Source organism: candidate division KSB1 bacterium, from assembly GCA_034506255.1.
Classification (GTDB): domain Bacteria; phylum Zhuqueibacterota; class Zhuqueibacteria; order Zhuqueibacterales; family Zhuqueibacteraceae; genus Coneutiohabitans; species Coneutiohabitans thermophilus.
In genome coordinates this window covers 519,043-576,713 of record JAPDPX010000003.1, presented here as the reverse complement: position 1 = coordinate 576,713, position 57,671 = coordinate 519,043, and the positions used below count along the sequence as shown (strand labels likewise).

General features: G+C 61.1%; 44 protein-coding genes and 8 tRNA genes (1 of these 52 running past the window's edge). 13 read left to right on the top strand and 39 right to left on the bottom strand.

The genetic code is table 11. The features are described from left to right. Positions 1-53 precede the first annotated feature (53 nt). The 10 genes from ONB52_08480 to ONB52_08435 all read right to left on the bottom strand — a co-directional run bounded on the left by ONB52_08480 (position 54) and on the right by ONB52_08435 (position 3,253). Positions 54-146: transfer RNA gene (locus ONB52_08480), tRNA-Ser, on the bottom strand. A 142-nt stretch (positions 147-288) separates the two neighbouring features. Further along, positions 289-378: transfer RNA gene (locus ONB52_08475), tRNA-Ser, on the bottom strand. 57 nt (positions 379-435) lie between these two features. Further along, positions 436-511: transfer RNA gene (locus ONB52_08470), tRNA-Ala, on the bottom strand. Positions 512-551: 40 nt separating this feature from the next. Further along, complete coding sequence (locus ONB52_08465) at positions 552-1,028, bottom strand: nucleoside deaminase (protein ID MDZ7416180.1); 477 nt, start codon at positions 1,026-1,028, stop codon at positions 552-554. A 160-nt stretch (positions 1,029-1,188) separates the two neighbouring features. Further along, positions 1,189-1,262: transfer RNA gene (locus ONB52_08460), tRNA-Arg, on the bottom strand. A 54-nt stretch (positions 1,263-1,316) separates the two neighbouring features. Next, positions 1,317-1,392 (bottom strand) — tRNA-Glu (locus tag ONB52_08455). Between the two features lie 80 nt (positions 1,393-1,472). Continuing rightward, a tRNA-Gln gene (locus ONB52_08450) sits at positions 1,473-1,543 on the bottom strand. A 5-nt stretch (positions 1,544-1,548) separates the two neighbouring features. After that, a complete protein-coding gene (gene gltX, locus ONB52_08445) occupies positions 1,549-2,979 on the bottom strand; it encodes a glutamate--tRNA ligase (protein ID MDZ7416179.1) in 1,431 nt (476 codons plus the stop codon). A 28-nt stretch (positions 2,980-3,007) separates the two neighbouring features. Beyond that, positions 3,008-3,097, bottom strand: a tRNA-Ser gene (locus ONB52_08440). 71 nt (positions 3,098-3,168) lie between these two features. Beyond that, positions 3,169-3,253: transfer RNA gene (locus ONB52_08435), tRNA-Ser, on the bottom strand. Positions 3,254-3,672: 419 nt separating this feature from the next. Between ONB52_08435 and ONB52_08430 the strand changes: the two genes are divergently transcribed. The 3 genes from ONB52_08430 (at position 3,673) to ONB52_08420 (ending at position 6,211) form a co-directional block, all read left to right on the top strand. Continuing rightward, complete coding sequence (locus tag ONB52_08430) at positions 3,673-3,876, top strand: dodecin family protein (protein MDZ7416178.1); 204 nt, start codon at positions 3,673-3,675, stop codon at positions 3,874-3,876. Positions 3,877-4,111: 235 nt separating this feature from the next. Next, complete coding sequence (locus ONB52_08425) at positions 4,112-5,290, top strand: glycine C-acetyltransferase (protein MDZ7416177.1); 1,179 nt, start codon at positions 4,112-4,114, stop codon at positions 5,288-5,290. Positions 5,291-5,371: 81 nt separating this feature from the next. Beyond that, positions 5,372-6,211, top strand: a complete 840-nt coding sequence (locus ONB52_08420) for an ABC transporter substrate-binding protein (GenBank protein ID MDZ7416176.1) — start codon at positions 5,372-5,374, stop codon at positions 6,209-6,211. Positions 6,212-6,346: 135 nt separating this feature from the next. Here ONB52_08420 and ONB52_08415 read toward each other — a convergent pair whose 3' ends face one another. From ONB52_08415 to ONB52_08370, 10 genes are all read right to left on the bottom strand, one after another. Further along, complete coding sequence (locus ONB52_08415; GenBank protein MDZ7416175.1) at positions 6,347-7,663, bottom strand: M23 family metallopeptidase; 1,317 nt, start codon at positions 7,661-7,663, stop codon at positions 6,347-6,349. Positions 7,664-7,854: 191 nt separating this feature from the next. After that, positions 7,855-8,937, bottom strand: a complete 1,083-nt coding sequence (mqnC, locus tag ONB52_08410) for a dehypoxanthine futalosine cyclase (GenBank protein ID MDZ7416174.1) — start codon at positions 8,935-8,937, stop codon at positions 7,855-7,857. A 96-nt stretch (positions 8,938-9,033) separates the two neighbouring features. Beyond that, the gene (locus ONB52_08405; GenBank protein ID MDZ7416173.1) at positions 9,034-9,885 is read right to left on the bottom strand and encodes a DUF3108 domain-containing protein; all 852 of its coding nucleotides are present in this window, start codon (positions 9,883-9,885) and stop codon (positions 9,034-9,036) included. Continuing rightward, complete coding sequence (locus ONB52_08400; GenBank protein ID MDZ7416172.1) at positions 9,882-10,886, bottom strand: glycosyltransferase family 9 protein; 1,005 nt, start codon at positions 10,884-10,886, stop codon at positions 9,882-9,884. Before ONB52_08400 ends, ONB52_08405 begins: the two co-directional genes overlap by 4 nt. Beyond that, the gene (locus ONB52_08395; GenBank protein ID MDZ7416171.1) at positions 10,883-11,389 is read right to left on the bottom strand and encodes a low molecular weight protein arginine phosphatase; all 507 of its coding nucleotides are present in this window, start codon (positions 11,387-11,389) and stop codon (positions 10,883-10,885) included. The genes ONB52_08400 and ONB52_08395 overlap by 4 nt, the downstream gene beginning before the upstream one ends. Next, positions 11,386-12,027, bottom strand: a complete 642-nt coding sequence (locus ONB52_08390; GenBank protein MDZ7416170.1) for an L-threonylcarbamoyladenylate synthase — start codon at positions 12,025-12,027, stop codon at positions 11,386-11,388. Before ONB52_08390 ends, ONB52_08395 begins: the two co-directional genes overlap by 4 nt. Beyond that, a complete protein-coding gene (gene waaF, locus ONB52_08385) occupies positions 12,024-13,082 on the bottom strand; it encodes a lipopolysaccharide heptosyltransferase II (protein MDZ7416169.1) in 1,059 nt (352 codons plus the stop codon). Before waaF ends, ONB52_08390 begins: the two co-directional genes overlap by 4 nt. Next, positions 13,079-14,005, bottom strand: a complete 927-nt coding sequence (locus ONB52_08380) for a lysophospholipid acyltransferase family protein (protein ID MDZ7416168.1) — start codon at positions 14,003-14,005, stop codon at positions 13,079-13,081. Before ONB52_08380 ends, waaF begins: the two co-directional genes overlap by 4 nt. A gap of 168 nt (positions 14,006-14,173) precedes the next feature. Beyond that, the gene (locus tag ONB52_08375) at positions 14,174-17,512 is read right to left on the bottom strand and encodes a GH116 family glycosyl hydrolase (protein MDZ7416167.1); all 3,339 of its coding nucleotides are present in this window, start codon (positions 17,510-17,512) and stop codon (positions 14,174-14,176) included. A gap of 48 nt (positions 17,513-17,560) precedes the next feature. After that, entirely contained in the window at positions 17,561-19,825 is a 2,265-nt protein-coding gene (locus tag ONB52_08370) for a trehalase family glycosidase (protein ID MDZ7416166.1), read from the bottom strand. 137 nt (positions 19,826-19,962) lie between these two features. Between ONB52_08370 and ONB52_08365 the strand changes: the two genes are divergently transcribed. Further along, on the top strand, positions 19,963-20,592 hold the full coding sequence (locus tag ONB52_08365; protein ID MDZ7416165.1) for a DUF3782 domain-containing protein: 630 nt from the start codon (positions 19,963-19,965) through the stop codon (positions 20,590-20,592). A 9-nt stretch (positions 20,593-20,601) separates the two neighbouring features. Here ONB52_08365 and ONB52_08360 read toward each other — a convergent pair whose 3' ends face one another. From ONB52_08360 to ONB52_08350, 3 genes are read right to left on the bottom strand one after another with little or no spacing between them, the layout of a single operon-like run. Beyond that, entirely contained in the window at positions 20,602-23,169 is a 2,568-nt protein-coding gene (locus ONB52_08360) for a GH116 family glycosyl hydrolase (GenBank protein ID MDZ7416164.1), read from the bottom strand. A 14-nt stretch (positions 23,170-23,183) separates the two neighbouring features. Next, positions 23,184-24,017, bottom strand: a complete 834-nt coding sequence (locus ONB52_08355; GenBank protein MDZ7416163.1) for a carbohydrate ABC transporter permease — start codon at positions 24,015-24,017, stop codon at positions 23,184-23,186. Next, positions 24,010-26,289 carry an extracellular solute-binding protein gene (locus tag ONB52_08350; GenBank protein MDZ7416162.1) on the bottom strand — a complete coding sequence of 760 codons (2,280 nt, stop codon included), beginning with the start codon at positions 26,287-26,289 and terminating at the stop codon, positions 24,010-24,012. Before ONB52_08350 ends, ONB52_08355 begins: the two co-directional genes overlap by 8 nt. Before the next feature lie 184 nt (positions 26,290-26,473). Between ONB52_08350 and ONB52_08345 the strand changes: the two genes are divergently transcribed. Both ONB52_08345 and ONB52_08340 read left to right on the top strand, forming a co-directional pair. Further along, positions 26,474-27,508: a class A beta-lactamase-related serine hydrolase gene (locus ONB52_08345; GenBank protein MDZ7416161.1), complete on the top strand. Its 1,035-nt coding sequence runs from the start codon at positions 26,474-26,476 to the stop codon at positions 27,506-27,508. Between the two features lie 44 nt (positions 27,509-27,552). Next, positions 27,553-28,518, top strand: coding sequence for an MBL fold metallo-hydrolase (locus tag ONB52_08340; GenBank protein ID MDZ7416160.1), 966 nt, complete (start codon positions 27,553-27,555; stop codon positions 28,516-28,518). 259 nt (positions 28,519-28,777) lie between these two features. Here the strand turns inward: ONB52_08340 and ONB52_08335 are convergent, their stop codons facing one another. Continuing rightward, positions 28,778-30,733, bottom strand: a complete 1,956-nt coding sequence (locus tag ONB52_08335; GenBank protein ID MDZ7416159.1) for an ABC-F family ATP-binding cassette domain-containing protein — start codon at positions 30,731-30,733, stop codon at positions 28,778-28,780. Between the two features lie 342 nt (positions 30,734-31,075). On the opposite strand from ONB52_08335, the gene ONB52_08330 reads away from it, so the two are divergent. Then, positions 31,076-31,408 (top strand): hypothetical protein, encoded by a 333-nt coding sequence (locus ONB52_08330; GenBank protein MDZ7416158.1) that lies wholly within the window; start codon positions 31,076-31,078, stop codon positions 31,406-31,408. 184 nt (positions 31,409-31,592) lie between these two features. Next, positions 31,593-31,835: a hypothetical protein gene (locus ONB52_08325; protein MDZ7416157.1), complete on the top strand. Its 243-nt coding sequence runs from the start codon at positions 31,593-31,595 to the stop codon at positions 31,833-31,835. 240 nt (positions 31,836-32,075) lie between these two features. On the opposite strand, the gene ONB52_08320 is transcribed toward ONB52_08325, so the two are convergent. Further along, entirely contained in the window at positions 32,076-32,507 is a 432-nt protein-coding gene (locus ONB52_08320; GenBank protein ID MDZ7416156.1) for a LytTR family transcriptional regulator, read from the bottom strand. Here ONB52_08320 and ONB52_08315 point away from each other — a divergent pair. From ONB52_08315 to ONB52_08300, 4 genes are all read left to right on the top strand, one after another. Beyond that, on the top strand, positions 32,506-32,877 hold the full coding sequence (locus ONB52_08315; GenBank protein ID MDZ7416155.1) for a hypothetical protein: 372 nt from the start codon (positions 32,506-32,508) through the stop codon (positions 32,875-32,877). The genes ONB52_08320 and ONB52_08315 overlap by 2 nt on opposite strands. After that, positions 32,861-34,111 (top strand): branched-chain amino acid aminotransferase, encoded by a 1,251-nt coding sequence (locus ONB52_08310; protein MDZ7416154.1) that lies wholly within the window; start codon positions 32,861-32,863, stop codon positions 34,109-34,111. Before ONB52_08315 ends, ONB52_08310 begins: the two co-directional genes overlap by 17 nt. A gap of 232 nt (positions 34,112-34,343) precedes the next feature. Then, positions 34,344-34,832, top strand: a complete 489-nt coding sequence (locus ONB52_08305) for a hypothetical protein (protein ID MDZ7416153.1) — start codon at positions 34,344-34,346, stop codon at positions 34,830-34,832. A gap of 13 nt (positions 34,833-34,845) precedes the next feature. Next, a complete protein-coding gene (locus ONB52_08300; protein ID MDZ7416152.1) occupies positions 34,846-35,622 on the top strand; it encodes a hypothetical protein in 777 nt (258 codons plus the stop codon). Between the two features lie 289 nt (positions 35,623-35,911). On the opposite strand, the gene ONB52_08295 is transcribed toward ONB52_08300, so the two are convergent. The 5 genes from ONB52_08295 to uvrA form a co-directional block, all read right to left on the bottom strand. After that, entirely contained in the window at positions 35,912-38,134 is a 2,223-nt protein-coding gene (locus ONB52_08295; protein MDZ7416151.1) for a T9SS type A sorting domain-containing protein, read from the bottom strand. Between the two features lie 166 nt (positions 38,135-38,300). Next, positions 38,301-39,506: a hypothetical protein gene (locus ONB52_08290; protein ID MDZ7416150.1), complete on the bottom strand. Its 1,206-nt coding sequence runs from the start codon at positions 39,504-39,506 to the stop codon at positions 38,301-38,303. 5 nt (positions 39,507-39,511) lie between these two features. Further along, positions 39,512-40,771: a phosphoribosylamine--glycine ligase gene (locus ONB52_08285; protein MDZ7416149.1), complete on the bottom strand. Its 1,260-nt coding sequence runs from the start codon at positions 40,769-40,771 to the stop codon at positions 39,512-39,514. 205 nt (positions 40,772-40,976) lie between these two features. Next, positions 40,977-42,095, bottom strand: a complete 1,119-nt coding sequence (locus ONB52_08280; protein MDZ7416148.1) for a PfkB family carbohydrate kinase — start codon at positions 42,093-42,095, stop codon at positions 40,977-40,979. A gap of 118 nt (positions 42,096-42,213) precedes the next feature. Further along, a complete protein-coding gene (gene uvrA, locus ONB52_08275; GenBank protein ID MDZ7416147.1) occupies positions 42,214-45,270 on the bottom strand; it encodes an excinuclease ABC subunit UvrA in 3,057 nt (1,018 codons plus the stop codon). Positions 45,271-46,085: 815 nt separating this feature from the next. Here uvrA and ONB52_08270 point away from each other — a divergent pair. Then, positions 46,086-49,319: an immune inhibitor A gene (locus tag ONB52_08270; GenBank protein ID MDZ7416146.1), complete on the top strand. Its 3,234-nt coding sequence runs from the start codon at positions 46,086-46,088 to the stop codon at positions 49,317-49,319. Between the two features lie 171 nt (positions 49,320-49,490). Here ONB52_08270 and ONB52_08265 read toward each other — a convergent pair whose 3' ends face one another. From ONB52_08265 to ONB52_08225, 9 genes are all read right to left on the bottom strand, one after another. Beyond that, positions 49,491-50,693, bottom strand: coding sequence for an ATP-binding protein (locus ONB52_08265; GenBank protein MDZ7416145.1), 1,203 nt, complete (start codon positions 50,691-50,693; stop codon positions 49,491-49,493). Between the two features lie 163 nt (positions 50,694-50,856). Next, positions 50,857-51,654, bottom strand: coding sequence for an inositol monophosphatase (locus ONB52_08260; protein ID MDZ7416144.1), 798 nt, complete (start codon positions 51,652-51,654; stop codon positions 50,857-50,859). A 37-nt stretch (positions 51,655-51,691) separates the two neighbouring features. Further along, positions 51,692-52,114: a hypothetical protein gene (locus ONB52_08255; protein MDZ7416143.1), complete on the bottom strand. Its 423-nt coding sequence runs from the start codon at positions 52,112-52,114 to the stop codon at positions 51,692-51,694. 65 nt (positions 52,115-52,179) lie between these two features. Next, a complete protein-coding gene (locus ONB52_08250) occupies positions 52,180-54,582 on the bottom strand; it encodes an endonuclease MutS2 (GenBank protein MDZ7416142.1) in 2,403 nt (800 codons plus the stop codon). A gap of 4 nt (positions 54,583-54,586) precedes the next feature. Continuing rightward, positions 54,587-55,207 carry a CvpA family protein gene (locus ONB52_08245; protein ID MDZ7416141.1) on the bottom strand — a complete coding sequence of 207 codons (621 nt, stop codon included), beginning with the start codon at positions 55,205-55,207 and terminating at the stop codon, positions 54,587-54,589. 203 nt (positions 55,208-55,410) lie between these two features. Further along, entirely contained in the window at positions 55,411-55,854 is a 444-nt protein-coding gene (locus ONB52_08240; GenBank protein ID MDZ7416140.1) for a GatB/YqeY domain-containing protein, read from the bottom strand. Positions 55,855-55,929: 75 nt separating this feature from the next. Then, positions 55,930-56,127: a 30S ribosomal protein S21 gene (gene rpsU, locus ONB52_08235; protein MDZ7416139.1), complete on the bottom strand. Its 198-nt coding sequence runs from the start codon at positions 56,125-56,127 to the stop codon at positions 55,930-55,932. Positions 56,128-56,255: 128 nt separating this feature from the next. Beyond that, positions 56,256-56,987, bottom strand: coding sequence for a 16S rRNA (uracil(1498)-N(3))-methyltransferase (locus ONB52_08230; GenBank protein ID MDZ7416138.1), 732 nt, complete (start codon positions 56,985-56,987; stop codon positions 56,256-56,258). Beyond that, positions 56,987-57,671: the final stretch of a BamA/TamA family outer membrane protein gene (locus ONB52_08225; protein MDZ7416137.1), read on the bottom strand. The gene runs 719 nt beyond the window's last position; only the last 685 of its 1,404 coding nucleotides appear in the window; its start codon lies off the right edge, out of view — the gene reads right to left on this strand; the stop codon is at positions 56,987-56,989. The genes ONB52_08230 and ONB52_08225 overlap by 1 nt, the downstream gene beginning before the upstream one ends.

Below are 57,671 nucleotides of genomic sequence, written 5' to 3'. Positions count from 1 at the left end.
TAACCATTGGGTCTTTGAAAGGCAAGGGAATTTTGGCAGGCACGTTTGCAAGCTGGCGGAGAGGGTGGGATTCGAACCCACGGTAGCGCTTGTGGCACTACACGCGATTTCCAGTCGCGTTCCTTCGGCCTCTCGGACACCTCTCCGGCGGTCGTCATCCCTGATGCGAAGCAGGAACACACATGTCTTTCCTCACCCATCAACACAGCCTGGCAGGCAGGATACTGACTGGTTGTGCGCGCGGGAATCTGGGTGTGACGGCGTTTGCGTGCGGGGGGATTTCCGTCGCGGAGAGGGGGGGATTCGAACCCCCGATCGACCTTTGGGGCCGATAACGGTTTTCGAGACCGCCGCCTTCAACCACTCAGCCACCTCTCCGGGGTCGATACGAGCATGTCGGGAAGTCGAACTGCCAGGCTTTTCCCACACACTTGCTGGTGGAGCAGAGCGGGATCGAACCGCCGACCTCCACGTTGCGAACGTGGCGCTCTCCCAGTTGAGCTACTGCCCCAGCTTGCAACCGTGTGCGCTGACGTCAGGCGCACACTTCTTCAAAATTCATCAGGCGCGGCATTCTCACGCAGCTTCTGAAAAAAGGCCTTGAGCAAACTCTGACACTCTGCCTGCCGCACCCCGGGAACCAGTTGCACCGGCGGCCCAAAGGGATTGGTGGACATGACATTGACCTTGGGCACCGAGCCGCAGCCGCCGAAGCGCGGATCATCCGCACCGTAAACGACTTTGACGATGCGGGACAGCAGGATGGCGCCACAACACATCGGGCACGGCTCCACCGTCGTGTAAACCGCGGCGCCATCGAGGCGCCAACTGGCCTGGCTTGCCGCTGCCGCGGTAATCGCGATCATCTCGGCATGCGCAGTGGCATCTTGCAGCGTCTCTGTCAAATTATGGCCACGACCGATGATCTTGTCTTCAAAAACGATGACGGCACCGATGGGAACCTCACCCTTTTCGAGTGCCTTCTCCGCTTCTTTCAGCGCAAATTGCATCCAATGGTCGTGTGTCAAGGTTGCTTTATCCTCTCTCTTGCATCGGGGGCATGACCATGCCAAACAACGCTGCGAGATGGCCGCCGGCACGTTGACGGTGCGCCCGGCGACACCCAGAGTGCTCGATAAACAAAAGAAGACAAGAACGATTTCTTGTCTTCCCGTTGAGCCGATTTTGTACGCCCGGAAGGACTTGAACCCTCAGCCTCTTGGTCCGTAGCCAAGCGCTCTATCCAGTTGAGCTACGGGCGCATGGTGCCGCAATATATCAGAATTTCCCCCAAAGTCAATTTCTAATTTGCAGCATGGTGGCGCATACGGGACTCGAACCCGTGTTACCGACGTGAGAGGCCGGTGTCCTGGACCGCTAGACGAATGCGCCCGCAATCAAAAACGCCTTTCTCGCCTCCTGCTATGGCACAACCCAATCGCCGCCTGTAATTGGCCGGACGTCCAACTTTGCTGGGGAGCAGGGATTCGAACCCCGATTCTATGGTCCAGAGCCATATGTCCTGCCGTTGGACGACTCCCCAGTGTTTCAACTTGCCAACAACGTCGCTGCTTGACGCAAGCGCTGCACCACCCGCTCTTTGCCGAGCACTGCCACGACTTCAAAAAAACTGGGACTCACCCCAAAACCGGTGATCGCCAGCCGCGCCGGATGAATCAGATTCGCCGCCTTGATGCCGAGCTGCTCCGCCAGGGAACGCAGACACGCTTCGCTTGTGGCTGCGTTGAATTCCGGCAATTGCTCGAAGGCTGCAGCCAGTTGGCGAAGCTGGGCTGCGGTCTCTGCGCCCCGCCAGTATTTTGCGCGCGCACTTTCTTCGAAGACAACCGGCGCCGCGAAGAAGTAAGCGCCGTATTTGGCGAACTCCGGGATGGTTCTTACCTTGGGTTTGAGCAGCGTGATCACATGCTGAACGTAAGTCCGGTCATTCAGCAGGCGCTCGTCAAGATCGCCACCGGTCTGGCGCAATGCCGTGAGAACCATTCCTTCAATCCGTGCAGCATCAACGCGGTTGAGATATTCGCCATTCATCCACTCGAGCTTTTTCTCATCGAACACCGCGTTGCTTTGGGAGATGCCGCGCAAATCGAAGCGCTCGATCAACTCCTGCCGGCTGAGAATCTCCCGGTCGTCGCCGGGCGACCAGCCGAGCAATGCGAGAAAATTGAACAGGGCCTCCGGCAAATATCCCTTTTTCGCATATTCGCCCACCGCGGTCGCGCCGTGACGCTTGCTCAAGCGGGTCTTGTCCGGGCCGAGGATGAGCGGCACATGGGCAAATACCGGCATGTCCCAGCCCAGCGCGCGATAGAGCAAAATTTGCTTGGGCGTATTGGAGATGTGATCATCGCCGCGCAGCACATGGGTGATACCCATGGCGTGATCGTCAACCACCACGGCGAGGTGATAGGTTGGCTGGCCGTCGGAACGCAAGATCACGAAGTCATCAATTCCACGATTATCGAATGCCACCCTGCCATGCACCTGGTCCTCCCACTCTGTCACCCCTTCGGGAACCGGCAGACGAATCGCAAACGGATCGCCCTGCGCCAGCCGTGCTGCTTCCTCCGCGGCCGGAAGGCGGGGGAATTCTGCGCGATAGCGGAAATCCCGTTTCTCGGCGGCGGCACGCTGGCGCGCGGCCGCGAGTGCCTCGGCCGTCGTGAAGCTGCGATAGGCTTTGCCGGTGGCCAGCAGTTCATGAGCCACCTGGCGGTACAGTTCGAGGCGATCAGACTGTTTGATCGGCTCCGCGTCCCAGTCGAGTCCAAGCCAGTGCAGGCTGTCAATAATCGCCTGCGTCATTTCCTCGCCGGAGCGCTGTTGGTCAGTGTCTTCGATCCTGAGAAAGAACTTGCCGCCATGCTTGCGGGCAAACAGCCAGTTGAAAATCGCCGTGCGCGCACCGCCGATGTGCAGATATCCGGTTGGACTTGGTGCAAAGCGCACAACCACCATGCTGGCTTCCTGTTTCTCGTGATGCGAGCGGAGAGGCAGGGATTCGAACCCTGGGTAGCGCTTTTGGCACTACAACCGCTTAGCAGGCGGCTCCTTTCGGCCACTCAGGCACCTCTCCGGATTGCGAATTGCGCGGGGAGAAGCTGCGGGCGGCCGACCTCCGGAAGCAACCACTCCCGATCGTGCATGCGGAGGGCGGGGGACTCGAACCCCCAAGGGTGATGAGCCCAACGGTTTTCAAGACCGCCGCCTTACCAATTAGGTCTAGCCCTCCGGCCCTCAAAAAATTAGCGCGGCAATATACAAATCGGCAAAGGTTGAGTCAATCTTTTTTTCAGGCTTAAAATCACTGTTTTTTGCCATAGCGACTTGCCCACCTGCAGCGGCCTAACAGACTCAGCGAGGCTGCAGCAGACAGTTCGAGCTGCCCGGCGTGCCGCCTGCCAGCGGACCAGACCCAACCTTGACATTCACCGAAATCATGTTAGATTGAAGCCGGGCCGGCAGTCGCGCAAACCAACTCGCCGTGTGCGCGTGCATGCCTTGCCTGTCAAATCCGGCGCAGAAATCCGTTGATTGGCGCTGCGGTTCACCCGCCAGCAGCAACCCGCCACCCAGGTCCGCCGTGGGCGGCCACATTCGCAGAGACCGTGCGCTGATTGCGTTGTCTGAATTCTTGAAAGGAGGAGCCCCATGTCTGTTGCACGCGTTACGGAAATCACCGCCTCATCCCCCAAGGGATTCGAAGACGCCATTCAAATCGGAATCGAACGCGCCAACAAAACGCTGAAAAACCTCACCGGCGCCTGGGTAAAAGAGCAGAAAGTGGTGATCAGCAACGGCAAGATCACCGACTACCGGGTGACCATGAAAGTCACGTTCATCCTGCAGGACTGAGGTTCGCCGGCTCGTGCGGACGGTTCCCGCAATGCCGGGCGCTTCTGGACGCACTGGCGCACGGTTCCGCTGCGGGCGGCAGAGTTTCAAGCCGCATTTCATACGCACGCAGAGCGCGGCAATCAGCAGTGTTTTCCAACGGATGGTCGGAGCCCGTGGGGCCGCCATCCGTTGACATTTTGGGTCGAGCCCGGCCGCGGGTCATTGACATTTTCTTGCTCAGGGAGTCTTTGCCATGTCCAAACTCGCGTTTCTTGACGAGGAACTTCAGGCCCTGCGTGATCAGGGCCAGTACATTCAGATTCGCACCATCGAAAGCGCGATGGGCGCGTGGATTCAAGTCGATGGCAAGCGGGTGTTGAATCTGTGCGCCAACAACTATCTCGGTTTCGCCAATCACCCCCGCTTGAAGGAAGCCGCGATCAAAGCCATTGAGAGCTACGGCGTGGGGCCGGCGGCAGTGCGCACCATTGCCGGCACGCAAAAACTGCATCTCGAGCTGGAGGAAAAATTGGCGGCCTTCAAGGGCGTGGAAGCCGCCATTTCCTTTCAATCCGGTTTCGTCTCCAATCAAGCCGTGATCCCGACCCTCACCGGCGCCGGCGATGTGATCTTCTCCGACGAGCTGAATCACGCCAGCATCATCGACGGCACCCGGCTCTCCAAGGCCAAGGTGGTGCGGTACAACCACAACGATGTCGCCGACCTCGAAGCCAAGATCAAAAACGAAACCGCGGTGCGCCGGCGGCTGATCATCACCGACGGGGTGTTCAGCATGGACGGTGACATCGCGCCGCTGCCTGACATCGTCGCGATCGCCGAAAAATACGATGCCCTCACCATGGTCGATGACGCCCACGGCGAGGGCGTGCTCGGCAGCGCCGGCCGCGGCATCGCCGATCATTTCGGTTTGCATGGCCGCGTCGACATCGAAATTGGCACGCTGTCCAAAGCCTTTGGCGTGGTCGGCGGTTATGCGGCCGGCCGGAAGAAAATCGTCGACTTTCTGCGCCAGCGTGCCCGGCCCTTCCTGTTCTCCAGTGCGGTCACGCCTGCAGACGTGGCGGCCTGCATTGCCGCAGTCGATATTCTCACGGCTTCGGACGAGCTGGTGGCAAAGCTGTGGAGCAACACCAAATACTTCAAGGACAAGATGGTCGCCCTGGGTTTCAATCTCGGCAACAGTGTGACCCCCATCACTCCGGTGATGATCGGCGACACCACCAAAGCCCAGGCCCTGAGCCGTCAACTGTTCGAAGCCGGCATCTTTGCCATGGCCATCACCTATCCCACGGTGCCCAAGGGCAGGGAACGGCTGCGGCTGATGATGTCCGCCACCCATTCCCTCGAAGACCTGAATTTCGCGGTCGGCGCCTTCGAGAAGGCCGGCCGGGAGCTGGGTTTGATCAAATAGCCAAACGCCGGTTTGCACCGGCGCGTCACTGCGGTGGCGGGGCGCATGCCCGGCACCGCTTGCAAAAGGGAGTATTTCACTTTGAGGCAAGATCGAATCGTGCGCGTCGGGCACAGTCCCGATCCCGACGACGCCTTCATGTTTTACGGCCTGGCCAGCGGCCGGGTGAAAATTCCGGGGGTGGTCATCGAACATGTGATGGCTGATATTCAAACGCTGAATGAGCGCGCCTTGCGGGCCGAGTTGGAGGTCACCGCCATTTCGGCGCATGCCTTTGCTCATGTCGCGGGGCAATACTGGATCATGCGCACCGGCGCCAGCATGGGGGAGGGCTACGGGCCGATCATCGTCTCGCAAACACTCACGCCACCCGGGCAGTTGGCCGGCAGACGCATCGCCACACCCGGCCGGTGGACTACTGCGAACCTGCTGCTCAAAATCTTCCACCCGGAAATGCAAAATGTCGACATGCCCTTCGACCGCATCATCGCGGCGGTGCAGGCCGGCGAAGTCGATGCCGGTTTGTTGATTCATGAAGGCCAGATCAACTATCACCACTTTGGCCTGCACAAGCTGATTGATTATGGCGAGCTCTGGCGGGAATACGCCGGCGGTCTGCCGCTGCCGCTCGGGCTGGATGTCGTGCGCAAAGATCTTGGCGCCGAGATGGCACACCGCCTGTCCCGCGGCCTGCGCGACAGCATCACCTATGGCTATCAACACCAGGAGGAGGCGATTCCCTATGCGCTGCAATTCGGCCGGGGCATCGATGCGAAACTGGGGGAAAGATTCGTGAAGATGTATGTCAACGAGGTGACTCTCGACATGGGCGCGCGCGGCCAGCGCGCATTAGAGCTGCTCTACGAGCTGGCCTGGCAAAGAAAACTCATCCCCGCCAAACCCGAGGTGGTGTTGTATTGAGGCCGCCGGGTCTGCGGGGATTCAACCTCTTGCCGTCAAATGAGCAGCCGCGGCCGGCCGAGGCTGCCTGTGCCGCGCACGCTGTTCGCCCGCATTGCAGCACCGCGGCCGGGGATGCGGCAGATAAGGCCGCGCCTATTTCCGCGCGGCCATTTTCATTTCCGATCCGACCACGAACAGCGGAGCCGGTGACTGCAACTGCTGCAGCAGGCGGTCGCGGTGCGCAAAGAAAGCCTGGCGCAAATGCGGCGCAATCGGGTCGGCGGCAGCCGGCTTCATGCGCAGCGGATCGATGGCCCGGCCGTTGAGATACATGGTGTAGTGCAAATGCGGGCCGGTCGCCAGGCCGGTCGCGCCAACATAGCCAATCACCTGGCTCTGCGAAACCATCTGCCCCACCTGCAAACCCTCGGCAAAACGCGACAGGTGACCGTAGAGCGTGCTGAAGTGATTCTTATGCTGGATCACCACGCGCTTGCCATAACCTCCCTCCCAGCCCAGAGCTGCAACCGTGCCGTTCGCGGTGGCGACCACCGGCGTGCCCGTGGCCGCGGCGAAATCCACCCCGGTGTGGGCACGCACCTTTCGCAAAATCGGATGCAGGCGGCCGTTGGAAAAGTGCGAGGAAATGCGCCGGTAATTCAGCGGTGATTTCAAGAAAGTCTTCTGGAACGAGTTGCCCTGGCGGTCGAAATAGCCGCCGCGGCCGCTGCTGTCGGGATCAAATAGAAAAGCCATGCAGCTCGAATCCTGCTGCTCATAACTGGCGGCCAGGATTCTGCCGTAACGGACGAACTCGCGCCGGCCGGGTTCCTTTTCGACATACAGCTTTTCAAAGAGAATGCGAAAGCGGTCACCGCGCTGGGTATCGATGAAGAAATCGATGTCCCACTGGAAAATGTCGGTGTATTGCAGCAGCAGCTCCGGAGATTCCTGCTGCGCCATGACCGCTTCGTAAAGCGTGGCAGTCACTTCGCCCGCCAGCAGCTTGACCTCGCGCTCCAGACGCAGGGAGTCCGCGGCTCCGATGAAGCGATTGGTGCTGTCGCGCTGCACACGAATCACCAACTCCGGCGAGGGCTGGTAGGCCAGTTCATGCAGCGTGCCCAGGGAATCGAGCTTGAGCTGCAGCGGCCGGCCGGCGCGCAGGTGGCGCGGATCAAAGATCGACCGCAACGCTGCGATGGTGGGAAAAACATCTTCCGGACGGACGTAACGGGTGCTGAGAATCTGGGCAAGTGTTTGGCCGTGGGCAATGGTGTGATCGATCACCCGCAAGGCCGGCGGCTCCGGCACTGCGGCGGTCGAATCCAGGCCCGCCGGCCGCGGCGGCGTTTCCGCGGCGGGGGGCGCGACGTATTTGACGTATTTGATGAAATAAACCGCGGCCGACAGCAGGATCATCAACAGCCAGCGCGTCGCCGGCGATGACCACTGCGGATTGCTCCTCATGTTTCCTCCCTCACAGCTTTGTGTTGGCAGACTTTCCTCCTTCGTTCGTTCTCCGTTCGATTGCTGCATATATCACATTTTGCGCCGCCGTCCGGGGTTCCACCTCGCGCGCCACGCCCCTGGCACAGGAGGGGCGGGGGCACGCGGAGCAGAGCAGGGAAAGCCACACGGCAACCGGCCGCGCCGCCGGTTCAAGCTTCGTAGACCTTCAAAATTTCATACAACGTGCTGCGTTGCGCCGGGATGTAGCCGGACTCGCGAATGAGCTGAATCACCTCCTCGGTCGAGGTTTTGTTGACGAAGTTGGCGGCGGCGTGGACGTTTTCCTCCACCAGCGTGCCGCCGAAATCATCCGCGCCGAAGTGCAGGGCAATCTGGCCGATCTTCTTGCCTTCGGAAAACCAGGAGGCCTGAATGTGCGGAAAGTTGTCGAGGTAGAGGCGCGCCAGCGCAATGATCTGCAGATAACGCGTCGGCGTGGCGTAAGTCGGAATGATCTTTTCGAGCGGCGTATTGCCGGGCTTGAAGCTCCACGGGATGAAGGCGGTGAAGCCGCCGGTTTCATCCTGCAGCCGGCGAATGCTGTCGAGATGGATGATGATGTCCTCGTCGGTTTCGAGATGGCCGTACATCATCGTGGCCGTGGTTTTGTAGCCGAGCAGATGCGCCTCGCGCATGATGTCCAGCCACTCGGCCGGGCTGCCTTTTTTGTGGCTGATCTTTTTGCGAACGCGGTCGGAGAGAATTTCGGCGCCGCCGCCGGGAATGGTGTTCAGGCCCGCTTCTTTCAACTGCTGCAGCACCTCCCGCACGCTCAGGCCGGACACTTCAGCCATGCCCTTGATTTCTGCCGTCGAGAAGAAATGAGGATGCACTTCCGGCACCTCCGCGCGCGTGCGCCGCACCAGTTCGAGATAGTACTCAAACGGCAGGTTGGGATTCACGCCGCCCTGCAGCAGAATCGTGTTCACGCCCTTTTGCGCCGTCTCTTTGAATTTTTGGATCATCTCATCGACGGAGTAAGTGTAGCTGCCGGCTTCGCCATCATGCCGGTAGAAGGCGCAAAAGATACAGTCGACGTTGCAGACATTGGTGTAGTTGGGATTGGTGTCCACCACGAACGTCACCCACGGTTGCGGGTTCTTGTGGCGGCGCATGGTATTTGCGGCGGCACCGAGTTCGAGCAGCTCACCGTTCTTGAGGAGCTGCAGGCCTTCGTCCGGCGTAAGGCGCTCACCGGCCGAGGCTTTGTCGTACAGGCGATGCAGTTGCATAATCAGCTTGATAGTTGTAGTAGTTCGCCCGGCCCGCCGTTCTGGTGGCCGGGTTTGAAATATTACTTGTACTGCAAACTCCGCAACACCCCCGCTTCAATACCCCTCCACCCCCTCGATCTTCTCCAACTCGGCCACGACATTGCCCAGGTTGAAGGCCTTGATATAAAGCTGGGTGGTGGTCATCACCGGCAGTTTGCGGTCATCATCGCTGAGATGGACAATCAGCCGGCCCTTTTGGTTGTACAGCCCCGGTGTCTTCAAATGCGGCTCCACCACCAGGCAGTTGAACTTGCCGGCGCGCACCTTGATCTTCTCCCGCCGGTACACAGTGATCTTGAGCGGCAGAATCTTGCCGTTGTCGTAGTTGTCGACGTATACCGTGTCGCCCGGCTCCAGCTTCTGCGTACGAATATAGTAAAATGCCGAAATGATGTCCTGCACGAACAGCGGAATGGCCACGGTATCGCGCCTGCCGTTTTTCGCGGTGATGGCAATGCGGGCGGCGGGATCGAAATCCACCACACGCTCATCGCGAAAACTGCCCTCGCGCTGGTTCTTCACGTAGCGCCAACTGAAAATGCCCTCGACGTCGGCAAACGAGCTGACCCGGTCTTCCACGCGATACAGCCGCGAAAAGAAGGAGTTGGTGTTCGCCTCGGACAAAAGGTGATAGCACGGCCGGCCATTGACCGTCACCACTTCCGGCACCGACATGACTGCCGTGCCGGCGACAATGGGGCCGTAGCGCACGAGAAACGTGAGCTTCTCGCCAACGTTGAAGGCGCGATTCTCCACCACCCGCAGCGGCGCCACACGCTTGCCCGAATCCGATGCGGCGACGGACACGGGACGTTGCGCCGACACCGGCACCCCCGCACAGCAGGACATGAGCAGCAACCAGAACACCGGGCGCACCGGCATCTGCCCGCAATCTTTCCTGATCATGACAGTTTCTCCTCAACCTTCCTGAAGGCCTCCGCCACCGGGATTGCCTGCATGCAGGGACACACCCGCGTGCGTGACTTTCTGCAGCGAAAGCATTCCTCCTGTTGTGACATCAACACATCGGCACGGCAGCCATAGGGTCCCCAGCGCTCGGGCCGGCAGGCGGTGATCGGCGGATAAAACGCAACCACCGGCGTGCCCACCATGCGCGCCAGATGCAACGGCCCGCTGCTGTTGCCCACGAACACGGCCGCGCGTGCAAGCACGCCGGCAAGTTGTTTGAGTGTCAGGTGACCGGCGAGATCGATCAGGTTCCCGCCGCTTGCTTGCCGAATTTGCCGGGTGAGCTCGCGCTCACTGGCATGGCCGGTGAGCACCACCTGGCGTTTCGTGACGGTCACCACTTGCCGTGCGAGGGCGGCAAAATGCTCCGGCGGCCAGTCGCGCGCCGAGCCGCCGCTGCCGGGATGCAACACCACGAAGCCCGCTTGCACGCCCTGCGCCGCCAGCAAGTCCGTCACTTCGCGTTCGACGGCGGGATCGCGGCGGTAATGGAATTCCACCGCCGTGGTGGTGATGCCCAGAGGCGCCAGCAGTTGCAGATTGCATTCTGCTTCATGCTGGCGGGCATGCCTGCGGTGCTGATACACACGGCGATTGTATAGCACGCTGTACCAGCGGTAGCCCGTGCCGATGCGCAGCGGAATGCCTGCCTGCAAAAAACGCCACGCCAGCTGCGGCCGGGGAAAAAGCGCCACCACGGCATCAAACCGGTGGGCCGCGAGCCGCCCGGCCAGCGGAACGGCACCCTGCTCATCGAGAGAGATGATGCCATCGACGTGCGGGTGCAGCTCCAAAATGCCGGCGGTGTAGCGCCGCGCGAGAAAAAAAACTTCCACGCCGGGCAACTGCTGCTTGAGCGCGGTGGCAGCCGGCGTCGCCAAAATCACGTCACCCAGACGGTCGGTGCGCGAAAGCAAAATACGCCGCAGCGGGATCACGAGGCCTCATGCCGGCGGTTTTGCACGAGATGCACGATTGCGGGCAGAGCGCGGTCGATTTCCCCGGCGATCGTCTCGGCGCAGGCGCGATACACCTCGCGGCCGTAACCGATGGGATCTTCGATGTCGGGATTCTCCGGCGCCTGATCATTGGCAAAGCGCTTGAGCAGAAAAACGTTCTCGCGATAGTGGGGATAGTGGCGCTGCAAATGCTCGACGTGTTCACGGGCCATGACCAGGATGAGATCGGCATTGGCCACCAGTTCCTCGCTGAGGCCCTGCGAGCGATGGCGGCGCAACTCGCCGCCCATTTCCTCCACCACGCTGATCGCCGACTCGGTAGCCGGCATGCCCTCGATGCCGAGCGTACCCGCTGAACGAATTTCGACTTCCTCCTGCAAGCGCGAAGGCAGTTTGAGGCGAAGCAGCGCCTCGGCCATGGGGCTGCGACAACTGTTGCCGCTGCAGACGAAGAGGATGGTGAAGGGACGGTTTGCGCTCACGTTTGAATGGCTCCAATCGATTGCATGATGGCTTCCTGCGGCAGCGCGCCGGCGCGCAGCAGGCGTGGCGGCGAAGTGGTGACATCCAAAATGGTCGAGGCCAGCGTGGTGCAGGCGGGCCCGGAATCGAGCAGCAAGGGCAGCTCACTGCCGAATTGCCGCACCACTTCCTCCGCGGTGGTGGCGCCCGGCTGGCCCGCAAGATTGGCGCTGGTGGAAATGATGGGGGCGTTCAGCATTTCACTGAGCAGCCGCGGCAGGGCACGCGCCGGCACGCGCACCGCCAGTGTTGTGGAGGACGCGATGAGATTTTGCGGGACTCTTTTCGTCGCCTCAAAAACCAGGGTCAACGGTCCGGGCCAAAAATCCTGCATGAGCTTCTCCGCCACCGGTGAAACGTATTTCACCCAGCCGGCAAGCATGCCGCGGTTGCCAATGATCACCGGCAGCGCTTTTTCCGTCACCCGGCGTTTGAGCGCATAAATCTGATCGATCGCGCCGGGCAGCCGCGCATCGACACCCAGGCCGTAAATGGTATCGGTGAGATACGCGATGATCTGCCCCTCCCGCAAGGCATTCACCGCGAGGGTGATTTTTTCCGGCTCGGGATGGTCGGCATTGATCTTGATTACGTTCATCGGCTCTGCACCGCGTCTTTCACTCGCGCCAAAACCTCTGCCACGGAAATCTCCAGCATGCAGGCATGCGTGCCCAGGGGGCAGCGCCGGCTGCCATGCGTGCTGCACGGCCGGCAGGCGAGATTCTTCTCGATCACGCCGTGGCCCGCGCCGTAGGGTGCGAAACCCAGGCGCGGCACCGTGGGGCCGAAAATCGTCAGCACGCGGCAGCGCGTGGCAACCCCGAGATGCGCGGGCGCGCTGTCATTGCTGACCAACAGCGTGCAACGATCGAGCAAAGCCGCGGCCTGCCGCAGCGTGAGGCGGCCGGCAAGATTGCGGCAGTGCGCGCCGGCCTGCGCTTGAATGCCGGCGCACAATTCCGCATCACTCTCGCCGCCAACAAGAAAAACCAAAGCGTGGTGATCCGCGATCAACGCGCGGGCAAGCTGGGCGAAACGGTCGGCGGGCCAGCGTTTGGTCGCCCACACCGATCCCGGCGCCAGCGCGTACCAGCGCCGGCCTGTGCCGCAATCGCCGATCATTTCCGCCACCACGGCAGCATCCGCTTCATCCCATGGCACGCGCGGCGCCAGCGCCTTGGGCAAGACGCCAAACGGCCGCAACAAATCGAGATTGCGCTCGACTTCATGCGTTTCGCGGTAGGGCACGCGGTGTGTGAACAACCGCGCGCCCGCGCTGCGAACAAACCCGATGCGCAGGGGAATGCGCGCCAGCCAAACCAGCAGCGCGCTGCGCAGCGAGCGGTGCGGCACGACCGCCACCGCATAGTTTTCACGGCGCAATTCCCGCACCAGTTGCCACAGGGCCGCCGGACCGCGCTGGCTGCCGCGTTTGTCAAAGATCACCAGCCGTGTGATGCCGGGGTGTCTCTCCAGGGCATTTGCCGCCGCCGGAATCACCATGAAATGAACTTCACAGGGCGCAAACACGTGGTGCGCGGCCTCCACCAGCGGCGTTGCCAGAATCACGTCGCCCAGGAACGCCGTCTGCACAATCAAAACTTTTCGAACCGGGTTGGGCAACGGGGAAGCCTTGTCGGGCACGGCGGTCATGCGCACTCGCGGCCGGTTTGGCCCGCCGCCGGCGGTGCTGTTTTCCAGCGCCGGTGCATCCAAAACCAGTGATCAGGATGGCGGCGGATGCGCCGCTCCAGCACGGCACTCCAGCGTTCCGTCACCGCGCGGATTTTCTCCTCCTCGGTCCAGGCGGCGGGGAGATCATCGAAGCGCAGGCATTCACTTTCAATCACATGATGACCACCGGGCTGGCGCACCGCAACAACGAACAAAATGGGCGCGCCACTGCGCAGCACGAAGGCGGCCGGGCCACGCGCCGTGGAGGCCGGCCGGCCGAGAAAGTCGACGAAGATGCCGCTTTGACCCGCATCCTGATCGGCGAGCACCGCGACGAACTTTTTCTCGCGCAGGGCCTTGAGGATGCCCTTCAGCGCGGAGCCGCGCGGAATGCTTGTCATGCCCAGCGACTCGCGCGTGCGGCGAATGAAGCGATCGGCGTAAGGATTGTTTTGCGCCTGATAGAGAAAGACCATGGGGAAGCGCTGCGCCAGCATGGCGCCCATGTACTCCCAATTGCCAAAGTGGCCGGTCATGCAAATGGCGCCACGGCCTTCCGCCAGCGTCTGCTGCCAGAGATGTTCGTCCTCCGCACTGCGAAAACACACGAGTTCTTCCAATTCTTCCGCGCTGAGCTGCGGCAGGCGCAGATATTCCATCAACATCATGCCGAAATTTTCATAATTGCGCCGGCCGAGCGCCAGCACCTCCACGCGCGCTTTCTCCGGGAAGGCTTGCTCGAGATTGTGCAACGTCACCCGGCGCCGAATGCGCAAAATTGAAAAGGTGAAACGGCCCAAGCCCGCGCCCAATGAAAGCACGGCATTCCTGGGCATGCTGGTCGCAAGCAGCACCAGCAGCCGCAGCCCGAGATATTCCAACAAATGCTTGAGTTTTCGCATGCAGGCACAGGGGCATCGAATTGAGCGATGCAACTTAGCCAAAAAATGCCTGATTGTCAATTTGAAAGTCAGTATTCCCATCGGGTTGCCGGGCGCTGCCGCCCGACCCGGCGCGCGCCGGCGCTTGCTTAGGAGAAATTTCGCCCAAACCAGCGACCGCGCGGGCGCTCATGCGGCCGTGACCATGATGTTTCCCGTCACCGGCCCGTTTTCCGGCCCCCTCCTTTGCAATTCAAAACCGAGCACGACCATCGAACCATGCCGGGCCACGATGCGGGCGTTCTCAACGTTGCGAATGGTGTGGTCGGGATCGAAAAGCTCGAGTTCATATTCCCGGCCGGGCCGGCCTTCAACCGTCAATTGCAGGATGCCACATGCCCATTCCTCCCGAAGCAGGCGAAATCCCCTCGACGGCTCATTCACCCGCGGCAGTGACACCGGTGGCATCACGCCGATGCCACCATCATGGTGGAAAGCCAGCCTGGCATGTCCGTACAATTCGAACTCCAGCTCCGGAAAGTCCCGGTAGTGGGTGATCTGCATGCCGCCGAATTGCCTGCTGTCGTTCAGTCGCAGCAACTTCACCTCCGTGCCCAGCGGCAGAATGGCCTGAAAGCGCAGCGTCATTGGCATCGTACTGTCGGTGCGGAAAGAGTAGACGGTTTCCTTTCCGCGCCGGTGCATGCGCAGGTGCAAACGGTGGCGGCCGAGCCGGACATTCTTGACCTCGAAAAAATCCCATTGCGGCGGCAGCGCCGGCCGCAGGGTGACATGGTGGCGCAAGGCGTCACACTCCAACCCGAGCATGCCTTCCAGCACCGGCAGCAACACCATGGCTTCCGACCAGGCTTGATGCGGGCACACACCGGCCGGCCGATATTGTTCGCCGTGCAATACTTCCGGGACGCAACCCGCCGCCCAGTCGCGATACCGCAGGAGGTTGTTCATGAGATGGACAAAACCTTGTGTCGGGCGGTACGAGCGGTATTCCGCCAGTGCCAGCCAGCCGGTGAACAACGGCCAAACGCTGCCGGTGTGATAGCCCGCGGGATCGTAAATCGGGCTGTCGCAGCTCACCAGACGCACGCCCCAATCTGTGGAAAAACGCAGGCCAGCCAGTTCCTGCAAACAGATTTCCGCACGCTTGCGGGGGATCAGCCCGAGATAGATGGCCACCGCCGGCATAATCGTTTTTTCATCCACAAATGTGCCGTCGGTGCGTTTGGCAAAATTGTAGAACCGGGTTTGCTTGTTCCAAAATCTTACCGGCAGGCGATGGCGCACTGTCTGCCAGTGGCGCGCCCACCGCCGGAGCAGGCGGTCTTGTCCGAGGGCCTTGGCGAGGTTGCCGGCTTCCCACAAGGCTGCTGTCCAGCAGGCATTGAGATAGAACTCGGCATGCGCCGGGAACAAGGCACCCCCTTCCACCCAGCCGTGACCGACATGGGTGTTTTCGATGAAATGGTCGCCATCCCGGTCGGTGGCGAGGCAACAGCCCATGGCACGCTGCACGCGGGGAAACTGCTGCCGGACAAAGTCGCGATCGCCGCTGGCGCGCAAATAACGCCCCATGAGCATGACGTAGAGGGGCGTGGCATCGGCGGCATCGAAGTGCGCCTGCCCATTCATGGTCAGCTCATGAAAAATTTTGCCGTCAACATCCTGATGGGTGCCGAGCAACTCCAGGGTTTGTTTGACCTTCGTAAAATCGCCGTATGCCAGCGCGGCCAGAGCGGTCCACACGCTGTCGCGACCGAAATACCAGGCGTAGCCCGGCCGGCCGCTGATTTCATGCCCGCCTTTCCAGCCGCTGGCCGTGGTGGCAAAGCCGGCCATGAAGCCGGCGCCCACACCGGGCGTTGCAACGAAGAAACGATCACTGGCGGCCAGCGCCCAGCGCAAGCCTGCATTGAAAGTCTCATCCGGCGTGACCACAAGTGCCGCGTCGCGCAGCAGCCTTTCAAAATGCCGCGCCTGGCGGCGAAGACTGCGTGCGGGATGCTGCAGCAGGCGGCGATAGGCCTGTCGGGCCTCCCCTTCGCCCTGAGCCGAACCGGCAAAGACGATGGTCAATTCTTGCGCCCCCGCGGCAAGCACGTAACGCAATCCCATTGCAACCTGCAACAGCGCCGTCGGTTCGCCGTGCAACTGGCCCGCGCCTTCTGTGATTCTCGCATAGTGGCCGGCAAGCCGGGCTTCCGGCATGCGCGACCCGCCGAACATGACGCAGCGCGTGCTGCTCTCGTCCTGGATAAACACCGCCGCCGGGCCCTCCTGCCAGCCAAAGAGCAAATTGCCCGTGGCCTGCTCGGAGTATGGCCACATCAGGCGCAAATCACAAACTGCGGTGAGAAAAATTTCGACTGTGGTTTGCGCCTCCACCCGATAGTGCAGTGCGGCGGCAGGATCATGCAAGTCGGCAAAAGTGTGCTCAGTGATGACGGCGCCGGGCAGACGATATTCGCGCTGCAGCGTTTCCGGCGTAATCGTGACAACCGGAGTCAGCGTGTCACTCCCCAGCCACCCGCCCTCTCCGATTCGGAAGGCGGTGCGCAAGTGTTGCAGGCCGCGAAACGGCGGGCACCAGATTTCATCGAGACCGCCGCGCTCATGACCCATGAGCAAAATACGCCGGCCGCCCAGGTCGAAGAAATTGTCACTGGCCGGCCGTGCGGCAAAGCCCAGCCCGCTTGCGGCCACACGCCACTGCTCCTGTGTTCGAATCGAATGGCTCCGGGTGCCGGACAAGACTTGCTTGACGGTCGCCGGCGGGAGCGGCCAATGGGTGCGCACCGCTTGCGCGGGTGGTTCCAGCAAATAGGCCAGGCAGTTGCGTACAAAAGCTTCGAGATGACGGCGATAGAGATTGGCGGCGTGATCGAAAAAGAGAAAGGAACCAATGGTGAGCACGCGGCCGGCACCGGCCTGATATTCGGTGATCAAACGCCAGTGTTCGTCGAGGCGGATGTAGGCGCGGCCCACCGCAATGACGCTGCCCTGCTGCGGCGCAGCCGGGGCTTCGTAAAAGGCGGCGGCAAAGGCGCTGCCGCGCTGCGGGCTCCACGTGAACACGCCTCGCTGCAATCCCGCGAAAATCGGATGGTCGCCATAGCCTGCAAAGCCGCGCCGGTCATGGTAGCCCGCGGCCCAGCAATCCTGCGGCCACCCGCCTTTGGCGAGGAAATTCGGCCGCTGCGCTTCCAAACCCAAATCGCAAACATAAGGCGCAGCGAGCAGCGTGAGCAGGAGTGCGCCGCCGGCAGCGAGCCACGCTTGCACTGCCGTTGCCAATCCGGGATCGCACGCAGCGGCCGGCAGCGCCGGCTCTGAATCATAATGCCACCACAGCAAATCGCAGTTTTGCAGAAGCGCGGGGCGTCGTGTCAAATCAGCCAGGGAGAGTTTGGTGTGTTTGAATCCCGCCTGCCGTGTCAGAAAGTGCCAGCCCGCCTGCTCTTCGCGCGAGGGATTGGCGGGGTTGGCCAGCAGGTACGCAACGCGCTTCATTGCGACTCCGTTTCCACTTTCACCCTTTGCTCCGTCACGCCGCGGCGATCACAGCGCAAGCTCGACCGGCCCGCCGATCTTGCTTTTGCCGTGCCGCCGGCCATCACACCAAACCCGGAAGGTCTCACCTTCACGTTGCACCGTCAGGCGCACACCTCTCACCCGCACGTCATCGAGTTTGAACCATTTCAAATCAAACGGCAGGGGGTCGATGCGCACGCCGGCATCATGCGGCCGTATGCCACAAACATATTTGATGATGAGATCGTTGACCCACGAGTGCTGGTAATCATCGATGCCGCGGTACAAGGCGGCTTTGCCGGTGTAGGGATGATAGTGCTCGAAGCAATTCGGCCGGCGGGGGTCGCCTTCGTGAAACATCATTACAATAAACCTGCTGATGAACCCGACGGCGGCCTGCAGCAAACCGGCATCGCCGAAGCGCAGCGCCGTCTGCGCCAGAGCCTCCGCCAGATGACTGTTGGTCATCGGCCACACCCGGCCATTCCAGGGGCAGTTCATGCGCCTGCCCTTCCATTCCGGCTCGGCGCAAAAGTTGGAATCATCGACGCTGGCCGCGGGCGCGGGAAAGGGCGTCCAAAACTCCTGTGGATTCAGCAGGTGCCTTTTCAATCCGGAGACATGCTCCGCCGCCACGACATCGGTGAAATAGGGATAAAAGCAGACCGCGGCTTTTACACCGGTGCGGTTGCCCGAACGCGGATCGACGTCGAAAAACATTTCCTCCGCCGGATCCCACATTTTCTGCAATATCGCCTGTTTGATGCTGGCTGCGCCGCTCTGCCACTGGCGGGCCTCCTCCGGCCTGCCCAATTTCACCGCCAGCTCCGCCAACGCCTGTTTGAGTTGATAAAGATAAACCGTGGCATCAACGCCTTTGAGGCGAAACACCCGGCCCCAGGCGTCCCGGTCGGCATCGCGCGCCACCGCGAGATAACGCGACATGAACTCCTGACCGGTTTCATACTGGTTGCAGACATCATACAAACCGCTGCCTTCGGCATCGCGTGTCTCGTCGAAATAGCGGGCGTAGCGTTGCAGTCCGGCATAACTGGCGGCGGCGAAATCAGGCGAGGGGTGAACGCGCAGCAGCTCGCACACGGCCTGGCCCCAGTTGGCATGATAAAACAGATGCGGGCGTTGCTGGTGCACATCGATATAGCCGGGAAAACTGCCGTCTGCCTGCTGGTTGTCGATGAAAGTGAGCAGGCTGCCGGCAGCCAGGGCGGGATCATGGCGCCAGCGATTCTCCCGCATATGGCACATGGCGCTGTAGGAAATCGGCGCGCGGAAATATCCAATGCCTTCACAGACAAAAGGCCGGCGATAGTTGCCCTCCTGCACCACGATGGTGTTCAACCGCAGACCGTACCAGCGATACCAATAATAGCGGGAAAAATATTCATTCGAACAGGCAAATGACGGAGCCCCGGCAAAGTGGCGCCGCCAATTCGTGCGGCTTGTCTTCACGACCCTGCCCCTCCCCAGCGTCTCAGAGAGATTGTCACGAGCCTGCTCCCGATCCGGCGCGGCCGCCAAACCGGCGGTGACACTGGCTTCGCCGCCCGCGGGCAATACCATCTCGACATGCAGCGCGGCATAAAGCAACCCTTCCCGTTCGTCTCCGCCGGCAAAGTCACGGTTCGGAAGCCGGCCGGCACGAAAGCTCTCATAAAAGGGTGTGAAGCGCCAGTGGGGCTGCAACGCCGAGCGCTCGCTGGGATCGAGGCTGAAAGATTGCACCGGCTGATTCAATCCCAATGACAGCGCCACCGGCAAAGGCGGCAGGTTGGCGGGTGCGAGAGATTGGAGAAACGAGATGATGCCGTTTTCCTGACTGACTTGAGAGAGCCGGGGGCCTGGTTGTGCGGGATGATTTTCCTGCACTGTCCACAGGATCACATGCAGGCGCCGCTTCCTGGACGAGCGGTTGCGCAGTTGCACCTCGCAAACGGCCACATCCTGCGGGAGGATCATTTTGCGCTCGCGCACGGACAGGGAGTCATCACGTTTATGCGACCCCGGCGTGCGGCTGACGAGATACTTCTGCGTCAGCACGGCGGGCGACCATTGCCGGCGGCAAAAGTGCAGCGCCAGCTCCCTGCCCTCCTCGTCCAGCAACGTCCAGGTGAACAACGGCTGCAGAGAATAGTTGAAGTATTGCGCCTCATCCCACAGCCCGGGGAAATCGAGAAACAGCGGGAAAGGTGGGGCCCACAGCAGGCGGTTGCCGCCGCCGAGGTACCACTTGTCAGCGCGGGCGAGAAATTCGAGTGGTTTGACTTGTTTCATTGGAACGCAATTTTTCAGTTGAATCGGCCGGAATTTTTGCTTGACTCAAGCCGCATTTTTCACTATTGATGCGGTGTGCCATCCCCGGGTTCCGCTGCAGGCACACAGCAAAACCCTATGCCAATGGGGAGAAACGCATGACAGAACTGGAAAAATTAGAAAAACTTGTCTACCACGGTTTCAAGGAAACCGACCGGCAAATCAAAGAGACTGACCGGCAACTCAAAGAGACTGACCGGCAACTCAAAGAAACTGACCGGCAACTCAAAGAAACGGGCCGACAGCTCCAGGTGACTGATCAAAAGCTGCAGGATCTCATCAGGCGCTTTGCCGGCCTGACCGATTCACTGGGCTTGTTCGCGGAAAGTTCGGTGCGCCCCGCGGTTGCCCGTGTTTTTCGCGAACGCGGTTACCATTTGACCAACATTTCGGCTCGCAGCGTCGGACGCCTGGATGGCGACGGCATGGAATGGGACGTGCTCGGTTACGGCCCGACCCATGTTTTTGCCGTGGAAGTGAAACTCAAGCTCGAACGCCGCGATGTGGATGAAACCCTGGAGCGCCTGCCGCGATTTTTCGATTTCTTCCCGCGCTACCGCGGCCTGGTGTTGCATGGGGTGGTCGCGGGCATGAGCATCGATGCAGGCGTTGACCGTTACGCCTACAAAAACGGCCTCTTCGTGCTCACGCAATCGGGCGAAAACATCGTACTGTTGAACAGCCCGGACTTCGTTCCCCGCGCCTACACCGACGCCGCGGCCTCCTGAGGGCGGGCTTCATTCGGTTTCCAACCGAATCTCCTGCCGGATGAACTCGCCCCACCCGCCCGCCGCCATCTGAATCACGAGCACGCGGCCCTGCCGCTCAGCACCCTCCACATTGATGATCTTGCCGGGATTGACCACCTCGAGTTCGTAACGTTCGCCCGCCAAGCCCTCCACTTCCACGCTGAGCACCCGCCCCTCCCGTTTGATGGCGATCACCTTCAAGCCCTGATTGTGGTCACCGGTGTTGCTGGTGATCACCGGTGGCAGCAACTCCACTGTCGGCACGAAATTGACGCTGATGCTGGCACTGTCGCGCAGCAGAAAGTTGACCACCGGTTGAATCGTTTGAGAGGAAACCACCTCGCGAAAAGGAACGCCCCGGCCATTGATCGTGACGCTCACCATCCGGCTGCCGATGCCCAGCGCCGGCGCAAACTGCACGCTGCAGGGCGGGGCATTGCGCAGGGAAACCAGAAGCCCGAGCTGCGCTTCCCCGCGGTGAAAGTCAAAATCGCAGGAAGCTTCCCCGGCGCGGAAATTTCGAATCGTCACCCGCTCCCAATCCGCGGGGAAATGCGGGGCAAAGCTGATCTTCCTTGCGGGAGTGTTCGCGGTCAGGCCGAGCAGGCCGCGCACCAGCGGCAGCACCACGCCGGCACTGCAAAAGCCCTGATGTGCCACTGCTTCCTGCGGCCAGATATTCTGTGCGCCCGAAAAAACTTCCGTCACACAGCCCAGCGCATTGTCGAACGTGTGGCGCACGCTCGTGAGCAATGAGTTGTAACCCTGCAGCGCAAAGTGGTGCTGAAACTGCGCGGTTGCCACCCAACTGGTGAGAAAGGGCCAGACCGCGCCGTAGTTGTAGTTCAACGGCTCGAATAGCGGACTTTTGTTCGACAAGCTGCGCACGCCCCAATCCGTGCTCAACTCGGCGGCGTTCAGTTTCAGCAGCGTGGCCGCGCTGTGCTCGGGGTCACCGAGCTGCCACATCAAACCGACAGCGGGCCACGGCGTCACTTCTGCGACTTGCTCGCCACCGGCATTGAATGCGTAGGCGTAGTGCCGGCGCGCGCTGTCCCAAAATTTGTGACCGAAGGCTGCTTGCGCGCGCTCCGCCACGCGCGCGGCCGTGCGCGCAAAGTTCGGCTTGCCGGCAACCCGGGCGAGATCGGGCATCACCGTCGCGGCGCGCACCCAAACTGCGGCGAGATAGATATCGGTTTCAATGTCCGTGAGCGAACCGAATTCCAGCGCGCCCAACCCGGCCTGACGGTTGTCCATCAAGCCGTCGCCATTGGCGTCGGTGGTCAAACACCACTGGAAGGCACGCTGCAGCGATGGCCAGCTCTTCCTGATGAAGGCCGCGTCGCCGCTGGCGGCATAATAATCGTACATCGCGCAGAGATAGAACGGCGTCGTGTCACCGTGCAAATAGCCGTAGGGATAATCCTGGAACCAATTGAGGTAGCCTTCCGCCTGTGAAAGCTCATGCGCCATCTTGCCGTCGCGGCGCTGCCATTTCTGCGTGAAGGCCAGCGCCTCCTGCACTGCGGCAAACGCGCCGTAGCTGTTCATGCTGAAACTGTTGATGTAAGCATCGCCCCCGAAAAACCAGCCAAAACCCGGCCGACCGCTGGTGCCCGAAACCCCGAGTCCCGCCACCAGGCCTTTGCCCAGCCCGGGATGATCCACGCGCAGGTTGTCATAGGCGACTTTTGCCCATTCGAAGGCGAGATTCAGCTCCCGGTTCGGCGTGGCGATCTGCAGCGTGGTGGCGCGCAGCCGGCGAAAGTACTCGTAGTTTTCCTGATAATACTTTTCGGGATGGTCGGCCAGTCTTTCGTACACTGCCCGGATGGTTTCGCGCTGCCCCCTGCCGCCGGCCATAATCAGGGGAATGAACTTGCCACGCACCGCCGCCGGCTGCGGAATCTCGATCTTGAATTGATTGGGCTGATCGGACAGCATGTGTGCCGGCGTGTAGGAAATGCCGGTGGCGGCGGGCGATCCCAGCCAGGCATGATGGCGGCGCGAGGATTCTGAAATCAAATAGGCTTTCATCCCGTCATCCCAGCGGGCATACTGGCCGCCCAGACCCGCCGGCCACATCGGCTGCAGCACCGGCAGAAAGCTGCACACGATGGTGAGCGGCGCGCTGGCGTTCACTGCGAGCAGGATGATCGCACCCGGCTCGGCCAGCGGCGTGATGAAAATGGCACGCAGGGTGAACGATTGATGGGTGAACGTGAGCGTGGTGGCTTCCGGCGTCACCGCAATATGGCGCACCAGTTCGCCGCCCGTCAGCGGCCGGGTGGAATTGCCGAGCAGAAACGCGAATTCAAAATTGCGAAAAAGTTTGAGCGGATAGGCCCAGGCTTCGAACGTGCCGCTCTCGAACCCCAGAATGGCAAATTTGCTGCCGGCCTTGTCGAAGTAGGTGCCGGGGCGGGCGGCGCGACTGAGTTCGAGATCATTGGCGTGCAGCCGGAATGCCGGAAGCAGGCCTGGCTGGGCCATGGCTCCGGCGAAAGGGAGAAGTGCGCACAGCAACATCACGGTGCTTTTGGATTTTTTCATCAGGACTCCCGCGCTTAACCCTTCATGCCCGTGAGCGTGATGCCCTGCACAAAATAGCGCTGTGCCAGAAAGAAGACGAGCACGATGGGCAGCATCACGATCACCGCGGCCGCCATTTGATGCGTCCAATCGAGCGCGTAGATGGTGCTGAACGCCGCGATGCCCAGCTCCACCGGCCGCATCTCGGTCTGGTTGGTGACGAGCAGTGGCCAGAGAAAATCCTTCCAACTGTTCATGAAAGCAAAGAGGGCCAGCGTTGCCAGCGCCGGCGTGGAAAGCGGCAGAATGATGCGACGGTAGATGGCAAACTCACCGGCGCCATCCAGGCGCGCGGCTTCTTCCAATTCTTTGGGAATGGTCAGGAAAAATTGCCGCAACAGGAAAATGCCCCAGACGCTCGACAGGCCGGGGGAGATCAGTGCGGCGTAGGTGTTCATCCAGCCAAAGGCCACGATCAGTAGAAAGGCGGGAATCAGCGTGACGATCGCCGGCACCATCATGGTGGCGAGATACAGGGCAAAGAGGCGATCGCGCCACCTGAAGCGCAGGCGGGCAAAGGCGTAGGCCGCCATCGAGCAGAACAGCAGTTGCCCGGCCACCGAAAAACTCGTGATGATGATGGTGTTCAGAAAAAACCTGCCAAACGGTTGCAGCGCCATGGCCTCGGGATAGTTTTGCCAGCGCGGCGCCTGCGGCAACAGGCGCGGTGGATATTGAAACACCTCCGTGTCCGTCATCAACGAGGTCGAAACCATCCACCCAAAGGGCAGCAGCATGGAAAAAGCAAGCGCGAACAAGACGGCATGGCGTGCGAGCCGGAGGAATTTTTTGGGCAGCGCGCTAAGCATAGTCCACCTGCCTTCCCAACAGCCGGAACTGCAGCCAGGTGGCGATCATGATGATCACGAACAAGACCATCGACATGGCCGAGGCATAGCCCATGCGCAGATTGGCCCAGGCGGCCTGATAAATGTGATGCACCACCACATCGGTGCTGCGCGCCGGGCCGCCGCCGGTCATCACATAGATCGCGGTGAATACTTGAAAGGATCCGATCAGCGAGGTCACGAGAACGAAGAAGGTGGTGGGCTGCAGCAGCGGCAGCGTGATGGTGCGAAAACGCTGCCAGGCCGAGGCGCCGTCGATCATGGCAGCCTCATAAAACGTTGCGGGAATGCCCTGCAGGCCGGCGAGAAAAACCACCATTTGGTAGCCCAGCCCGAGCCAGATGCTCATCAGAACAATCGCCAGCATGGCGGTTTGCGGGGAATTGAGCCAGGGCGATTTCGGCAGGCCGGCGAGATCGAGCAGAAAATTGGCCAGGCCAATTTGGGGCTCGTAGAGCAGCCGCCACACCAGCGCGATCGCAACAAAGGAGGACACGCTCGGTAGAAAAAACAATGTGCGCAACAGATTGACACCGGCAAACCGGCGGTTGAGCAGCACCGCCACGCCCAGCGCCACCGCCATGCCCAGTGGCACATTGAGGGAATAGAGCAGCGTGTTCTTCAGCGCGTTCCAAAACAGCGGGTCGCGGAACATTTCAACATAATTGCCGGCGCCCACGAACGGCTTGTCCGGCACGATGATCTCCCAATCATGCACGCTGAGGTAAACGGCGAAGACGATGGGGGTCAGCAGGAAGACCAGCAAATGCACAAAGGAGGGCAGCAGAAAGAGAAAGCCCTTCCACGTCTGATCACGGCGCCACGCCATGCCCCGCTGCCGGCGGCCGGCGAATATGCCCGCCAGCATCAGACCCAACGCCAGCGCCGCCAGCGCCAGCAAGCAGCGCACGACCTCGGGGTTGCCCCGCAGCACGGCGGAACGGCCGGCACTGCGGGCGCGGATTTGCCGCAGTTTTTCGTCGATGCGCTGCGCCTGGCGGGCAAAGCTCTCGTCCACCGACTTGCCCTTGAAAAGCACCTCATCGAGGGCATCTTCGAACAATGGTTCGATCTCAGAGAAGCGTTCCACCCGCGAACCCCAGTGCTGACGCGCATAGGGCACTTCCGTGAAGAATACTTTTTCCAGGCCGAGCGTGTCGGCCTGCACTTGTTCCAACGCCACGGCTTTCATCGCCGGCAGGCCGATCAGCATGTCACGGCGCTGCCGCGCCGCGAATTCGCCGGAGAGAAAAAGTGCCAGCTCAACGGCCAGCTCGGGATGGCGGGTGGTGGCGGGCACACTCCAGCCCGATTCATACAGGACGTTGGCTTTGGTGCCATTCTCGGGCACCGGCAGCGCGGTCACGCCCAGTCTGAGTTGGCCACTCACGAGATAAGGCTGGAATGCCGGCAGCGACCAGTGCCCGCTGACGCGCATGGCGGCGCGATTGCTGACGAAGAGCGACTGCAGCAGGCCGGAGGTGCGAATCTGTTCATGCGAGCCGAGATTGGGCGCCACTTTGTATTTGAGCTGCAAATCGATGATGCGCTGCAGCGCGGTTTTCGTGGGGGCGGAATCGAAATAGCCGGTGGCGCGGCTGCCGTCGGGTGCGAGCACATCGCCGCCGTGCATCCACACCACCGGCATCCACATGTAGGTCATCTGCGGCCAGATCACCCCGAATTGATCGATCACACCGTCGCCATCGGTGTCGCGCGTCAGCCGCCGGGCGGCGGCGAGGAACTCGTGCCATCGCCACTGCGCCGGCGGATAGGGCTCGTTCGCTTCATCGAACAGCCGCTTGTTATAATACAGCACGAGCGGGGTGAAATCCTTGGGCAGGGCATACAATGCGGAATCGCGCTGCGCGATGGCGAGCACATGGGGAAAATAAACGCTGAGATCGAAGCCGCGGCGGCGAATATGCGGCATGAGATCGAGCAGCACGCCCTTGCTGACGTAGGCCGGGATGGCGCCGGAGTCCAGCAGGAACACGTCCGGCGGCGCACCGGCCACGATGCTGGTGAGAATCTTTTGATCGTAGTTGGCCGGCACCGGTTCGAGCACGGCCCGCACGCCGGGATGCCGGCCTTCGAATTCACGCAGGATGCGCGCTTCATATTCGAGATCGCGCGGCTGGCTCGACCAGTTGCTCACGCGCAGGGTGATACCGGGACCGCACACCGCCACGGCCGGTCCGAGGAGAAACACCAGCAGCAGCCAGCTTCGCATGCTCACCACCGGAGGTGAAAAGGTTCGAGACCGCGTCACGCATGATGCCGGGCCGGCCAATGGTCACAATTTTTTGCATGAAGCGCAAGGGCTTTGTCAAAGCCGGCAACTTGACTTTACCGGCCCGGTTCGCTATTTTGCGCGCGATTTTTTGTGCAATGGTTCACTTTTATGGAGAGAGGATATGCCTGCTTTGTCCGGTTGTTCCCGCCTTCATTCATTCCTGCCGGTCCCCCGCAAAACCGCGCCCTGCAGGACGCGCGCCACGCGGCCGGCTGCTGCCCTGCGCTGGCGGCTGCTCACTGGAGTGCTGACGCTGGCTGTCCTGCAGGTTGCCGCGGCATCACCGGCGCGTGCGGTGAAGGAAAAAACCGATGCCAAACTCACCGCCCGGCTGCAGGAGTTGATCAAGGATTTCAAAGGCGAGGTCGGCATCTATGTACGGCACCTGCCCTCCGGCCGCAGTGCCGCGATCCGCGCCGACGAACTCTTCCCCACCGCCAGCCTGATCAAAGTGCCGATCATGCTCACCGCTTTTCAAAAAATGCACGACGGTGTTCTCGATTATCACGCCGATCTGGTGTATCGCGATTCGCTGTATTATGCCGGCGATGACATTCTGGCCTCGTTCAAAGCGGGTGAAAAAATAAAATTCAGCAAGGTGATCATGTTGATGATCACCACCAGTGACAACACCGCCAGCTTGTGGTGTCAGGGGCTGGTGGGCGGCGGGAGCGAAATCAATGACTGGCTGGAGCGCCATGGTTTTCACCAGACGCGCGTGAATTCGCGCACGCCCGGCCGGGAGGCGGAGCAGAAAAAATTCGGCTGGGGGCAAACCACGCCGCGTGAGATGGCGGAGCTGCTGGTAACGATTCGCGAGGGCCGCGCCGTCAGCCCGGATGCCAGTGAGGAGATGTACCGCACGCTCACCCGCATCTATTGGAACGGCGAAGCGCTGTCGCAGATTCCGCCCACGGTGCAAACCGCCTCCAAGCAGGGCGCGGTGAATCAATCGCGCTCGGAAGTCGTGCTGGTGAATGCGCCCTCGGGGGATTACGTGTTCTGTCTGATCACCAAAAATCAACAGGACGAAAGCTGGCACTATGACAACGCCGGCTTCGTTTTGATCCGCCGGCTCTCCCGCCTGCTGTGGGAATACTTCGAACCCCGGTCAAAATGGCGCCCGGCACCGGCAGCCCAGAAATGGGCAAAGTAACTGCGCCGCACCCGCATCCCATGATTGTTGACAAGGACGGCAGCATGCCCTTGCTTCATCGTATTGCCGTGCCCACGCCCTTTCCCATCGGGCCGGTGAATGTTTATCTCGCCGAGGATGACAAGCTGACGCTGATCGACACCGGGCCCAAATATGCCCCCGCGCGTGCGGCGCTGCAAGCAGGCCTGGCGGCACGGGGCTGTTCCTTTGCCGACATCGCGCAGATCATTCTCACCCATCACCATGTCGATCACCTCGGTCTGGCCGCGGAAATCCAGGCGCTGAGCGGGGCCACCGTCCGGACACACGCCGTCAATCTGCCCTGGCTCATGGATTATGAAACGACGCGCCGGCGTCATGCGGATTTCTACCGCGCCTTTTGGCAGTCCGGCGGAGTGCCCGAGGCGATCATCGCGGCCATGATCAGCGTGAGTGAAGGGCTCGCACAGTTCCGCGACCCCTGCGTGCCGGCGCAGCCGTTGCAGGAGGGTGACCAGGTTCACTTCGCCGGCTGCGATTGGCGCGTCTATCACACGCCCGGCCACGCGGGCGGCTTGATCTGCCTGTGGCATGCCGCCAGCCGCACGCTGGTTTCCAACGATCATCTGCTCAAAGACACCTCTTCCAACCCCATTTTGGAGCCGCCGCTGCCGGGCGAAAACCAGCGACCACGACGCCTGTGTGATTACCTGCGCGAACTGCAGCGCATGGCCGGCCTCGATCCCGCCATTGCCCGCACCGGTCACGGCGGGGACATCGACAATGTCCACGAGCTGGTGGCCGGCCGCCTGCGCTTTCACCGCCAGCGCGCCGAGACGATCTTTGATCTGATCGGCACGCGCACCGTGAGCCTGTGGCAGCTCACGCAGGAAATGTTCCCCGCCCTGGAAAACGGGGCGGATTTTTTTCTGGGGATTTCCGAAGTGCAGGGTCATCTCGACCTGCTCGAAGATGAGCGGCGCGTGGAGGCCATCCGCCAGCAGGGAAAAATCTGCTGGCGCCGAACGTAGATGCCCACCAACCCGAGCGTCACCGGCAGCAGCCCGCAGAAGCGCGCTTCACCGCCGATGTCTCCTCCTCTTCCTTCAGCGAAGACGGAGGTCAAGTTTTGGGGGCGCGTCTTCGGGCTGTTGCGAGCGCTGGCACCCTTTTCCGCTTCGGCTTGTTCAAGATATGTGTCGCGGTATGAAATCGGGGTGGTGTTCCACAACGCTGGGGCAGGCATGGTGGGGAAAATGGAAAACCTCGTGCCGTCTTTTTCTCTCCCGTTCAGTCGCCGTATTCCGCTTCCACTGCTTCGACCTTCATGCTGAGCTCGGTCCATTCCGCCATGAGAGCTTCGAGCCGGTTGTCGACTTCGCGCTGCCGCCGCAATTTCTGCGGATAGATTTCGCGGTTGGCAATGATCGCCGGATCGCACACCGCCTGCAGCAGCTCGGCTTTCTCCTTTTCCAAACCGGCAATTTCGGCTTCCAGCGCGGCCAGGTGCTGCTTCAGCGGCCGCAGCTCACGGGACTTCTGCTGAATCCGTTCGGCGCGGGCGCGGCGCTCATCCTTTTTGGTCTGATTCGCAGCGGCCGGCCGTGGCTGGCCATTTTCGCCGGAAGCAGCGGCCGGGCTTGCCGCTTCCGCGAATTGCTGCTTGCGCCAGACAAAATCATCATAAGTGCCGGGGTAGATGGTCAACTCGCCGTTGATCACTTCCACCACTTTGGTGGCGATGGCATTGATGAAGGCACGGTCGTGGGAGATGAACAGCAGCGTGCCTTCGTAGTCTGTCAGCGCGTCTTCCAGCACCTGGCGGGAGAGAATGTCGAGATGGTTGGTGGGCTCGTCCAGCACCAGCAGGTTGGCGGGCCGGGCCAGCATTTTGGCGAGAGCGAGGCGGGCCTTCTCGCCGCCGGATAAAACGGCGACGGGTTTGAACACCTCCTCGCCGGAGAACAAGAACGCGCCCAAGAGCGCGCGACGCTGCTCCGGCAGCAGATGGCCGGTGACGCCCGCGATTTCCTCATACACCGTGGCCGCCGGATTCAGGCATTCGAGCTGGTGCTGGGCATAATATTCCACCGTGACGTTGTGGCCGTAGCTGCGCTCGCCGTCTTCAATGGGCAGAACACCGGCCACGATTTTCAGCAGGGTGGATTTGCCCGCGCCGTTCGGCCCGAGCAGGGCAACCTTTTCGCCGCGTGCGAGATGGAAGTCGAGTTTGCGATACACGACTTTTTCGCCATAACGTTTCATCACGCCGCGCAGCGTGACAACGTCCACCCCCGAGCGCTCCGGCTGCGGCAGGCGAAACTTCATGGCGCGGGCGGTTTCCGTCTCCACCTGCACACGCTCCATCCTGGCGAGCATCTTGATGCGGCTCTGCACCTGCCGTGCTTTGGTCGCCTTGTAGCGAAAGCGCTCGATGAATCTTTCGGTCTGCTCGATCTTCTTTTGCTGATTTTTGAACTGTGCCTCGAGCTGCTCGCGGCGCGCCGCCTTTTGCTCGGCGTAGGATTCAAAATCGCCGAGGTAGGTCACCAGTTGCCGGTTGCTGATCTCGAGGATGCGCCCGGCAATGCGCTGCATGAAAACTTGATCGTGGGTGGTCAACACGAGGGTGCCGGGATAATCCAGCAGAAAGTCCTCCAGCCAGACGATGGCTTCCAAATCGAGATGATTGGTGGGCTCGTCGAGCAGCAGGATATCGGGTTTGCTCAGCAGCAGTTTGGCGAGCGCCACCCGCATCATCCAGCCGCCGGAGAAGGTGTGCAGCGGCTGGCCAAACTGCGCCGGGGAGAAGCCAATGCCGCTCAGGATTTTTTTGGCTTCATGCTCGCGCGCATAGCCGCCCAGGGCCTCGAAGCGTTGTCGCAGCGCGCCGTAACGTGCCATCAGTTCCTGGTTGGGATCGGCCGACAGCGCGGCCTCCAGCTCGATCAGATTCTGCTCGAGCGCCTGCAGCTCCGGAAAGCCGGCCAGCACTTCTGCGAGAATGCTGCGCGCGGCATTGTCCCACACCTCCTGTTTGAGATGGCCCAGCCGTGCACCCTTGGCCAGCACGATGCTGCCGGCATCCGGCTGTTCTTCGCCGGTTAACAGGCGAAAGAGCGTGGTTTTGCCCGCGCCATTGGGCCCGACCAGGCCGACACGCGTGTGCGGCGGGATGTGCGCCGAAGCGTTGGCGAAAACGATTTGCGTTCCGAATTGTTTGCAGAGATTGTGAATGTGTATCATGCCCGCAGATCACTGTGCTCCAAGAAGCTGGCAAATTTGACGGGCGCAATATACGCAGCAGGCGGGCAAAAAACAACGTCCTGCTGCAATGACAAACAGGAACAAGAGTGGCTTATGCAACAGCGCTGACTGCGAAATTCGGCCGTTTGCCCAAAGCGTTATGTTTTTTCTCTCACGCAAATGCACTCCCATGAACCGGCTTTTCCCGTCGGATTTCTCCCGTCGTGGATGGAATTTTTGTGTTTGATGCCGAGGCCGATTCATGTTTCCTCCCACAAAAATGCACTCCCGCGAAATGGCTCTTCCCGTGGGATTTCTGTTTTCGTGGGCGGATTTTGGGGTTTGATCTTCACATCGAGGTTTGAATCTCTGCCGGGCTATAAACAGGGCGTCGCGATCAAATCGGCGTTTTTCGCGGGGGATCAATTTGGGTGCAAAATTCAGGGAGGGAAATGGGCTTTGAGAATCGCCAGGAGGACCGTGATGGAAAACTTCACGGCGTGGCAACCGGTTACCGTCGATTCAGGCAGGCTGTTGTCCTTTGCCTTTTCTCACAACGGCCGCAACGCGCCATCTCCGGATGCCGACTGTAAACGGTATGCCGCCCAAACAAGGCAGCAAACCATGCCGGTAATCTGTCACCTTGAGGAGTACAGGCAACTGCTCTTCAAATAAACTTTTGCGGCAGCGCCTTCAGAGGCGGGGCCTGAAGGCTCGACCACGAGACTTGATTATTACCAGGTGTTGCCAGCGAGGCGGGATAATTTGCCCTGAGAATGTCGTCGCGCAAGCTTCCAAGCTGCCGGCAGACAGGAGGTCTGCACGGAAAATACTTTTGTACCAGACCCCCTCAGGGTCGGTGCCCAAAGGCACGACTGCGAAAGTTCATTTTCATCATGAATCCCGCCGTGCGCGGGCAGGGCAATTATTCGGAGAAAACCGGCATGCCCGTCAAAATTTTGCGGCGCCGGCATCCAGCCCAATGGCACTAACTTTTTCACCTGAATTGTCTCAGAACCGCGAAGGCCGCAAACAACGCGAAGTTTTCAAAAACCCGGCTTTGTTTGGTTCGGACCATGACCAGCCGGCAAACCAGGTTTGATAATCGTTTTTATGGCAAAATACGGTTCTTCGTAGACTTCGCGGTGAAAATCAGAGGTTTTGTCTCACTAAAAGATCAGCAGCATTGGGCCTCCAGCCTGCGTGGCCGGGCAGACAGAGATTTGGCGCCATGCCGGCCTGCCGGAATCCTGTGAAAATTCCAGCGGACCGCCGGACAGCTCAGGGGATTCCTTTTGAATGACACCCGGAATCATGCAGACCCTCTCTAGGCAACCAGGCCTCAGGCGGGCGAATTCAGCGCGTGCAGGCGCAAGGCTTTCAAGAACTCCGGGGCGCGATAGCGGCTGACCGTCACTTCGCTGTGAAAACCGTCTTTCATGCGGAGCTGGCAGCGGCCGTCCGGCAATGGTGTGACTTTCTCGATCTGCTGCAGGTTGACGATGGCGGAGCGGTGCACGCGAAAAAACGTGGCAGGGTCAAGCCGGGAAAACAATTCCTCCATGCCAAAATCCAGGGCGTGCTGCCGGTTTTCCGTGTAGGCATAGACCAGCCGGTGTTTGGTACCGATCCAGACGATTTTGGCAACCGGCAGGAAAAATTGTTTGCCCAGCCGCGTGATGGGCAGCCGGTCCCGCCAGGGTGCATACACCGCCGGATTGAAATCACTTTCATGCGGGGACGTTTGCGGCGCGTGTGACCGCGAGGGGATCATGGACAACTCCTCCGTAGGACTCTTTGAACACGATTATTCTCTGACACGCCCTGCCGTTGCCAGCAAGGCGTGTCGCTTGTACTGCAACCTTCCCCACCCTGCCGCCGCTTCCTTTCTCGCTGCAACAGCTTTTGTGGCAACTGGCCTGTCGCCCCGGGATGGGAAAATGGTGATAGTTGCCCATAAAGACGCACCCGGGCACAAAACGTTCAAAACCAACTGTGAACCCCCTGGCAGCCAAATTTTTGACTGGCATTATTGCGAAAATGGTTTATCTTTGTTGCGCATTACCCCCCTGTCCGCCGAGATTCAATCCTCTGTGTGGCCCAAAAAATATCTCATCGGAGCTTGCCATGCTGACCAAGCTTGACGCTGTGGGATTTGCCAGCGAGGCGCCGGAGGTGGTACCGCTACCTGTCCGCAAACTGCTCCTGCCGGAACTCGACCATCTGGCCTTCGACGTCTACCAAACCTCCCGCATGTATCTTGCCTGCCACATGACCAGCCACCTGCCCGATGAGAACCAACACTGGCCCGCGCCCTGCCTGGAGCTGGGATGGGAACATTACTATTCCGACGATTACCGCGAAACCGGCTGGTCCCCGCCGGGTGATTCACCGATCATCCCGCTGCAGCAGCTTGCGCTCCACCCCGCCTGCTGCGCGTTGCATTACGGTGCGGCTGCGTTCGAGGGTACCAAGGCTTTTGTCTCCGCCAAAGGCCGCGTCGTTCTCTTTCGCATCCGGGACAACGCCAGAAGATTGCAAAAGAGTGCCAGCCGCCTGTTGCTGCCCAAGGTGCCGGTGGAGATGTTCCTGCAGGCGGTGGCCGACACCGTGCTGGCCAATCGTGAGTTCATTCCGCCTTATCGTGCGGCCAACTGGGCATGGGAGACCCGCAATCCCCATTGCCTGTATGTGCGGCCAGTGCTGATCGGCCACGGTCCGCAACTCGGTGTGCGGCCGTCAAAGGATCATTTGTTCCTGATCTTCGTCTCCCCGGTGCGGGCCTACTATCCGGTCGAGGGCATGAGCGTTTTGATCTCATCCTATTTTCGCCGGACGGCGCCGGGCGGCACCGGCGGCGTCAAGACGGCCGGCAATTACGCCGCCGGGCTGTTACCCGCGCAACTGGCGCGCCAGGGCTGCGATTGGGTGGAGGGCAAACCGGTGAAAGTCAGCCAGCACCCCTTCCATGACGTGCTCTATCTCGATGCCCGGCACGGACAATATGTCGAAGAATTTTCCGGGGCCAATTTGCTGGCAGTCAGCACCTCGGGCACGCTGCTCTGCCCCGAGTCGGAGACGATTCTGCCCGGCATTACGCGTGCTTCGGTGATGACCCTGGCGCGCGATCTCGGCATCCCGGTGGAACAACGGCCGCTGCCGGTGGACGAACTCATGGATGACCGCCGGATTACCGAAGTCTTTTGCACCGGCAATGCCGCGGTGATCACCCCGATCGTTTCATTGCATTATCAGGGCCGGACGCGCAAGCTGACGCTCGAAAAGTACGAAATCACCCGGCGGCTGTGGCAGGCACTGGTGGGCGTGCAATTGCAAACCGCGGAGGACCGTCACGGCTGGGTGGAAGAGATCGGTTGAAAAAAATCCCCTGTTGCACCGCCACCGGCACTGGCCGCGCCTGCACCCGGTGAGTGCCAACTCGGATGAAAAGAAGAGAAGTGGGCTGCGACCGCGCAAAGAGGTGATGCTTTAAGATACCTTTGGATGATGTCTATTCTTGCACCGGTTGAGCTCTTCGTGGCACAAGCCCTGAGGAATTGGGGAGGCAACCATGCAGCTTTTCCCTCGCTGCTGTCATTCTGGAGGGTCGGTGCTACTCCTCCTGCTGCTGGCAACCGCAGTACCAGCCCAGGAAATGAGTGTCAAGAAAAATACACTGGCACCCCAACCCCGTTTCTCCACTGCCGGCGCGCCGCGCTATACGCTGCTGAATCTCAACAACTTCACTACCTGGATGCGGGCCGATGGGCAGTCGAACCACACCCCTGCTGTTCAAAAGGGGGGAATCTTTCCCCGTGGCACCGCCGGGGTCATTTATCAAGACGGCGTAATGTGGGGCGACAAGGCTTATATTGTCGCCGGCCATCACCAACCCGCCCCCTTCAATCAACTCGTGCGGGTGGGCGGTGCGAATTTTTTGGTGGGCACGCAGGCCGAATCATCGGACAAGGTGCTGCTGCCGTGGCTGCGAATCCTGACGACCCGCAAGTACGCATTTATCGCATCCGCATCGCATCCGCCGCGATTATTACACCCTGAGCGAGGAGGTGTTGCGCCGGGATGCCGCGGAGTTTTTTGAGAAGGATGCCGCTTTGATTACCCCGCAGGAACTCCAGAGCGTGCGCGCACAATACGAACGCGATTGGAACAAGTGGCCGGTGCAATATGGCGCCCCCTGCATTGATCGCAATCACAACGGCCGCTACGATCCGCCGCCGGCTTTTTCCGCCACTTTCACCGCCGATGATCTCATCGCGGGCGGCTATGATGAGCCGGGTCTTGCCGGCGCCGCCCTCAACTTCCCTGCCGGCCAGGTGATTTGGACCGTTTGCAACGACCTGGATGAAAACCTGACCCGCCTCTTGCAAGGCTCCCTGCCGCTGGGTCTCGAAGTGCAAATCACGCTGTGGAGCTACAACCACCCTGCGCTGGCCAACACCTTCTTCCGGCGGGTGCGCTTGATCAACAAAGGCGGCGTGGCAATCGATACCCTGGGCACGCGCGGCGCTTTTTGGATCAACGACATGTATCTGGGGCAATGGACGGATCCGGACTTGGGTTGGTTTGGCGACGACCTGCTGGGTTGCGACCCCGCCAGCAACATGGGCTACGTCTACAACGGCGGAACCATGGACAGAGAGTTCGCAGCCTTTCACCTGCCGCCGCCCGCGCTGGGCTATGACCTGGTGCAGGGGCCACTCGCACCGCTGCCAGGCGGCACCGCCATTTTCGATTTCAAGAAGAGGGCGGGCTTCTCCAAGAGATTTGGCGGGGGAAGGATGACAGAGGCATCCCCGCGGCCAGTGACGTATATTTCTATCGGCTGGAAGTGCGGGAACCGGGGGAAGGGGGCAGCCTGCGCTTCGTGAAAACCCACAAAATGCTGCTGCTGCGCTGAATCCAGCCCGGCAGCAGCCGGTTCACGCTTCGCTTTTGCGACAGGGAAAAGCAGGATTGCCAGGCGTTGAATCCATGGTGCTTTGTGTTTGCAGGGAAGTGTCTTTGCCTTCCCGCCTGCACCCTAAACGTGGACATTCTAACGATCCCGCCCCTTCCTGTCGGCCTGAGGAAGATGCCGGATCCGGGATTTGCCTTTGGGATAAAATGAAACTGGGGGATGGGATTTGAGTGACCGGCACTCGTTTGGCTAAGGCGCCTTCATCTCAGCAGACTGAGCTTGCTCACCCCGCGAAATTCGCGTTTGTCGCTTCCCTCCGCACGCAGGCGCAGCAAGTATTCACCGCTGGCCACCGCGGCGCCGGCCTGATTGCGCCCATCCCACCGCACTTCATGCACGCCGGCGGCGTAATGCCGTGCCGGCCACATGTGCACAAGGCGGCCAAGCACATCGTAAATCTCCAGATGAACCACGCCCGAGGCGGGCAGGCCAAAACGGATTGTCGTGGAAGGATTGAAGGGATTGGGATAGTTCTGGTAGAGAACGAATTCCCGGGGGACGTCTGCAGCCGGGTCGCTTGCAACTGCGGTGGCGCCGGGGAAAAAGAACGCCAGCACGCGCTGCATCAACTCGGCGCGCGCGCTGGCTGCGGCAATTGTCTCAAAGGGGAAACCGAGGTAAACCAGCCTTCCCGGCCGCGCGCCGCCGGGAAAGAGTCCTTCGAATTGCACGCCGGCAATCTGGCCGTTGCCGTAACGCAGACAGGCAGTGCTGCCCGCAACCGGCGCGATGGCATCGGGATAGTCTTCGATGTAGGGCAAACTGCCGTAGGTGAAATTCATTCCCGCGAAAATACTGCCGGCCTCGCCGGTCACCGTCGTGTTGTTGGCATCATCCGCGACATAATCCGCCTTGAGATAATCGCGCAAAAAGGCCTCATCGCTGGCTGAGCCGCGCGCCGCCGTGTCCAAATCCCACGCCACCTCCGAACCCGAGACAAAGAGCCTGCCGCCCTGCTGCAAATAGGCCTGGACGCGCGCCTGTTCCACACTGCTGAAGGTTTCGTCCGTGGTGGATTCATCGCCCAGCAGCCAGAAAACGGCCTGATAATCCTCGAGCTTGATGGCACCGGAAAGGATCTCGTCATTGGCACAACTCTCGAAGGCAAAGCCGGCGGCGGCAATCGCATCGCCATAATGAAAGACGAAATAGTGCCACGGCTGCGACCAGCTTCCCGAGCCGCCATATCGGTCGAAGCCATCGACAACCAGGATGCGCTCGGGCCGCGGCGAGGATGCCAGGCCATAAACATCGGAATGGGGGCTTTCATTCGGCGGCGTGGTGGTGTCCACGGCGGTCAGGCGGTAATAGGCGTCACCGGCGGGCAGCGCCAGGCTGGTGGAGGTTAGGTTCCCGGGCAAGGCAGTTTCGTCCATGGCGAGCTGCCAGGCGTTGACATTCCCGGGAGAAACATAAAGCCGGTACCCGCGCAGATCGACCTCATTGTTGGCGAGCCAGCGCGCCCGGGGCGTGCCGGCATTCGTGATCGCCAGCAGCAGCGGTCGCGCTGGCGCAAGCAAATCCTTTTTTGAAATCTGCACCGGCACATAGGCGTTGCCGACATTGCCGTAGGTGTCTTCCGCGAAAACGTGCAGGGTGTAGTTGCCGGGCGGCAGCGTCTCGGTGTCCCAGTAGGACCGGCCATTGGCGGTATTGGACACGTAGTAGACGTGCATGCTGGTGGAAGAGTAGGTGGGATGAAAGGTGTAATGCACGTCGCCGGAGGGCTTGCGGTCGAATTGAAAGCGCACGCCGTTGGTGGGCGGCAGATAGACCACCACATCGCGGCTGGCGGTGAGAATGCGATAGCCGACTTTGTAGGCACCGTTGTTGAGCACCGAATTGGAGCTGCCGGGCGGACCATTGCGTTCGGAGATGTGCGCGACAATGTCGACTCTGCTGCTGACATTGCCGGCGGTGAATTCGGTGTTGCTGCCGGTCAGAAAGAGTTTGACGAAATTGATCACCGGCGCCCAGGTGTCAACGTAGGGAGTCAGACCGGTGTCCTTGCGCAGGGCATTCACTTCGCTGCCCACCTGGCCTTCGGTCAAATGCACGTGCCCCAGCCCGTCGAGAATGGTACCGAGCACGGTCACGGATTTGAACACGGAATCGCCCACGCTCAGCGCGGGATTGGGTGCGATGTGAACATAGGCGAAGCGCCCGACGCGGACATAGGCGCTGCTGCCGGTGGGATCAATCGCCGTGATGAGGCCATCCGCGCAGGGATAAACCGGCGAGCGATCCTCCTTTGGAATGTCAGTGCCGTTGTGATAATGCGGCGCCGGCGCGGTGTCGCGATATTCGCAAAAGGTGCCGGTGATGGCATGCGTTTCCTGCAACGGCGTCACCGGCCAGGGGAACTGGGCAGCAGCAGTGAGGGGGCAAAGCAACACGAACACAACAAGCGGTTTCGGCATCATGATCATGACTCGCGCAGGCTGGCAGTGAAAAAGACTTAAAAACAGCGGCAGCGGGCAATCCCCCGGTAACGTGTGGAGCAGTGCAGGCATCCCTGCCTGCAGACAGGACATCGGCGCTGCGTCCCCAGACGTAACTGAGGCATTACGGCAGCGGCACGCCGTGGCGTTATTGTTTGATTGCACGTTTCCCCGGCGGCCGCACCACACTCACCACGGTGTAGCGCTGCACCAAACCGTCCGCGGCCAGCAGCAGCCGCTGGCTGCTGGTGGAAAAGGCCAGCGTGGGATTCACCAGCTCCTCTGACAGGCGGACGCTGGTGCGCGGGTGGCCGCCGATGAATTTGATCAGGCGGCCGTGTTCGAAAACGAAGCGGTCATGCTTGAAAGTGCTCACTGCGGCCAGGGCAAAGAAGTGGTCGCGGCCGGCCGGATCCATGGCGATATCGACGAACATTTCGTTGCGGCTGGTCAGCGAACTTTGCCAGACAGTATCGAGGCCCGGCAGCTTGAGCAGGCGCACCTGGCGGCGATCCATCACGAACAAACGCTCGCCATTGTCGGAGAACCGCGCCTGGCGAAAAAGTCCGGCAGTCGCGGCCTGTTGTGCGCCCTCGCGGTCGAACAACACCATCGCCGACGTCACGGCGCCGGTGGCATTGTCCACGTGATAATGGCTGGCGATGATCCATTCGCCGTTGCGCGACACCTCCAGGCCGCCGGCCGTGCCCGCGGGCAATTCACGGCGCCAACGTTCCTGTCCCGCGAGCGAAAAACAGATCAGCACCGGTTGCCCCGGCCGCTGCTCGTTGGAGACTTCAGGCTGGCTGAGAACCAGGAAGCTCTCGCCAGCCGCCGCCAGGAACAGCGGGCGTTCATTGAGATAGGCAACGGAATCGAACAGCAGTCGCGGACCCGGCAGGAGGTCCGCGCTGGAGAAAAACAGCACCTGTGCCGTGGCTGGTTGAGCAAGCAACAGGGCAGTGCCCTCCCTGCTCAAACAAATTTGCGGCAGGGGATCGTCTTCATGGCGCGGCAGGGTATGGCGGCCAGGCGCGCGGCCATGTTGATCGAACCACCGCAATACCAGCGTGTCGGGCGCCGTCATTTGCAAAACCGCCAGCACTTCGCCGTTGGCGCTCAATGCCTGCTTCAGGAAGCGGCCCGGCTGCGCGAGCAGGTTGCTGCCGTGCTGGTTCTGCCAGAGCAGGCTGTTGCCGGCGCGCCAGGCGATGGTTTCACCGGCGCGATCGATCAGGGGTGTGCCTGCCACCTGCCGGGATTCATTCTGCAGGCGCAACGTGGGATGCGTCTGGCCATGCGCCAACACGAGTGACAACATCAGAAAGACAACATGACAGCGGATGAAAGTCATGGCGGTCACTCCTTTCCCGGCGGCCACAGACTCGCGCCGATGTCGGTGCGATAGTAGCTGCTCAGGCACTTGATCTTGCGGATGTTTTCATAAGCCAGATTGATTGCGGCCGGCAACGAATCGGCGAGCGCCACCACGTCGGCGATGCGATGGCCGGTCATCACCAGTCCGCCGCGGGCGTCTTCCGCCACTTCGTTCCACCAAATATCGCAGGTGGGTTGTTCCAGCAGCCGCACCGGCAGCCGTGGGCCTTGAATGCTGATGTAGGGGTAACCGTAACCCGCCAGCGTGAGATTGCAGCCAAACTGCAGGGCTTCGTGAAAGCGCGGGGCGACCGGCTGATTGCGGGCGGTGGCCATGATCACTTCCAGGGGATTGGCCAGCATGCGCAGAATCATTTGCGTCGAAGTGACGCCCATGCGCACGTTGTACTCCAGCACGTGCCAGCGGCCGTCGCGCAGGGCCGCGGTGACCTGCACCGGGCCGTGAAAATTGACCTGGCGCAGCCAGGGGAGCAGGGGATGCAGCAGCTCTGCTGCCAGGCCGTAGCGATCGTGCGGATCCTGTTGCGCCAGTCCGCCGAGCGGCGCGCCGGCCACGATGCCCATGTTGCCGTCAAATGCGCGCTTGTATTCCTGGTTCGTCACCAGCGAGTGAATTTCACCGGCACTCACCACCGCGATGTGACCGGCCTCGGCGCGGCCCATGTATTCCTGCAGGAAAACGCCTTCGGCGTAATCCAGGCGCTCCAGCCAGTGCCAGGTATCCTCGACGGTTTCACAAACGATGGTGTGAATCGGACTGGTGGGCGAGCACAGGGGATTTTTGATGACATAGGGCCGCGGGTCCTGCCGGAGGATGGCTTCGGCCTCCAGCCGGTTGCGCGCCACATAGGAGACCGGGAAGGGAATGCCGAACTGCTGGCAGAGCTGGCGCGCCCAGTCCCGCTCGCGCTCCAGGCGCATGGCTTCATGCACTGGCGAGAAGATGGGCACCTTCAGCGACAGCAATTCCTCCGCCCAGGGCTGCTGCAGCCAGTCGATGGACATCGGGATCAACAAATCGACCTTCTTGTCGCGCACAAAGCGCACCGGACTGGGGAAGTAGGAGGCGGGATAAACCTCGCCTTCGAGCGAGGGGCCATAGTGGCCGTAACTGCGCGTCAGATAGCAGCTCACACGCGCGCCATTTTCCCGCAGAATGCGCATGACGGCATGCGCAAAAGCGCCGACCCCGAGCAGCATGACATGAGGGGAGGTGGACATGGTGATGGAACTGGTGCCAGATGTGATGGAAAAGGGATAAGATGTTTCAGCGACGACCGGGATCAAAAACGGCCCGCTTCAGCGAGGGCTGGGCCATCGTTGGCCATGACTCACACACTTTTCTCACCTGAACCCCCAGCCGGCCTTTCCCCAACCGCGCTCTATCAAAGTCAAGGCCGAGCCTTGACGGAACAGCACCGGAATCTCACTCAGGCCAGTGCCGGATGAACTCGACAAGCTGGTCCACTGTGGGGCTTTGTGCCGTGCGCACGTAAAAACCCGAGGTCGCGACCCCGGTCAACAGACAGGAAGCCAGCGGCAGTTGCAGCAGCGCGCCCAAGCAAAAGCCGGCATTGAAATGATCGCCCCCGCCGGTGGAGATCAGCGGTTTGGGCGTGAACGGGCCGGTGACCCGGGCAAATTCATCCTCGGTGGCCGCCACGGCATATTCGCGCGGATGCACCACTACCGCGCCGATACCCAGCTTGGCCCGCATCTCGACCGCAATTTTTTCCACGGCTTCCGGCGTTTGATATTTCACGTGAATGCCGAGCACTTCAGCCAGCTCGTAGCTTTCCTTCTCATTCACGCCGAGCATGACGTCAGCATACTGCTGGAACCGTGAGAGCAGTTGCAGAGCAGCGTGAATGTCTTCGGTGAGGCGTTTGGCGGGATCGGCAAGATCAAAGAACATCAGCGGCCGGTGTTTCAAGAGCGGACAGAGATCCTTCAAAAAATGCTGCCATATATCCGACAGATGGGGAATCATGGTCCAGTTCAGCAACCCCAGCAGACCGGCTTCCTGCAGAAAGCGCAGCAATTGCTCACCGCTGACGCGCGCCATGAGATTCTCCCAGGTGATGTCATTGAGGGGGGTGATCTTGCCCAGCATGAGCTTGCCGTCTTCGAACTCAATGGCGTCGGTATGACCGGGCTCGGCGATGGAGATCACCTGCGCCCGCCGGGCCAGCTCCTGAAACACCGGATGCAGAGTGGGATAACCGAGATTGCCAATGTAAGTCACCGCCACGCCAAAAGCGGCCAGGGCATTGGCCATGATCGGACCGTTGCCGCCGAGTTTCATTTGCTGCACCACCAATTCCAGGTTCGTGCTCTTGCCGGCAGCCTCGGCGATGCGGTCGGCCAGAGCGGTGAGACTGGGAAGGGCGGTGTAGCGATCCAGAGATTCGCGCTTGTCAACAATGCGGACGATCTCGTCCACGAAGCCGTCAAATCCGAGCACCGCCCGCGGGGTCGCGAGCTGTGCTGTGCGGGCTTGCAATGCCGCCGCGGTTTGCCGGAGCAGCACCTCCTTTTCGAGCATGGCAGCAGGATCCTTGTGACTGACAAGATGTGCGGTCAGAGGCCGGACGGGTCACGGGCACTCATGCCGATGGTGGTGATGATGACGGTGCAGCGATTGGGGGATTGCGCGCCGGGCTTCATCTGCGGGTGTCAGCGACACGCCGCGGCCTGCGGCCGGGCAGGCTGTTTTTCTTGTGTTGCCCCGCCTCCGTGCCTTCTCTCTCCTCATCCTCCTCGAAAGCAACCTGGACGCGCGACCGCCGGCTTTTCTTCCAGCCGACTTCGCCCTCTGCGCTGAGGCGCACATGATTGCGATGGCCATTCGCCGGCGCCGGCGACATGCTGAACGGCCGGGCTTCGCGCCGGCCTTCCTGCAAAATTTTCCGGAGAAATTCCCCCGTGTAAGACCCTGCCACCTGCGCCACGTCCTCGGGCGTGCCGGCGGCAACGACACGGCCGCCATTGTCGCCGCCCTCCGGCCCGAGATCGATAATGTAGTCCGCGGTCTTGATCACATCGAGATTGTGCTCGATCACGATCACGCTGTTGCCCATGTCCACCAGCCGGTTCAACACCTTGAGCAGCATCTTGACGTCTTCGAAGTGCAAACCGGTGGTGGGTTCATCGAGAATGTAAATGGTGCGGCCGGTGGCGACGCGCGAAAGTTCGGTGGCCAGTTTGACGCGCTGCGCCTCGCCGCCGGAAAGCGTCGTGGCCTGCTGGCCGAGGTGAATGTAACCCAGGCCGACGTCGTGCAGCGTCTGCAGCCGCCGCTTCACGGTCGGAATGTGCTGGAAGAAATCCAGCGCCTCGTCCACCGTCATGTCCAGCACCTCGGCGATGGATTTGCCCTTGTACTTGATTTCGAGCGTCTCGCGGTTGTAGCGCCTGCCTTTGCAGGCCTCGCAGGTGACGTAGACATCCGGCAGAAAGTGCATCTCGATTTTGATGATGCCATCGCCCTCACAGTTTTCACAGCGGCCGCCCTTGACATTGAAGCTGAAGCGGCCGGGCTTGTAACCGCGAATTTTGGCCTCCTGCGTCTGCGCGAAGAGGTCGCGAATTTCAGTGAACAAGCCGGTGTAGGTGGCGGGATTGCTGCGCGGCGTACGGCCGATGGGCGACTGGTCAATGTCGATAACCTTGTCGAGATGCTGCAGGCCGCGGAGGCTGCGGAACGGCAGCGGCTGCTGCTTGGCCTGATTCAATTCGCGCGCCAGCACGCGATAGAGCGTCTCGTTGATCAATGTCGATTTTCCCGAGCCGGAAACACCGGTCACACAGATCAACAGCCCGAGCGGGAATTTGACATCGAGGTTTTTGAGATTGTTGCCCTGTGCGCCCGTCAGTTCCAGAAACGTGCCGTTGCCGGGCCGGCGCTGCGCGGGAATGGCGATGTATCTGCGGCCGGCGAGATAGTCGCCGGTGAGCGAGAGGGTGTTGTGCGCCACTTCCGCGGGCGGCCCGGCTGCCACCACCCGGCCGCCTTCCTTGCCCGCACCCGGGCCCAGGTCAATCACCCAGTCCGCCGACGCGATGGTCTCATGATCATGTTCCACCACGATCACGGTGTTGCCGAGATCGCGCAGGCGCAGCAGGGTGTCGATCAGTTTGCGGTTGTCGCGCTGGTGCAGGCCGATGGAGGGTTCATCGAGAATGTAAAGCACGCCCACAAGCTGTGAACCGATCTGGGTGGCGAGGCGGATGCGCTGCGCCTCCCCGCCCGACAGCGAGCCGGCGTCGCGATGCAGCGTGAGATAATCCAGACCGACATTGACGAGAAAACCCAGGCGCTCGCGCACCTCTTTGAGAATTTGATGCGCGATCTGCTGTTCCCGCGCGCTGAGCGCGAGATGGTTGAAGAAGTCATTGGCGGCGCGCACGGTCATGCGGGTGATGTCAAAAATGTTGTACTGCCGGATTTTCACCGCCAGCGCTTCCGGCCGCAAGCGCGCACCCTGGCAGGCGGGGCAGGGCTTCTTGTTCATGAAGCCCTCGATCCAGGTGCGGATGTACTGCGAATCCGTCTGCACGTAGCGGCGCTGCAGATTCGGAATGATGCCTTCGAATTTGCCGGTGAATTGCGCCTGCATGCGGCCGTTGCCGCTGGCATAGTTGAATTTCAATTCGCGCTCGCCCGAGCCGTAGAGCACCACCCGCTGCTGCGCTTTTTTGAGCTGATTCCAGGGGGTGTCGAGCGAGAAATCGTAGGCCCGGCTGACGGCCTTGAGCTGCTCCCAATACCAGCCCTCCTGATTGTCGCCCCAGACCTCCAGCGCGCCCTCCCGAATGGAAAGGCCGGGATTGGTCACCACCAGGTCGGGGTCGACCTCCATGGTGGTGCCCAGGCCGTTGCACGCCGGGCAGGCGCCATGCGGGGCATTGAACGAGAACAGCCGCGGCGCCAGTTCCTCCACCGAAATGCCGCACTCGGCGCAGGCAAAATGCTCGGAAAACAGAATCTCGCGCTGGTTGACCACTTCGATCAGCACCAGCCCGTTGGCGAGATGCAGGGCGGTCTCCAGTGAGTCGGTCAGCCGGGTCTTGATGCCGGGCTCATTGAGCAGCCGGTCCACGACAATTTCGATGTTGTGCTTTTTGTTCTTGTCGAGCTTGATGTCGCCGGCGAGATCCTTCACCTCGCCGTCGACGCGCACGCGCACGTAGCCTTCGCGCCGGGCGGTGTCGAAGATCTCGCGATATTCACCCTTGCGGCCGCGCACCACCGGCGCCAGCACCTGAAAGCGTACCCCCGCCGGCAGGGCCAGAATGGCATCGACCATTTGCTGCACCGTCTGGCGCTCAATGACCCTGCCGCAGTTGTAGCAATGCGGCACGCCGATGCGTGCGAACAGCAGGCGCAGATAGTCATAAATTTCGGTGACGGTGCCCACCGTCGAGCGTGGATTGCGACTGCTGCTTTTTTGTTCGATGGAGATGGCGGGCGACAGGCCTTCGATATAGTCGAGATCGGGCTTTTCCATCAAGCCCAAAAATTGGCGGGCATAGGCCGAGAGCGACTCGACATAGCGGCGCTGGCCTTCGGCATAGATCGTGTCAAAAGCGAGGGAGGACTTGCCGGAGCCGGATAGGCCGGTGATCACCACCAGTTTGTTGCGGGGGATTTCGACGTCAATGTTCTTGAGGTTGTGCTCCCGCGCACCCTTGACGACGAGGTACTCTTTTTCAGCCATGATATTTTGCGAAAGCTAGCACGCGATGATTGCGAGACGGTTCGTACTGCCGCCGGGTTCCGGCCGCCCCCCAGGAACGGAGAGCCGCGCTGCCGTGCGTGTACCGTTCGGTATGAACCAGGCCCTGGTTGCCGGCATTGCAAACAGGCGTCAAATATAGAAAAAAAAAACGGGAATGCAAGCAGGGGATTCTGCGCTTCCGCCGGCGGGTGGATGCGAATGAGGCCGTGGCATGGCGCGGGCATCGTTGTCTGCCGGCCGCATGTCTGCACGCAATGCCGCCGGCAACAGCGGAGACCTTGCGCCCAGGGCAAGAATCGTCTTGACATTCTCAAATCGTTTGTTCATATTTGCCCGTTCAAAATTCAGCGCGCTCGCACGAACACCCGTGACAGTCGTAAGAATTCACGAGTCTTGACCATCCCGCTGAGGTTGGGGACGGAGGATGAGGGCTAGTAGCGTGATGCACTTTACGAGGCTGTACCACGACGGTTTGATGTGCTCAACAGCCAACTGCCCAACCCGGCAGCCGCGCGCAACCGGAGTCAGCATCCCCCCTGACACTCTCCCACAGTCGCTTCTTCGCCGCTTTTCACCACCTCACATACAATCATTCCCGTTCCGCCCGAGGCTTTTTATGCCGTCCAACCGACCACCGGGCAGGTTGACACGCACAGCGCCGCAGGACGGCAGAACGGCCCGTATGATCGGCGCGCTCAGAAAGGAGGCGATGCCCGCAAGTCTGTGACGTATGCTTCACCCGACTGCCATTCTAAACAACCGTTCAACTCATTAATCGCTTAGGGAGGTTGTTTATGCACCGGAAGTCCATCGTACTGCTTGTGACAGTTTTTCTCTGCGGTTTGGGTCTGCTCGCCGCCCATGAAGCCGGAAGGAAAAATCCGGATGCCAAGGCGGCGCCCATTCAACTCGTGTCGAAAAAGAACCTCGACCGGTTTCTCATGAAACCGATCCGGATCGATGAGGCCGCCAGCGCCCGCAAGCCCAACCGCCAGCAAACTGCCGCCGCCCAGGATGTGATCTTTTTCGATGATTTCGAGGGCGGCAAGGATCCGTGGCAGGCGAGCGCAACCTGGGGCATCCGCACCAAAGGCAGCGGCCACGCCGACGAGGATCGCAGTGATTGGGAAGTCGCCAAAACCAACTTCCACAGCGCCTCCACCAGTTGGCATGAGACCACGGTGACCGCCATCAGCACCGACTTGTTGCTGTCGCCGTCCGTCACCATCCCCACCCAAACCTCCGGTGGTGCGCCGCTGGCGCGGCTCAACCTCGACTTCTGGGCCGATTGGGATGCCGCCCTGCCAGCCAACCGCCTCTATGTCTATGTCGGTCTCGATACCGCGCTCTGGCATTTCAGCACCACCGCCCCCGGTGCCGGCAACAGCAGTTGGGTCATTGAGAATCCCGGGACCGCCCCCTATGATGTGTTCAGCCGGCAATTCCTGACCACGCCCGAGATCGATCTCACCGGCGCCACACCACCCATTGAATTGACCTTCCTGTACAAGTCGATCTCGGAGGTCGATTTCGATTACAACAAAGTCGATGTTTTCACCAAGGATGACGACTTCGTGAGCTATCGCTCGGTCGCCTCCTTTGACGGGCCTGATGGCAGCCCGGGCGGCGGTACCGCGGCCTGGAAACTCCACACGGTCAACCTGGATGCCTATGCCGGCAAGATCATCAAAATTCGTTTCAGCGAGAATGGTGATTACGGTTTCGTCGAGCCCGGCGCCATCTTCGCGCTGGATGACATCAAGCTGACAGCCGGCGGCAACACGGTATTTTCCGATGACGGTGGTGAGAGCGGGACGTCCACAATGGTCGCCACAGGCTTTGCCGCGGGCGACCAGGTGGCGGCTTATGCGGGCGCGGCCAACCCCAACCCCAACTGGGTGAATGTCGCGGTCCCCGGCAATGTGCTGTTGAGCGGGGCCAGCGGCACCTTGAAGCCGGGCGACAAAATCCGCATCGGCATCCTGTTTGGTTATGATCCCACGGGTGCGACCACGACTCCGGCGCCCGTTGGTCGCGGCTTGTACATCGATGACGTCAATCTCACGGGGCAAACCATTCAAGACGACGTCGCCGCGGTCAATGTCGATATCCCCTTCCCGATCAAGGTCGGCGATGCCGTGAGCTTCACGCTCAATGTCACCAATGGCGGCTCCAACCCGCAGAGCAACCTGCAATGGCAGGGATCGATTTTGAATGCCGCCGGCCAGGTCGTGGCCTCGGTGGTGGGCCGCCGGACCGATGCGCTTGCTCCGGGCGCCAGCGCAGGGATTCCCTCGGTGAATACCTGGACGCCCACTGCGCCCGGCATCTATCGCATTCGCGCTTTCACTCGTCTGGCCACAGACGAAGATCGCTCGAACGACACCACCGCGGTTGCCACGGACGACCCCAACGGCTTTGGCGATGCGCGGTATTCCCCGTTTGTGGTGCATGACGGTCAGGTACTGTTCTCCTCGGCTTTGTGGAACGCGCCCGCCAGCCCGACGCCCGCGCAATTGCTGTCCCGCGGCTTCCAGGTCAACTCCACCCGCTCGGATCCCGGCGTGGTGACCTGGCAAACCACGAACGCCGCCCTGGTGCCGGCAGTCAACCTGGGCGGTGCGGCTTACAAAGGCGCCTACATCCAATTCGATTCGCTGGGCCGGCCCCAGGATGAAGACTTGATTATTCCCTACCTCGATTTCAGCGCCGTCACCTCCACTGCCTGGTTGACCTTCAAGTCCATCGGCGTGGGCGGTTTCGGCTTCACCCGCTTTTCGGTGGATGTCAGCAACAACGGCGGCCTCTCCTGGAACACGGTGGCGCAGCGCGTCCGCGGCGTGGATCCGGAAACCGGCCAAAACTTCGGCGGCCCGGCCTTCTTCACGCTCAATCTCAGGCCGGCGGTGCTGAACATCACACGTTGGGCTGCCGGCTACTCCAACGTCTGGATTCGCTTCCGCTATGAAGGCATCGACGATGCGGACTGGACGATCTGGAACGTTGCGGTCAGCGGCAAGGGCATTCAGGCGGCCACCCTCTCCAGCGTAACCGACATTCCCAACGATCAGGGCAAACAGGTGCGCGTGAGCTGGACCCGCTCGCCCAATGACGGCGGCGTCGCCGGCGTGCCGATCACGCATTACGGTGTCTGGCGCAAAATCAGCGGCGCCGGGCAAAAACCCGTGGGCGGCGTGATCGAAGTCGCCGATCGTCTCACCATGATCGGCCGCGACATCACCACCCTGAAAGCCGGCACCCGCTTTTATGATGTCAATTCCGCCACCGGCTGGGATTTCATCGCGATGGTGACGGCGCATTCCGACCCTGACTACAACTATGTCGCGCCCACCCTGGCAGACAGTGTCCAAACCTGCTTCATGGTCTCCGCGCATACCGCCAATCCGCTCGTCTTCGCCAATTCCAACGAGGCCTGCGGCATCTCCAGCGACAACCTGCCGCCCAACGCCCCGCTGTTGAGCGGTGAAGTGCAAAGCGGTGCCGTAAGACTGAGCTGGACCGAGCCCGACAATGAAGAGCCGGCTTCCTACTCGGTCTATCGCCGTCTGGCCAGCGAACCCTCCTTCGGGGCTGCGATCGCCACGGTCACCGGCCGGGAATATCAGGACACCAACATCGAGCGCAACACCTCCTATGTTTATGCCGTCACCGCCAAGGACTACGCCAACAACGTCAGTGCCTTCTCCAACGAGGTGCCGGTGGTGACCACCGCGGTCGCGGATCGTCCGGGCAATGCCCTGCCCACGGAATACGCGCTGGGCAACAACTACCCCAACCCGTTCAACCCGCAAACCACCATCGCTTTCGCCCTGCCGCAAAGCGGTCGGGTCGTGCTCACGATTCTGAACTCGCTCGGCCAGGAGATCGAGCGGCTGGTGGACGCTGACATGCAGGCCGGCTTCCACAAAGTCGTGTGGGAAGCGAAGGGTCGCACCTCCGGCGTTTACTTCTACCGCCTGACCGTCAACGACTTCACCCAGATGAAAAAGATGGTCTTGATGAAGTAAACCCGCTGTAATGCCCGCCGGCATGGTCTGCTGCGCGAAAATCCCGCACCCCGGCCTTCGGGGTGCGGGATTTTTTGGGTGACGCCGCAAAAAACAAAAGCCGCTGCCCTCATGTGCGAGCAGCGGCTTTGTTGTTTTTGAAGGAAGAACGGCGGCAGCGCACCGGCTGCTTCACAGCATGATGCGCATGGTGGTGCCCCCGCCCGGCCGCGACTCCTTGACGAACAAGCGGCCGCGATGATATTCCTCGACAATGCGCTTGGCCAGGCTCAGGCCCAGGCCCCAGCCGCGTTTTTTGGTGCTGAAACCCGGCCGAAAAATATTCTTGCGATCGGCGGGATCGATGCCCTTGCCGTTGTCGGTGATGTCGATGATCGCACGATGCCGCCGGCGGGCGGCGGCACGCATCTCGATGAGGATCTCGCCCTGGTCATTCTCGATGGCATCGATGGCATTCTTGATCAAATTCTCCAACACCCATTCCAGCAGGTCGCGATTCAGCGGAATGGGCGGCAGCGGCTCTTTGCACACCTCCAGGTGGACGGCACGCCGCATTTGCGGCAGCCGGCTGCGAAAATAGCGCACCACCTCGTCGACAATCACCCCCAGATCCTGCTCCTTGAGATCGGTGCTCGAACCGATTTGCGAAAAGCGCGCGGCCACCTTGTTCAACCGCTCGACGTCGCGCTCCATTTCTTTGATGGTCTCGCATGCGCCATTGCCCGCAAGCTGACTCTTCAGCAGCTCCAGCCAGCCCAGCAGGGAGGAAATCGGCGTGCCGAGCTGATGCGCGGTTTCCTTGGACATGCCCACCCAGATGAATTGCTGCTCGCCGCGACGAATGCTGTTGAAGCCGAGAAAGCCCACCAGAACAAACAAACTCACCACGCTGATGGCGATGTAAGGCAGGCGCTGCAACTGCTGGATGAGACGCGAATCACCGTAATAGAGATAATTGAGCGTATCGGTCCGGCCGGAGACGGGATCCTGATAGGTGATGGGCACCGGCGCGACTTCGCGCCGCATGGCCGCCATGATCTTCCGCACCTGGCGCTGGGCACGCGCGGAGTAGAGGGAATCCGGCGGCACGTCGATGCCCTCCCAGCCGATCGGCTCGCCTGCGGGGGTGGCCAGAATGATGGGGAAATCCGTGCGATTGATGATGGCGTCGAAGATGAAGTTGAGATCGCTGTTGCCGGGATCATTGACGGCGCGCGCATGCAGTTGCGCATAAAACAAAATCACATTGCGCGCCTCCTGCCGCAGCCCCGCCACCAAATTTTGTGTGTGCCAGAGCAGGGTGATGATGATAGCGACGGCGGCGACGAACAGCAAACCTTTGATGCGGCCAACCAGACGATAGGGGGCAATCATGTCAAATCGTGTCCCGCCAAAAATGCAACTGTGTTGTCACCAACAGCCGGTATCCGCCTGCCAATGTTCCGGCCGCGGATGCGCCGGGGATTCCACGACTTCGGGCCGCGTGGAAACCCGGTGGATCTTGCGGCACCGGCCAAACCGTTGCGGCAACCTTTTCTCAAGAGTCCGTGTGTTCGGCGATCAGTTCCTGCATGAGCGCATGCACACGGCCGTTGCTCGCGACAATGTTGCCGCTCTCCCAGAAATTCTCCCCGGTGGTGAAGCCGCTGATCCTGCCGCCGGCTTCCTCCACCAGCAGACTGCCCGCGGCAAAGTCCCACGGATTCAAATTATACTCCCAGAAACCATCGAACACCCCGGCAGCCACCAGCGCCAAATCGAGACTGGCGGCGCCCATGCGGCGCATGTCGCGCACCTGCTCGAAAAAATTCCGGAAGAGGCGCAAATACGAACCAGCCAGATGCTTGGCACGAAAGGGGAAGCCGGTGGCGATCAAACATTCCGACAGCCTGTGACTGGCAGAAACCCGCAGACGCTCGCCGTTGCGAAAAGCGCCGCCACCGCGCACGGCGCTGAACTGCTCCTGCCGCAACGGATCGTACACCACGCCCGCGATGATCACACCCTGCCGGCGCGCGGCGATCGACACGGCAAAACACGGCACCCCGTGAATGAAGTTGGTCGTGCCGTCCAGCGGGTCGATAATCCACTCCACCTCCCCCGCACCCTCCGAGAGACCGCCCTCCTCTGCCAGGATTTTGTGTTGCGGAAAATGGCGGCGCAGGTGGGTGACGATCACCTGCTCGGACTGCCGGTCGACTTCGGTGACGAAATCGAACTCGGCCTTGTGATCGACCTGCAAGGCCGGCCGGTCACGCCAGCGGGACAGCAAAATGCGGCCGGCCAGACTGGCAGCTTCAGCGGCGACGGCGAGAAGGTTTTCATGACTGGTCATTGTCAGGTCTTGCTTCGCTCCATCAAAATCAATTTCATCACGGGGACCGTCCGGCGCGGCTGCCCGCAGCGCGGCAGTCCAGCTTGCGATTGCTCATCGTCGGCACACGTGGACAGGGTGTGCGGCATGCCGTCCCCGGGGCCTGACAAGCTGTTTGCGACAAGGCAATAACCCTTTCTGTCAAAACGGCGTCATCCGAGAAACGGGCAACTGGATCTTGAAATTCGCGCTCCAGTCTTGGCACTGACACGGCTGTGTTGCAGTACATTTCCACGGAAATACCGTCGCGCAGGTGGCTAACCTGCAGGCAGACAAGATGTCTGCGCTCGTTGTCATCCTGATGGGTGCCGGCCGCGGCACGGCAAATCCACCTGAAAAGGGTCAGGCCTGCAAAAATTTTTGAACCACGGATTTCGCGGATGAACGCGGACAGAAAAAATCCGTGTCGAGCGGCGTTCATCTGTGTCACCCCCAAATCGTGGTTGCGATTTGGGAGTCGCATTGCGAATTGCTGCCCTGCCGGTGCTAGACCAGCTCCACCACCGTCACGCCGAGGTCGCCCTCACCAAATTGCCCCAGCCGGCTGCTCTTGACATGCGGCAGCGTCTTGAGATGGTTGGCAATGCTTTGGCGCAGCGCGCCCGTGCCCTTGCCGTGAATCAGCCGGACTTCGTGCCAGCCCGCCAGCAGGGCATCATCGAGAAACTTGTCCACCATGGCCAGCGCTTCCTCCACCCGCAAACCGCGCAAATCGATTTCTGCATGACGGGGTGCCTCCGCCACGTTCGCTTTTGGCAGGGTCGCCGGTTCGCTTTTGCGGGCGGTTGCCACGGCGCGCAGTTCCGCCGCCGGCACCCGTGCCCGCAGGGCACCGGCGGCCACCAGCACTTTGCCGGAGGCATCGGGCAGCTCCAACACCGTCGCCAGTGCATCCTGCTTGAGCCATTTCACCGGCATGCCGATTTCGAATTTTGTAATCGTGCTCCCCCCCGCTGCCGGTGGCGTCTCTTCGCACTGTTTCTCCCGCGCGAGTTGCTGCCGCAGCGCCGCCAGATTCTCCCTGCCTGCCTTGATCGCCTCCCGTGCGGCATTGCTCTCGCGAATCTCCCGCACGGTGTTCTCGATGATGGCATTGGCGTTTTGCAACAGCGCTTCGGCTTCGGCTTGCGCCCGCTTTTTGATCTCCTGCACCTGCGCCTTCAGGCTCTGCTCGCGTTCTTCATAAAGCTTCTGCAGACTGCGCAACCGCGCTTCCTCCATCTGCAGTTTCTCATTGAGCTGCTGCTGTTGTGCCAGTTGGTTTTGCAATTCGTTGAGCAGTTCTTCGACATTGACCTTTTCCGCGCCCGCCTGGCTGCGCGCCGCTGCGATCACCGGGGCGGGCATGCCCATGCGCTCGGCAATCTCGAAGGCATAGCTTGCACCCGGCAGCCCCGCGCGGAATTGATAAGTGGGCGTCAGGGTCTCCCGGTCGAAGGCCATCGAACCGTTGCTTACGCCCGGCTCCTCCTGGGCAAAGGTTTTCAACGCACCATGATGAGTGGTGACGATGGTCAGGCAGCCGCGCCGGTTGAGCTCGCGCAGGATCGCGACAGCCAGCGCGGCACCCGCTTCCGGGTCCGTGCCCGCGCCGATTTCGTCGATCAACACGAGGTCGCCACTGCCGGCGCGGTGCAGAATTTCGACCAGATGTTTGACGTGCGAAGTGAAGGTGGAAAGATCGTCTTCGATCGACTGGCGGTCGCCGATGTCGACAAAAACATTTTCAAACAGCGGCAGCATGCTGTCCGGCGAGGCTGGAATATGCAGGCCGCAGCGCGCCATCAAAGCCAGCAGGCCCACCGTCTTCAAGGCCACGGTTTTGCCGCCGGCATTCGGGCCGCTGATCAGCAGAGTGTGCACCGGCGTGGCCGCGGGCAGACCCAGCTCCAAATCGAGCGGCACCACCTTGCGCTGGTCGTCGTTCTTCAGCAGCAGCAGGGGATGGCGGGCGTTGATCAGCTTCACCTTGGCCTCGGCCAGCATCTGCGGGGCGTTGGCGTCGAGTTGGCGCGCAAACCGGGCCTTGGCGTGGATCACGTCGATGGCGATCATGGCCTCGTGATTGGCGAGCAGCGCCGGCAATACCTGGCGCAGGCGTTCGGTGAGCATCTGCAGAATGCGTTCGATCTCCTCGCGCTCCGCGCTCTGCAGCTCGCGCACGCGGTTGTTGCTTTCCACGGATTCCATCGGCTCGAGGAAGACCGTGCGGCCGCTGGCGGAGTGATCGTGCACCAACCCCGGGACGTGGCGGCGGTGCTCCTCCTTGAGCATGAGCACCAGGCGGCCTTCGCGCAGGGTGATCATCTGCTCGCGCAGCATGTCCTGCGCGGCCAGTTTGCGGGCGATGCGTTCGAGACGCGTGCGCGCTTCGGCGAGTGCGTGGGCGATCTCGCGGCGCAGGCGTGCCAGCACCGGGCTGGCGGAATCCTTCACCGTGCCTTCGGTGAAGTTGAGGGCATTCTCCAGCGCGCGTTCGTGTTCCTGCAGACTGGTGAGGCGTTGCGCGGTGCGCACCAACTCCGGATATTGTTCGCGGTGCGCCAGCAGATAATGGCGCACCCGTCGTGCCGTGGCCGAGAAGCGCGCGATGTCGATGAGCTGCGGAATGGCGAGCGTGCGGCCCGGAATGCGCAGATGCTGCAGCGTATCGCGCAAATCCGGCAGGGAGGAAAGCGGAAAGGCCTCCTCGGTTTCGAGCAGGCGGCGCATTTCGGTGACTTCCGCCAGGTGTGCCTGCACGGTGGGCAGGTCGGGCAGCGGCTGCAGATGCAAAAGGGTTTCGGCACCGGCGGCTGACAGCGCCGCCGCGGCGGCATGGGTGAGCACTTTGGGAAGCTCGAGGGCGGCTGCCGCAGCAGGAAAAGAATCCGGGGGTGAAACAGTCATTGCGTCAATAATTGCTCACATTGGGAGGAGGCGGTTTGCCGGGCAATTCATCCAGCAGCCGTTCACTGACGGGATCAAGCCCGCCGATGCGCTTGTATGCGGCCTGCAACGCCTGGCGAAAACCGGGGGGACCGGGAATGAGCTTGCGCACATAGTCATAACTCAGCGGCAGGACCATCTTGGTGCGTGCCATGAGCAGGCTGCGTGCCTGCGTGCCCTGCACCACCCGGGGAATCGGCAGCAGCGTGAAGCCCAGCATGAGCAGGCTGGCCAGCAACACGCCGCGATACAACCCCAGCCCCGTGCCGGTGACGCGGTTGAACTTCTCATTGACCGTCATCTGGATCATGGTCTTGATCCATTTCACGAAGAACAAGTAGGCCAGGGCCAGCAGCGCAAACAAAAACGTGAAGCCGAGCAGCACGCTCATGTTGGGGGGCAATTCCACCACGTAGCTGAAAAACTGCGCAAAATAGGGCAGCAGGATCAGGGTGAGGGTGAGACACGAGAAGAAACCGAACAAATCCAGCAGGCTCTCATAAAGGCCGCTCTTGAAGCCGCGCCAGGTGAAGTAGGCCAGCACACCCAGAATGAAAAAATCGGCAAGATTGATGACGATTTGCACGGGGTTCCTCACGCGCCGGCAGCCGGAGCGTCCGGGACGCCGGCACCAAAAAGAAAAAGTGAACAAAGCAGCTCGCCGGCCGGTGGCACGGCCGCACCCCTCGCTGCACACCGCACCAGCCAGATGCAGCCGGCAGCACGAGGAGAATGGACGAGTTCCACTCGATTCACTTCACAAAGGTGATGAGAACGCCGTCTCCACTTTCAGGAGAGCCGTTCCCGCACGAGCTGTTGCAGCAGCTTGCCGTCGGCACGGCCTTTGGCCTGTGGCATGATTTTCCCCATGACTTTGCCGAGATCCTTGAGGTCCCGTGCGCCGGTTTCCTGAATCGCGGTTTCAATGAGGGCGATGATCTCCTCACGGCTGAGAGCCTGGGGCAGATAGGCGGCAATGACGTCCAATTCCGCAGTCTCGTCGGCCACCAGATCGTTGCGTCCGGCTTTGGCATAGGCCTCGATGGATTCACGGCGGCGTTTGGCGGCGCTGTTCAGGACTTCCAGTTCCTCCTCGGGCGTGAGCGGCCGCATCCTGGCGATCTGCGCATCTTTGAGTTGCGACCGCAACAGGCGGATGGTTTCCACCCGGCGCTTGTCGCCGCTTTTCATGGCCTGCTTGAGATCTTCGCTCAGTTTCTCGAACAACGTCATCGCTGTCTCCTGCGGCCGGTTGCGCCCCTCCCGTGCAGCGCCACGCCAGGGTGGGCCGGTGGAGGGCAACCGTGGCTATCTGCTTTCCAATGTCGCCAGGCGCCGGGCCTTGCGGCGTGCGATTTTCATTTTGCGCTTCTTCTTCTCGCTGGGCTTTTCGAAGTGCCGGCGTTTCTTCAGCTCCGACATCAGACCGGCTTTTTCACACGCCTTGGTGAAACGACGCAAAGCCTTTTCAAAGCTTTCCCCTTCGCGAACTTTAACAGCAGGCATATGCTTGAACAGCCTCCTTGAATAAAAAATGGACAATAAAGACGGATGGAATTTTAAAAAACGGCGTAAAGGTATCATTCACAAGCTTGAAAAACAAGTGTTTTCTCGGAAAAGCTCGCGGCGGCCGGTCAAAGCTGCCCGTACGCCGCGAGAACTTTGGCAGCCGCCACCAACCCCGCGGTTTCCGCGCGCAGACGCCGCGGCCCCAGGCTCAGCAGCTTGCAGCCGGCTTGTTGCGCCAGAGTGACTTCCTCTTCACTGAAGCCGCCCTCCGGGCCAACCAGCAACAGCACGCGCCGCGGCAGGGCTTGCCCCCCCAGCTTTGCTGAAATGTCGATCGCGGTGGGATGCGCCAGCAGGGCGAGATCGAAATCATGGCAGGCTTGCATCAGCGCAATGAAGCGGACAGGCTCGCTCACCGCCGGCCACACGGAGCGGCAGGATTGCTTCATCGCGGCCAGCGCCAACCGGCGCCAGCGCCCGCTTTTGCCCGGACCGGGATTCACCTCACTGTAATGCGACAGCAGCGGGATGAACGCCGACACCCCGATTTCCGTGCCTTTTTCCACCAGCCAGTCGAAACGGGCGCCCTTGGGAACGGCCTGTGCCAGGGTGAGATGCACCGCCGGCTCGCCGAGATTTTGCGCGCGTGTGTGAATTTTGATGCGCGTTGCCGCACGATCGCTGAAGACGATTTCACCATCGACCGCCGCGTTGCCCGCGCCGTCAACCACGGTGACACGGTCGCCGGCCTTGTGATGCAACACGCGCGAGAGGTGATGATGCTCGTCGCCGGTCAGCGTGACAAATTCGCCGGCGAAATGTTCAGCAGGGGCGTAGAAAAATTCCTGGCGCGACATCAAAACGCCACCCCCACATCCACCAGGCCCTCCAGCCTGCCGTCTTCGTTGACCGCGGCTTCCAGGCGCAACACGTTGAGGAAGGGCATGTGCAGATGCAGGCCCGCGCCGAAGCCGGCGCGACCGCGGTCGGGCGTGAAGCCGTCCGCGTGATTCCAAATCACGCCATAGTCGGCAAACAGACCGGCGCTCACACCAAATTTCAGGGTTCGCATGTAACGGCCGATGAGCGAATCCTGGAACAGGGGAGATTCCTCCAGGCGGTGATAGCGCAGGGGGATGAGGGGCACGCGCAGTTCCACGCTGGCGAGGGCGAGATTTTCGCCGTGGAGGCGGCGGTAGAAATGGCCGCGGATGCGATGTCGAAAACCAAAATTGACGAGATCATCGAGCGGCACACGCCGGGAGGCAAAGTCCGCCATGCCCCGACCGGCGAGGGCGACGCCCCGGTAGATTTTGCGATAGCGCCGCAGCTCCCCGCCGTAGCGCCAGTAGCGCTGCGCCGTCGCGGTGAAGCCCGTGCGCTTGACCCAGAGGCTCACATAGCTGCCGCGGCGCGGGTATTCATGGAAATCGCGGGCATCGCGGAGATAGGAGGCGATCACACTGGCGCGGTTGTCCGCACCGCCGAGATCAAGCATGGCATTGCTGCGGGGATCGCGCACGTGTTGCGGTTCAAAGCGC

Excerpts from the sequence above, each read along its gene's own strand:
- gltX (MDZ7416179.1), bottom strand. The coding sequence starts at position 2,979 with ATGGTGGTTGTGCGCTTTGCACCAAGTCCAACCGGATATCTGCACATC.
- ONB52_08430 (MDZ7416178.1), top strand. The coding sequence starts at position 3,673 with ATGTCTGTTGCACGCGTTACGGAAATCACCGCCTCATCCCCCAAGGGA.
- ONB52_08425 (MDZ7416177.1), top strand. The coding sequence starts at position 4,112 with ATGTCCAAACTCGCGTTTCTTGACGAGGAACTTCAGGCCCTGCGTGAT.
- ONB52_08415 (MDZ7416175.1), bottom strand. The coding sequence starts at position 7,663 with ATGAGGAGCAATCCGCAGTGGTCATCGCCGGCGACGCGCTGGCTGTTG.
- mqnC (MDZ7416174.1), bottom strand. The coding sequence starts at position 8,937 with ATGCAACTGCATCGCCTGTACGACAAAGCCTCGGCCGGTGAGCGCCTT.
- ONB52_08405 (MDZ7416173.1), bottom strand. The coding sequence starts at position 9,885 with ATGATCAGGAAAGATTGCGGGCAGATGCCGGTGCGCCCGGTGTTCTGG.
- ONB52_08390 (MDZ7416170.1), bottom strand. The coding sequence starts at position 12,027 with ATGAACGTAATCAAGATCAATGCCGACCATCCCGAGCCGGAAAAAATC.
- waaF (MDZ7416169.1), bottom strand. The coding sequence starts at position 13,082 with ATGACCGCCGTGCCCGACAAGGCTTCCCCGTTGCCCAACCCGGTTCGA.
- ONB52_08380 (MDZ7416168.1), bottom strand. The coding sequence starts at position 14,005 with ATGCGAAAACTCAAGCATTTGTTGGAATATCTCGGGCTGCGGCTGCTG.
- ONB52_08375 (MDZ7416167.1), bottom strand. The coding sequence starts at position 17,512 with ATGAAGCGCGTTGCGTACCTGCTGGCCAACCCCGCCAATCCCTCGCGC.
- ONB52_08370 (MDZ7416166.1), bottom strand. The coding sequence starts at position 19,825 with ATGAAACAAGTCAAACCACTCGAATTTCTCGCCCGCGCTGACAAGTGG.
- ONB52_08365 (MDZ7416165.1), top strand. The coding sequence starts at position 19,963 with ATGACAGAACTGGAAAAATTAGAAAAACTTGTCTACCACGGTTTCAAG.
- ONB52_08360 (MDZ7416164.1), bottom strand. The coding sequence starts at position 23,169 with ATGAAAAAATCCAAAAGCACCGTGATGTTGCTGTGCGCACTTCTCCCT.
- ONB52_08355 (MDZ7416163.1), bottom strand. The coding sequence starts at position 24,017 with ATGCTTAGCGCGCTGCCCAAAAAATTCCTCCGGCTCGCACGCCATGCC.
- ONB52_08350 (MDZ7416162.1), bottom strand. The coding sequence starts at position 26,289 with ATGCGAAGCTGGCTGCTGCTGGTGTTTCTCCTCGGACCGGCCGTGGCG.
- ONB52_08345 (MDZ7416161.1), top strand. The coding sequence starts at position 26,474 with ATGCCTGCTTTGTCCGGTTGTTCCCGCCTTCATTCATTCCTGCCGGTC.
- ONB52_08340 (MDZ7416160.1), top strand. The coding sequence starts at position 27,553 with ATGCCCTTGCTTCATCGTATTGCCGTGCCCACGCCCTTTCCCATCGGG.
- ONB52_08335 (MDZ7416159.1), bottom strand. The coding sequence starts at position 30,733 with ATGATACACATTCACAATCTCTGCAAACAATTCGGAACGCAAATCGTT.
- ONB52_08315 (MDZ7416155.1), top strand. The coding sequence starts at position 32,506 with ATGGACAACTCCTCCGTAGGACTCTTTGAACACGATTATTCTCTGACA.
- ONB52_08320 (MDZ7416156.1), bottom strand. The coding sequence starts at position 32,507 with ATGATCCCCTCGCGGTCACACGCGCCGCAAACGTCCCCGCATGAAAGT.
- ONB52_08310 (MDZ7416154.1), top strand. The coding sequence starts at position 32,861 with ATGCTGACCAAGCTTGACGCTGTGGGATTTGCCAGCGAGGCGCCGGAG.
- ONB52_08295 (MDZ7416151.1), bottom strand. The coding sequence starts at position 38,134 with ATGATGCCGAAACCGCTTGTTGTGTTCGTGTTGCTTTGCCCCCTCACT.
- ONB52_08290 (MDZ7416150.1), bottom strand. The coding sequence starts at position 39,506 with ATGACTTTCATCCGCTGTCATGTTGTCTTTCTGATGTTGTCACTCGTG.
- ONB52_08285 (MDZ7416149.1), bottom strand. The coding sequence starts at position 40,771 with ATGTCCACCTCCCCTCATGTCATGCTGCTCGGGGTCGGCGCTTTTGCG.
- ONB52_08280 (MDZ7416148.1), bottom strand. The coding sequence starts at position 42,095 with ATGCTCGAAAAGGAGGTGCTGCTCCGGCAAACCGCGGCGGCATTGCAA.
- uvrA (MDZ7416147.1), bottom strand. The coding sequence starts at position 45,270 with ATGGCTGAAAAAGAGTACCTCGTCGTCAAGGGTGCGCGGGAGCACAAC.
- ONB52_08270 (MDZ7416146.1), top strand. The coding sequence starts at position 46,086 with ATGCACCGGAAGTCCATCGTACTGCTTGTGACAGTTTTTCTCTGCGGT.
- ONB52_08265 (MDZ7416145.1), bottom strand. The coding sequence starts at position 50,693 with ATGATTGCCCCCTATCGTCTGGTTGGCCGCATCAAAGGTTTGCTGTTC.
- ONB52_08260 (MDZ7416144.1), bottom strand. The coding sequence starts at position 51,654 with ATGACCAGTCATGAAAACCTTCTCGCCGTCGCCGCTGAAGCTGCCAGT.
- ONB52_08255 (MDZ7416143.1), bottom strand. The coding sequence starts at position 52,114 with ATGAACGCCGCTCGACACGGATTTTTTCTGTCCGCGTTCATCCGCGAA.
- ONB52_08250 (MDZ7416142.1), bottom strand. The coding sequence starts at position 54,582 with ATGACTGTTTCACCCCCGGATTCTTTTCCTGCTGCGGCAGCCGCCCTC.
- ONB52_08240 (MDZ7416140.1), bottom strand. The coding sequence starts at position 55,854 with ATGACGTTGTTCGAGAAACTGAGCGAAGATCTCAAGCAGGCCATGAAA.
- rpsU (MDZ7416139.1), bottom strand. The coding sequence starts at position 56,127 with ATGCCTGCTGTTAAAGTTCGCGAAGGGGAAAGCTTTGAAAAGGCTTTG.
- ONB52_08230 (MDZ7416138.1), bottom strand. The coding sequence starts at position 56,987 with ATGTCGCGCCAGGAATTTTTCTACGCCCCTGCTGAACATTTCGCCGGC.